The organism is Guyparkeria sp. WRN-7 (genome assembly GCF_001641825.1).
GTDB lineage: Bacteria > Pseudomonadota > Gammaproteobacteria > Halothiobacillales > Halothiobacillaceae > Guyparkeria.
The window spans coordinates 395,354-451,953 of record NZ_LRFH01000014.1; the positions used below are offsets into that span (position 1 = coordinate 395,354).

The window sequence follows — 56,600 nt, forward strand, 5'->3', positions numbered from 1 at the left end:
GAGGACATGACCACGGTGACCGTCAGCATCGTCTCCGCGCTGACCGGCGACAACGAGTTCGAATCGGCCGCGACGCTGTCCGCCTTCGCGCTGGGTCTGGTGCTGTTCGTGGTTACCCTGGCGCTCAACTTCGTCTCGGTGCTGATGATCCGTCGCTTCCGCCGGAAGTACGCGGTCAACAACCTGTAACCAGTCCAATCGGAAGCTTCCTGTCATGGCCCAGTCCCTGGACGACATCTCCCGTCAGCTGAAAAAACGGCACCGCAAGTCGGCACGCATGAAATGGTTGTCGATGGGCGCGCTCATCGCCGCGGCCGCCTTCCTGGTGCTGTTTCTCGTCGACATGCTGGTCAAGGGGCTGCCGGCCTTCCAGCAGGCCTACATCCAGGTCGAGATCAATTACAGCGAGCGGGCCAGCGAACTGCCGCTGGCGGCCGTCGAGGCCGACGTGCGCGAGCTGGTCAGTCGCGGCTACCTGCGCCTGATCCCGAACCGGATGGAGGCCAACCCCGACCTGCTCGGCACCAAGCGCATGGAGTGGGTGCTGGCGGACGATGCCGTCGACCAGCACCTCAAGGGGCGGGACACCCGTCTGCGTGACAAGCAGGTCGCGGTGATCGACCGGCTGGTCGAGGCAGGCAATGCCGAGCTGCGCTTCAACACCGGCTTCTTCACCAACGGCGACTCCAAGCTGCCGGAGATGGCCGGCCTGGCGTCGGCGGCCGTGGGCTCGGTGCTGGTGCTGATCGTGACATTGGCATTCGCCTTCCCGGTGGGCGTGATGACGGCGGTCTACCTCGAGGAATTCGCGCCGGACAACCGTTTCACGCGCTTTCTCGAGATCAACATCAACAACCTGGCGGCGATCCCCTCGATCCTGTTCGGTCTGCTGGGGCTCGCGATCTTCATCAACTTCTTCGGCGCGCCGCGCTCCTCGGCCCTGGCCGGCGGCCTGACGCTGGGCCTGATGACCCTGCCGATCATCATCATTACCTCGCGCGCCGCCCTGCGGGCCGTGCCCGATTCGATCCGTCAGGCGGCCTTCGGCGTCGGGGCGACCCGCTGGCAGACGGTGCGTGATCACGTGCTGCCGCTGTCGATGCCCGGCATCCTGACCGGTTCGATCATCGGTCTGGCCCAGGCGCTGGGCGAGACCGCGCCGCTGATCATCATCGGCATGATCGCCTATATCCCGGACGCGCCGGGCAGCTTCACCCAGGCGGCGACCGTGCTGCCGGCGCAGATCTTCACCTGGGCGGGCATGCCGGAATCGGCCTACGTCGAACGCACCGCCGCCGGTATCATCGTGCTGCTGTCCGTGCTGATCACGCTCAACGCGACCGCGGTCTATCTGCGCAAGAAATTCGAGCACCGCTGGTAATCCGGCGGCCAGACGACCCTTTCATCGAACGCCACACAACGACAGGTACGGCGAGCATGACAACCAAACTCGCATCGACGGGCGCCCCGCTGACATTCAACCAGGAAACCACCCACGAGCTGGCCCTGACCGTACGGGACCTCAAGCTCTGGTACGGCGAAAAGCAGGCGCTGCACGGCATCGATCTGGACGTCTACCAGAACAACATCACGGCGCTGATCGGCCCGTCGGGGTGTGGCAAGTCGACCTTCCTGCGTTGCATGAATCGCATGAACGACCTGATCCCCACGGTGCGCACCGAGGGCGAGGTGGTCATGGAAGGCAAGAACGTGTTGTCGAAGCAGGTCGACGAGGTGGCGCTGCGCAAGAAGGTCGGGATGGTGTTCCAGAAGCCCAACCCGTTCCCGAAGAGCATCTACGAGAATGTCGCCTACGCACCGCGCATGCACGACATCGTCTCCAAGGGTGCCGAGCAGGACGAGCTGGTGGAGCGGTCGCTGCGTTCGGCCGGCTTGTGGGACGAGGTCAAGGATCAGCTCGACAAGCCGGGCACCTCGCTCTCCGGCGGTCAGCAGCAGCGCCTGTGCATCGCCCGGGCAATCGCCGTGCAGCCAAGCGTGATCCTGATGGACGAGCCGACCTCCGCGCTCGACCCGATCTCCACGGCGACCGTCGAGGAGCTGATGTACGAGCTCAAGCGTGACTACACCATCGTCGTGGTCACCCACAACATGCAGCAGGCCGCGCGCATCGCGGACTACACCGCCTTCTTCCACCTGGGCAACGTGATCGAGTACAACGACACCGCGACCATGTTCTCCACCCCGGCCAAGAAGAAGACCGAGGACTACATCACCGGTCGCTACGGCTGATCGCCGTCTCGTTCCGCCTGCCCCGGCGGCGGGCGGGCACAAAAAAAGCCCCGCGGTTCGTCGCGGGGCTTTTTCGTGTCCGGGATTCCCGGAAGGCGCTTAGCCTTCCTTGTGGTAGTCCCAGATACGCTGGACTTCGTTCTTGGAGCCCAGGATGACCGGTACGCGCTGGTGCAGCTTTTCCGGCTCGATGGTCATGATCCGGTCCGGGCCGGTGATCGACAGGCCGCCGGCCTGCTCGACGATCATGGACATCGGGTTCGCCTCGTACATCAGGCGCAGCTTGCCGCCGCGCTCGCGGTGCTTGCTGTCGATCGGGTACATGAACACGCCGCCGCGGACCAGGATGCGGTGTACCTCGGCAACCATGGAGGCAACCCAGCGCATGTTGAAGTCCTTGTCGCGCTCACCTTCGGTGCCGGCGAGGCACTCGTCGACGTAACGCTTAACCGGGGCGTCCCAGAAGCGCATGTTCGACATGTTGATGGCGAACTCCTTGGTGTCTTCCGGGATGGTCATGTTCGGGTGGGTCAGCTTGAACTCGCCGACCGAGCGGTCGAGCGTGAAGCCGTCGACGCCGTCACCGATGGTCAGGACCAGGATGGTGGACGGGCCGTAGGTGACGTAACCGGCGGCGACCTGCTCGGTGCCCGGCTGCATGAAGTCTTCCTCGGTCGGGTTCTCCTTGCCGGTGGGGGCCTTGAGGACCGAGAAGATGGTGCCGACGGTGACGTTGACGTCGATGTTCGACGAGCCGTCCAGCGGGTCGTAGGTGCACAGGTACGGGCCGCGGTGCTTGCCGGCCGGCAGGTCGTAGACCTCGTCCATTTCCTCGGAGGCGAGACCGGCGACGTGGCCGCCTTCGGTGAGGATGTCGGTGAACTCGTCGTTGGAGATGATATCCAGCTTCTTCTGGGTCTCGCCCTGAACGTTCTCGGTCTCGGCGGAGCCCAGCAGGCCGATGAGGTTGCCGCGGCCGACCTGGTCGGCAATCAGCTTGCAGCCGGAAGCCACGTCGCTGATCAGGCCGACGAAGTCGGCGTCGACGCGGCCCTGGCGCTGGTGCTCGGCCAGGTACTGCGAAAGTCGCTTGGCATCAGACATGGAAAAGTCCTCTGTGTCAGTCGAATGGGTAAACGAAAAATCGGGGACAGGAAGTCTTTGAATGCGCCAGGGAAGGTCTGCACGATTCGATGGTGCCTCTGGCCGACGGGTTTGTTCGCAATCAAGGCGCCGCGCCGAAGCTGGGCTCATTGCCCGGCGAGGTGCGGCAACGCCGGGTGCGGGCAAACCCGCCGGCCCCATTCGGGCGGGCCGCCAAGGGCCCATCTGCGGCGTTGCAGTCCTTGTGAAGGTCACCGTCATTCACGGCGAACTGCGCCTTGCAACTGGGCCCTTGGCGGTCTCGCGGAGGCACTATCGAATCATGCAGACCTTCCCAACATTCAGAGCCGCCCTGTCCGGAAATTCGGCGCCTATGGTAACCGATCGCCCGCGGCAACCGAACCAAAGCATGTCGGCCGCGCCCGGGCGCCGTTGGCAACGGCTGCAGGGCGACGACAAGTTGGGTATGCTTACCGTCGCCCGGATGCGAGGTGCGTCGGGTGAAACCCCATGGATTCGGAGTTATTGGTCTTGGACGATCAGGACATCAAAACCGTCCGCGCACCGCGCGCCATCGCGCGCAGCCTCGCCCGCCTGTTCGAAGCCCGCGGCCATGCCTGGCTGATTCCCGACGACGACCCGGATTTCCAGGGCCAGGTCCAGGTGGTCGGCAACGACGCCGATGCCGGCCGCATCGTGCTCGATTGTCCCGACCCCGTGGTCCTGCGTCACGTGCTCGCTGCCGGCGAGGTGCGTATCCAGGCGGTCATCGAGGGGCTGTTGAGCTGGTTCTACACCAGCGACATCCAGGCCGAACGCGATGGCGACGACTGCTATCTCAACATCGGCTATCCCGAGACCATGAATCGCCTGCAGCGTCGCTCCGCGTTCCGCGTCGACCTGCCGCCGGACGTGCCGGGCACGCTGGCCTTCTGCCTGCCCGACCGTCGCGAGGTCACCTCCGGCGAGGTGGTCAATATCTCGGCGACCGGCTGCGCGGTGAGCTTTACCGAGAAGAACGACCCGGGCTTCGCCATCGGTGACGAGGTCAACGCCGCCCGCCTGAAGGTCAGCGACGAGATCGACGCGCGCCTGGAGTTCATCGTCCGCAACCGGCGCCCGGGTGTGGGCACCAGTGTCGTCTACGGGCTGGAATTCAATGCCCTGCCGCCACTCGACAGCCAGGCGATCGATCGGGCGGTGATGCGTTTCCAGCGGCTGCGCCTGACCCGCGGCTGACGGGCCGCCGGCGCTCGCGGTCAGGTGCGCAGCAGGCCGTTGTCGCCCGTGCCGAAGGGGTTGGGTACGTAGGCGTCGGCCGCCTCGTCATTGTCCCAGTGCTCGTCGTCGACCAGGTAACGGAACGCGTACTCGCCGTCCTGCGGCAGGTTCACCGTCACCCGGTAGCTGCCGTCCCGCTGGCGCTTGAGCGGCAGCGCATCTTCGCCCCAGTTGTTGAAATCCCCGCGCAGCTCGACGCGGTGACGGGCGTCGTCCCGGGCCTGGTAGGAGAAGGTGACGCGGCACTCGGGCCGCACCTTGAGTGCCTTTTTGCTGATCGCCATGGTCGTTTCCCTCCACGTGGCTGACGGCATGTCGGGCCGGAAAGCCCCATGCCGCCCGCCCGTTGCCAGACAAAGCATTTAGGCGATGGCGTCGGCATTGGCAAGCCGGCCTTCATGGGCCGGTTTACCGAAGGGAGATGACGGGGGTGTGACGGTCGGGGTCAGCGCGAGAGGTTCTTCTCCAGTACCCGCATCAGCCGTCCCTCGCTCACCAGCCCGGCGGTGACGAAGGCGAGCAGCAGCAGGACCAGCAGGCCGACAGCGAGAAACAGCATCGGCGCGGTGACCGCCAGCAGGGCCTGGGTGGCCGAGTCGAGGTTGCCGCTCTGCATCAGCTCGAGCACATGCAGCGGGTTGACCAGGATCGGCTGGTGGAAGAACGCCCAGGTGTAGAAGCCCAGGGTCACCACGGCCAGAAGCAGGGCGATCGCCGGCCAGACACGGATCAGGCGGCGTCGACGGGAGATGATCTGACGCATCTCGTTACCGGGCATGCTGTTCTTGGCCATGGTTCAGCCTCCGGTGACCGGCGGGAAGAAGGCGACTTCGTCCCCGTCGGTGAGGGGGTGGTCGAGGTCGACGTATTCGTGGTTGACCGCCGCCAGCGTGTTGCCGGGGCGCTCGATATCGGTGACCTGCTGCCAGGCGTCGGCGACGGTTGCCGGCGTCTGCTCGAGGCGGGTCTCGTCGAAGCCGATGCGCTCGCGCAGGCTGGCAAACAGGCGGACGGTAATGCTCATGATGGTCTGTATCGCTCGCGGTGTATGTCGGCAGGGTGGCGACGTTGAGTCGTGGCGCCGTGCCCCGGGCAAGCGCCCGGTCTGAATGGATATATTGTCTGCTAAAGTCTGTTTCAATCCTAGCCCGGATTGGGCCGGGCGCCGCCCGATTCCGCCCCTCCGACCACCGATTTTCGAGGATCTCGCCGCATGAAATGGATCAAGCGACTCGGCCTGCTGTTCATCGCCCTGGTGATGTTCGCCATCCTTGCCGCGGTCGCCTTTGTGCTCACCTTCGACCCGAACGACTACAAGCCGCAGATCGCCGCGCAGGTCGAGGAGCAGACCGGCCGCAGCATTCAATTCAACGGCGACCTGTCGGTGACCGTGTTCCCCTGGCTGGGGGCCGCTACCGAGGACGTGGTGCTCGCCAACGCCGAAGGCTTTGACCCCGAGGCCATGGTCAGGGTTCAACGCCTCGAGGCCCAGGCGGCCCTGCTGCCCCTGCTGCGCGGCGAGTTCGAGATCGGCACCCTGCTGCTCGAGGGGGCAGAGATCAATCTCGCCCGCAACGCGGACGGCACCACCAACTGGGATGACCTGGTCGCGCGGCAGTCTGCCCAGGCGGGCAAGCCCGACCAGCCCGATACGGTGGAGCCGCAGGACGGCGAAGGCCCCGCGATGCGCCTGACGATCGGTGGCGTGGATATCCGCGATGCCACCGTCCACTGGCGCGATGCGCTGGCCGGTCAGGAGGTCACCATCGACGGGCTCGAACTGACCACCGGTACGCTGAGCGAGGGCGAGCCCACCGATATCGAACTGGTGTCGGGCTTCCGCCTCAGCCTGCCCGACATGCCGCCGCTCTCCGGCAGTTTCGATCTGGCCATCGAGGCCCAGGTCTGGTTCGAGCGTCAGGACGTGATCCTCAAGGATGTTGCCTTCAACCTCATTGCAAGCCGAGAGGACAAGGCCGCATCCACCTTGCCGGAGCGTATCGAGGCGATGCTGCAGGTCGACAAGGCCGACCTGCGACTGGCCAAGTCGCAGGCCCGCCTGGATGGCGTGGTGCTCGACCTCAACGGCAAGGCCGTCGGCCCGCTCAGCTATCTAGAAAGCCGGCTCGAGACCGTGCTCGAGGCAGACTGGGCAACCGGGCGCTACCAGCTGCCCAGTCTGGCCCTGAGTGCCGATCTCAAGGGCCTGCCGGAGGTGGACGACACGGTCAGCGTCTCGAGCAGTGCCTCGGTCAGTGCCGACCTGGCGGCGGGTACCGCCACCATCAGCGACCTGGTGCTGGCCTCCGACCCGGTCAGGGGGGCGGGGCAGATCGAGGTCAGCGGACTCGACTCGGGCGAGTTCATCGCCAGCGGTCCGATCAAGATCGCCGCCTTCGACCCGCATGAGCTGGCCGACCGGCTCGGCGTGACACTGCCGGCGATGCGCTCGGACGATGCGCTGCGCGAATTCGCCGTGGCCGGTCAGCTCGACGTCACCCCGACGCGGGCCATGCTCGACAAGCTCGAGGTGGCGGTCGACGGGCGTCAACTCAACGGCCGGGCCGGTATCGACGATCTCGAGAGCGGCCGGCTGTTCGCCCGTCTCGAGGGCGGGGAATTCGATCTCAACCCCTATCTTGCGCCCAAGCCCGCCGGCGAGAAGAGCGAGAAGAAGCAGTCGAGCGGCGGTGGCGCCGTGCCGTCGGCGGCCGGCTCGGCCGAGATCGAGCTGCCCACCGAGGCGTTGCGCGCGCTCAACCTCGACGCGCGCCTGGCGCTGGCCAGCCTGCGCTACGAGAACTACCTGCTGAACAAGCCGGTCGTCCATGTCACGGCCGCCGGCGGCCGGATCCGGCTGGCCGAGCTTGCCGCCAACGCATTCGACGGCCAGGTCAACGCCAGCGGTGGTCTCGACGTGCGCGGCGACGTGCCGAGCTACGCCGGCAAGGGGCGCGTGCAGGGTGTCTCGCTGCAGCCGCTTCTGATGGCGCTGATGGACGAGGATCGCCTGATCGGCAAGGGCGACGTGTCCTTTGACGTGAACACCCAGGGCGAGCGGGTCGACGAGCTCAAGGCCGGACTCGACGGCACCGCCGACATGGCCCTGCGCGACGGCAAGATCAAGGGCTTCGACATCGGCTACCTGCTGCGTCGTGCCCAGGCGAAGCTCGAGGGAAGGACCGAACCGGAGCCGGAGGAGAAGTCGACCGACTTCACCTCGATTACCGGTACGGCCAATATCCGCAATGGCGTGGTGCGCAACGACGACCTGGCGGGCGCCTCGCCGCTGCTGCGCGTTGCCGGCAAGGGCGAAGTCGACCTGCCGCGCGATGCGATCGACTACCGCCTGACCGCGACCGTGGTCAATACGGCTACCGGGCAGGGCGGCAAGCAGCTCGAACGCCTCAAGCAGGTGCCGGTGCCGATCCGCATCCAGGGCGCGCTCGCCGACCCGTCGATCTCGCTCGATCTCGAGTCGCTGGCCAAGGAGGCGGCCAAGGGTGAGGTCAAGAAGCGCCTCGACGAGGAGATCGACAAGCGCCTGGGCGAGGATTCGCCGGTCAAGGGGCTGATCAAGGGCCTCGGCTTCTGATGAGCGCTGTCGTCCTGTCTTGCCGATACCCGGCCGCCCGGCCCGTCCGCGGGTCGTGACGGCCCCCTTTGCCGAACGGCTGCTGGCCTGGTTCGACGACCACGGCCGGCACGACCTGCCGTGGCAGCATCCGCGCACGCCCTACCGGGTGTGGCTCTCGGAGATCATGCTGCAGCAGACCCAGGTCGCCACGGTCATCCCGTACTTCGAGCGCTTTCTCGAGCGCTTCCCCGACCTCGAGTCACTGGCCGCTGCCGACACCGACGAGGTGCTGGCACTGTGGTCGGGGCTCGGCTATTACGCCCGGGCCCGCAACCTGCACCGTGCCGCGGGGCAGATGGTCGAGCAGGGCGTGCCCGAGACGGTCGAGGGCTGGGCGGCCCTGCCCGGCGTGGGCCCCTCGACCGCCGCGGCCATCGTCGCCCAGGCCTTCGACGAGCGCGCGGTGATCCTGGACGGCAACGTCAAGCGCGTACTGGCCCGCCATGCCGCCGTCGACACGCCGCAGGAGGCCGCCGCCACCCAGCGCGCGCTCTGGGCGCTGGCCGACGAACACACTCCGCCGGATCGGGCCGCCGACTACACCCAGGCGATCATGGATCTGGGCGCGACGGTCTGCCGCCGCGGCAAACCGCGTTGCGAGGTCTGCCCGGTGACCGAGGATTGCCGTGCCCGCATCGAAGACCGGACTGCCGAGCTGCCGCTGCGCCGCAAGCGCAAGGCCCGCCCGGTGCGTGAGCGCGTGTTGCTCTGGCTGGAGGACGGCGAGGGAAACCTGTTTCTGGAAAAGCGCCCGCCGAGCGGCATCTGGGGCGGGCTGGCGAGCCTGCCGGTCTGCGAAAGCGGCGACGGTGTCGAGTCACGGCTGGCAGAGCTCGGCATGCAGCGCACCGGTGACTGGCATTCGCTCGGGCGCCTGCGCCATGGCTTCAGCCACTTCGAGCTGGCCGCCGAGGTGCAGGGCGCCCCGGTTCGCCCCGCGGCGGTAACCGATCGTGCCGGGGAGTGGCATGCGATCGAACGGCTGGTCAGCGAGCCGCTGGTGGGTCTGCCGGCCCCGGTGCAGCGACTGATTCGCGAGCGGGGCGTGCCCGCCTTCGGCTGATCGCGCTGTTATCATCCCGGACACATTTCGAAACGACGCGCGAACGAGGTTTTCATGAGCGAACGCACCGTCTTCTGCCAGCGCCTGCAGTGCGAGGCCGAGGCCCTGCCCAAGCCGCCGTACCCGGGCGAACTGGGCGAGCGCATCTACAACAACATCTCCAAGGCTGCCTGGCAGCAGTGGCTGGGGCACCAGACCATGCTGATCAACGAGTACCGGCTGACGCCGGTCGACCCCAAGGCGCGCGAGTTCCTGGTGCGCGAGATGGAGAAGTTCCTGTTCGAGGGCAAGGAAGAAAAGCCCGAGGACTACGTCCCGCCGAGCGAGTGACGCGACGCGCCGCCGCCTAGTCGGTGCCGGTCGTCAGCTCGTCGGTGGCGGCGAGAAAGTCGTCCAGCGCCACGAACGGCGCGGTATCCATCGGCTCGCCCTGACTGTTCGGCCGCGTGATCGCCCGCAGGTGGCGAATGCCGAAATCCCCGGCGGCGGCCAGGGCGACCAGGTTGTCGTCGACCAGCAGGGTGCGGTCCGGATCGAAGTGCAGCTGGTCGTCCAGCCGCTCCCAGAAGCGCGGTGATTCCTTGGCCGCACCGATCTCGTGGGCGTTGAAGATCCGGTCGAGTCGCCGCGGCAGGTCGACGTGCTCGAACTTGAGATCCACGCTCGCCGGGTGGGCATTGGTCACCAGCACGCGCTGCTTGCCGGCCTGCCCGAGGCGTTCGAGGAAGTCGGGCACGCCGTGGCGATAACAGATGTGATGGGCCAGCTCGCGCTTGAGCGCGACCAGGTCCAGTTCGTCGCGACAATCGGGTGCCAGCGCCCGGTGCCAGTCGTCGAGGCAGTACCAGGCCAGCTGACCCTTGAGCCCCTCGAAGCGTGCCTCGAGGCGCCGCTTCGCCTCGGCAGACGAGAGGCCGCTAAGCTCGACGTAGCGCTGCGGGAAGTGTTCCTTCCAGAAGCGGGCGTCGAAATGCAGATCGAGCAGGGTGCCGTCCATGTCCAGCAGGACGGTGTCGATCTCGTCCCACGGCAGGGCGAGGGATGGCTCGGGGGCATGGACCCGGGGCGTTTCGCTCATGGATATCGCTTCGACGAATGGTGGGGTTGGCCGGCCGCTGACCGGCACGGCATATTAGCAGCAGAGACAATCGGATCGGGACAGCGGTTCCGGTGACGCAGGAGAGAGACATGGCTGAATCGACAGTCCGCATCGAGCTCAACGGTGAGCCGCGCGACGTCCCCGAAGGCACCACCCTCGAGGCGCTGGTCACGCTGGCCGGCACCCGCGGCAAGCGCTATGCGATCGAGCTCAACGGCGAGATCTGCCCGCGCGCCGAGCATCCCAGCGCGGTGGTCGCCGACGGCGACCGGGTCGAGATCGTCCAGGCGATCGGCGGGGGCTGAACGTGAACGTGCTGCGACGGCTTGCCTTCGCGCTCGTCCTGCTGCCGTGGGCGGTGGCCCAGGCCGGCCAGGTGGCTGCGCCCGGCCAGGCGGCGATCGCCACGGCCCACCCGGCGGCCACCGCGGCCGGTCGCGAGGTGCTCGAGGCCGGCGGCAACGCATTCGACGCCGCGGTGGCCATTACCGCCGCACTCGCGGTGGTCGAGCCCTACAGCTCCGGGCTCGGCGGGGGCGGCTTCTACCTGCTCCACGAGGCGAAGTCGGGTCGCGACGTGATGCTCGATGCCCGCGAGCGCGCTCCGGGGCAGGCCAGCCGCGACATGTATCTCGATGCCGACGGCAACCCGCAGCCCAAGCTCTCGGTCGACGGGGCGCTGGCCGCCGGCATCCCCGGCATTCCCGCCGCGCTCGATCACCTCGCCGGCGACTACGGCCAGTTGCCGCTTGCCACCAGCCTCGATCCGGCCATCCGCGCCGCCCGCGAGGGCTTCGCGGTCACCCGGATGTATCGCGATCTCGCCGGTTTCCGCCGCGAGGTGATGGCCGCCGACCCGGTCAGCCGCGCGATCTTCCTCGACGATGGCGAGGTGCCCGAGCTCGGACACGTCATCCGGCAGCCCGAGCTTGCCGAGACGCTCGAACGGATTGCCGCCGAGGGCCGTGACGGCTTCTACCGGGGCGATCTGGCCGGCCGGCTGGTCGACGGCGTGCGCCGGGCCGGCGGCATCTGGTCCCGCGCGGACCTGGCCGGCTACCGCGTGGTCGAGCGTCAGCCGGTGGTCAGTCGCTTTCGCGGCTTCGAGGTCGTTTCCGCCGCGCCGCCGTCCTCCGGCGGGGTGGCGATCGCCGAGATCCTCAACACCTACGGCTGGCTCGAGCGTCGTGCAGGCGGGCTGGGCGATGCCTCCGCGTTGGGGCTGCACTACCGCATCGAGGCGATGCGCCGTGCATACCGCGACCGCGCCGAGTATCTCGGCGACCCCGACTACGTCGACGTGCCGGTCGCGCGCCTGACCAGCAGTGACTACGCCGCCGGGCTGGCGGTGGGCTTCTCGCCTACCGACGCGACCCGTTCGTCGGCGCTTGCCCCGGTGGTCACCCAGCCGGAGGGCCCGCACACCACCCACTTCTCGGTGATGGATGCCGACGGCAACTACGTCGCCGCGACGCTCTCGATCAACTACCCCTTCGGCGCGGCGGTGACCGTGCCCGGCACCGGTGTGCTGCTGAACGACGAGATGGACGACTTCTCGCAGAAGCCGGGCGTGCCCAACGTCTACGGCCTGATCGGCGCCGAGGCCAACGCGATTGCGCCGGGCAAGCGGCCGCTGTCCTCGATGTCGCCCACCTTCGTGCGCAACGACGAACTGGTCGGGGTGCTGGGCACGCCCGGCGGCTCGCGCATCATCACCATGGTGCTCGGCGGGGTGCTGGCCGCCACCCGCGGCGAGCCGGTGGCCGACTGGGTCGCCGAGCCGCGCATCCATCACCAGTACCTGCCCGACCGGGTCGAGGTCGAGCCCGACCGGCTCACCGGGGAGCAGCGCGCCGAACTCGAGCTGATGGGCCATCGCATCGAGACCAATGACGGTTTCGGCAACATGCAGGCGGTCGCCTGGTGGCGTACGGACGGCCGGCTCGAGGCGGCCAGCGATCCGCGCGGCGAGGGCGAGGCAGCCGTGTTCGCCACGGAGGCGCCATGAGCGATCTCGGCGGAGAGCGTCGCTTCGTCCGCGGCTGCTTTCGCCACGCGAGCGGACCGGCGGGCGCCGGGATGCTGTTCGGCGTGCCGGGGTCGGTGCGCCGGCTGGCGGGCACCTCCGGCTCCTTCACGCGCGCCCTTCATCGGCATACCGGCCACCCGGTGATCGTCCGCCCGCTCCTGGAAGGCTGGGGCGCACCCGAGGCCGATGGCTGGCCCGTTCCGCGGGCCACTCGCGTCTGGCAACGTCTCGTGCGCCTGGAGAGCGGCGATGCCCGGATCGAGGCGATGACCGAGGTGGCCGGGGTCAACGGTCCCATCCCGCCGAAGCTGCACCGCGCCATTACCGGGCTGGGCGGCACGCCGCTGATGGAGGTGCTCGCCCGTCAGCCGCGCTGCCGACGGCTGAGCTTCCGGGTCAGTCGCGAGGGGCGCCTGATCACCCGCGAGACCGTCTACCGCATCCATCTGGCCCGGGTGCGGGTCACCGAGTGGTTCGACGTCGACCTGCGCTGAGCAGCGACCCGGCATGTCGCCATGAAAAGCCGCGCTCGAGGCGCGGCTTTTCGGTATCCGGCTGGCGGTGCGGCCTTAGCCGAATTCCATGCTGCGGGTGTTGCCGCCCAGCTCGCCCAGGGTCTTCTTTACCTGCTGGGTGAAGGCCGGCGGGCCGCAGACGTAGAACTCCTCGTTGAGATCGCGCACGTGCTCGTGCAGGTAGGCCTCGTCGACGTGGCCGAAGTGGGTGCACAGCGGCGAGCTCTCGCGGGTGCAGACGAAGTGGGCGTTCTCGCCGAAGGCCGCCTCCAGTTCGCGCTGCTGGATGATGTCGTCGGCGGTCTTGTTGGAGTAGATCAGCTTCTGGTTCGCAAGCTCGCCGCGATCGGCGAGATCGCGGATGATGGCGAGGAACGGCGTGATGCCGGCGCCGGCGGCGATGAACCAGCCCGAGCCCTCGTAGGTGAAGCTGTCGAACGGCTCGGAGAGCAGCAGTTTCTGCCCCGGCTGCGACCGGCCCAGCGTCTGGGTCATGCCGTCGTGATCCCCGTAGCTCTTGATCATCAGTTCCAGCACGCGATCGTCGACCCGGTTGGTGAGCGTGAACGGCCGGGGCTGGTCGCGCCACTTCGGATCGTCGATGGCCATCTCGATCGCCTGCCCGGGCGTGAACGAGAAGCCCTCGGGCTTGGCCAGGATGTAGCGCTGGACGTCGTGGGTGACGAATTCGCGCAGCAGCAGTTCGGTCTGGAACATAGGCTTGTGGAAATGCTTTCGGCTGGAAATGAGACGCGATTCTAGCTGATTTGGCCGCGCCTCGCCGCGCCACAGCGTGTTTCCGCTGCCGCGCGCGGCGCGCTTGTTCTTAAAAAATCGGGCGAAATCCGGTACATTGAGCGCCAGTTTCCGCGCGTGTGCCCGCGAAACCGATCCCGTCTCCGGCGATCGGGCCGGGCGCTCTCGACCGAATTTCCCCAAGTATCCGAGGACCGCGAGATGAGCGACTACATCATTGCCCCGAGTATCCTGTCGGCCGACTTTGCCCGCCTGGGCGAGGAAGTGGACAACGTCCTGAAGTCCGGCGCCGACTGGGTGCACTTCGACGTGATGGACAACCACTACGTGCCGAACCTGACCATCGGCCCGCTGGTCTGCGACGCGCTGCGCAAGCACGGCGTCACCGCACCGATCGACGTCCACCTGATGGTCAAGCCGGTCGATCGCATCATCCCGGACTTCGCCAAGGCCGGCGCGACCTCGATCACCTTCCATCCGGAAGCCACCGAGCACGTCGACCGCAGCCTGCAGCTGATCCGTGACCAGGGCTGCCAGTCCGGTCTCGTCTTCAACCCGGCCACCCCGCTGGACGTGCTCGAGTGGGTCATCGACAAGGTCGACATCGTCCTGCTGATGTCGGTCAACCCGGGCTTCGGCGGCCAGAAGTTCATCCCGGCGACCCTCGAGAAGGCCCGCCAGGCGCGCGAGATCATCGACCGCTCCGGTCGTGACATCCGCCTCGAGATCGACGGTGGCGTCAACGCCGACAACATCGGCGAGATCGCCGCGGCCGGCGTCGACACCTTCGTCTCCGGCTCCGCGCTGTTCGGCAAGGGTCAGGATTCCGACCCGAACCGCTACGACAGCATCGTCAAGGCGATGCGCGACGAGCTGGCCAAGGTCAAGAAGTAATGGCGCAGTTCACCCCGCGCATGGTGCTGTTCGACCTGGACGGCACCCTGGTCGATTCGGTCCCGGACCTGCACGTGGCGGTCAACGCCATGCAGGCCGAGCTCGGCAACCCCGAGCGGACCGATGCCGACGTGCGCACCTGGGTCGGCAACGGCATCGAGCGACTGGTCGAGCGCGCGCTCACCAACGACCTCGATGGCACACCCGACCCGGCCGAATTCGACAAGGCGTTGCCCGTGTTCAAGCGGGCCTACGCCGAGAGCAACGGCAAGCACTCCAAGCTGTTCGACGGCGTCACCGAGGGGCTCGATTTCATCAAGTCCCTGGGCCTGTCGGTCGGCTGCGTGACCAACAAGGCGTCGGCCTTCACCCTGCCGCTCCTCGAGCAGACCGGGCTGAAGGACCACTTCGAGGTCATCATCAGCGGCGACACCCTGCCGCTGAAAAAGCCGGACCCGGCGCCGCTGATCTACTCGGCGGGCTGGTTCCACGTGCATCCCTCCGAGGCGCTGATGATCGGCGACTCGATTTCCGACGTGAAGGCCGCGCGCGCTGCGGGCTTCTCGATCGTCTGCATGAGCTACGGCTACAACCACGGCAAGGACATCCGGGACTACGACCCGGACGCGGTCATCGACTCGATGACCGAACTTGCGGGGCTCGTCGGCAGGTAAGCCTCATGACGGTGACAGGGACGTTCCGATGGCGGAGACGATGGCGTAGCTGAACGCCACCCGTCGCCGCCCATCGTTTTCCTTACCGGAGCCCGTCATGCCCAACCGTTTCCAGCCCTACCAGCCCACCCGCGTCGACCTCGAGCAGCTCGCCGCCGAGGGCTACAACCGCGTCCCCGTCACCCGCCGCGTGCTGGGCGACTACGACACGCCGCTGTCCGTCTACCACAAGCTGGTGGAAGGCCCGTTCGGCTACCTGTTCGAGTCGGTTACCGGCGGCGAGCGCTGGGGGCGCTATTCGATCATCGGGCTGCCGTCCCCGACGGTCCTGACCGTCCACGGTCACCGCGTGGTGGTCAAAAAGCACGGCGAGGTGGTCGAGGACGAGACCGTCGACGACCCGCTCGCCTGGATCGAGACCTTCAAGGCCCGCTACCGCGTCTACGAGCCGGCCGACATGCCGCGCTTCCACGGCGGGCTGGTGGGCTACTTCGGCTTCGAGACCATCGGCTACATCGAGCCGCGCCTGGCCAACTTCGACGCCGACGACCCGCTGGGTGTGCCCGACATCCTCCTGATGGCGAGCGAGGAGGTGGTCGTGGTCGACAACCTCTCCAGCGAGCTCTTGCTGGTGACCATGATCGACCCGGCCGAGACCGGCGCGCTCGATCTCGCCAACGTCCGCCTCGACCAGCTCGCCCGCCGCCTGGGCGAGCCGGTGGCCCACTACGGCTCGTCCGCCCCGGGCAAGTCGATCGACGAGAACGACTTCACCGCCACCTTCACCCGCGAGGGCTACGAGAACGCCGTGCGCACCATCCGCGAGTACATCGCGGCGGGTGACGTCATGCAGGTGGTGCCCAGCCAGCGGATGAGCATCGAGTTCGGTGCCGCGCCCATCGACCTCTACCGGGCGCTGCGCTCGATCAACCCCTCGCCGTACATGTACTTCATCGATGCCGGCGAGTTCACCGTGGTCGGCTCCAGCCCCGAGATCCTCGCCCGCCTCGAGGACGGCGAGGTCACCGTGCGCCCGATCGCCGGCACCCGCCCGCGCGGTGCCACCGAGGTCGAGGACAAGGCCCTCGAGCAGGACCTGTTGAGCGACCCGAAGGAGATCGCCGAGCACGTCATGCTGATCGACCTGGGCCGCAACGACACCGGCCGCGTCGCCAAGGTGGGTAGCGTCAAGCTCGAGGAGCGCATGATCATCGAGCGCTACTCGCACGTCATGCACATCGTCTCGCAGGTCACCGGCCAGCTCGACGAGGGCCTGAATGCCATGGACGTCCTGCGCGCGACCTTCCCCGCCGGCACCGTCTCGGGTGCACCGAAGATCCGCGCGCTGGAGATCATCCAGGAGCTCGAACCCGTCAAGCGCGGCGTCTACGCCGGGGCGGTGGGTTACTGGGCCTGGAACGGGAACATGGATACGGCCATCGCCATCCGTACCGGGGTGATCAAGGACGAGCAGCTGCATGTTCAGGCTGGGGGCGGGATTGTTGCGGATTCCGTGCCTGCAACCGAGTGGGAGGAGACGTTGAACAAGCGTAGGGCGTTGTTCCGGGCGGCCAATATGGCGAGTCGGGGTCTCGACTCGGGTGAAACTTAGCTGCGATTTTCTTGAACTTTGGCCCTGAAGAGGGCTGGTGTTCCTACTCCTATTCTTGGTGGATCGAATTTACGGAGCTTTAGATGGATCTAATCGACGTTCGTGTGCGCAACTTTCGGTCTATAGAGTCGGAGCAGCATATTCCGATCCGGAAAAGCATGACCTTGGTGGGGCCAAACAATTCAGGGAAAACAAATATATTAAGGGCTATTCAGGTTCTTTTTACTGGATACTCAAATTCTTACGGTTATGCGAGGGACTCTGACCTGACGTTTGGCGTGGGGCGCGCGCGGACTAGTATTACTGCGACTTTTGATGGCGATCCAGAATCCGAGCCAGATGTATATGAAGCTATAGATGAATTGCATGCCTTGCAGGGTACGGAGAGGAAGGGGGAGAAGATATCGCTGAACCTGTATTTCACTGATACAAACACCCCCGTTTATAGCATTTTTCCTAATATAAAAAGGCCGACTGGTAATACCAAGGCGGCACAGTATTCAAGAACCCATATCGGGTTGGTTAATAGGCTCTTGGGCGGGTTCAGTTTGCATTATGTTCCATCTGCAAAGAGCGTAGATGATATCTACAATGATTTGCTGAATCCATTTCTGAGACGAAAGGTTTCGCAAGTTATTGCGCCCCACCTTTCTGATATTGATGCGAGCCTCTCGGAGGCAGCGTCTGCTCTAAATGACGAGTTAGCGGATGCGCAGCTCTCTGACTTTGAGGCTAGCTTCTCTTTGCCGCAGCAGTCGGTTGAGGAGTTGGTTTCTGGCTTTGATTTCATGATATCGGACCCTCAAATGACACCGATACATGAGAAGGGGATGGGGATTCAGACGACCGCGCTATTGGCGGCCTTCCGTTGGATAACAAAACAAGAGAAAGAGGGTGGGAAAAAGGTATTGTGGCTTCTAGAAGAACCTGAGTCATACCTGCACCCCTACTTGGCAAGCAATTGCAATTCGATACTCGAGAATCTTTCAAAGGATTCTACTGTTATAAAAACAACTCATTCGATGGCTTTTGTTCCGCAGGATCCGGAGCACGTTAGCGGAACTCTTCTAAACGAAAAAAATCGCACTGAGGTTAAAGGTTACGCGACCTTCAGTGAGGCGGTTTCTGAAATACGTTCTGCCTTGGGAATTAGATTTAGCGACTTCTATAACCTAGATTTTTATAACGTTTTTGTGGAAGGCGCCTCTGATCGCTCGCTTTTTTCTTGGTTTCTGGAGTTGGTTCCCGAGTCTTCACGCGCTTGGCCCTATCTTAGGCGCGCGAAGTTCGAAGACTTTGGAGGCGTAAGACACCTTGCCGGATTCCTGCGGGCAACGTATGAATTCATTCGGCAGGAGCGAGTCTGCGTCTCCGTTTTCGATGGGGATTATGCTGGCGAAAAAGAGAGAAGGGGGCTTCAGGGTTATTTTGGCAATAAGGATATTCCTTTTCAGGCCAATCGAGATTTTGTTTCCGTTCGGTCCAGGTTTGCCATTGAGGGTTTATTTCCAGATCAGTGGGTTAAGGATGTTTACGAAGACCATGAAGGATGGTTTGATTCGTACTCTGTTGATGCGGCTGGAGAAGTTGAGCCCTTCAAGATTAAAGATGCTCGTAAGTCCGACTTCATCAATGTGATGACTACACGAGCAGATAGTGAAGAGTCCTTGGAATGGGCTGAGCGATTTCTAGTCGTTTGTGATGTGATCGACGAGGCTTTGGGCAATTTGGCGAGCTCTCTCTACGAATAATAGTGGTCGCACCTATCGGTGAAATTCAGGGGCGCACCTTTTGGTTGGGCTGCTTCAGACGGGGTCCGACCTGTGCAGCTGGCTGATATATCAGCCTTACCCCTTCTGATGAGAGGCTTTTCAGGTCTTAGAGCGGCGTTTTTGACATGAAAACTGATCCCGTAAGAGGTTGGTTTTCCCGGCTTGAAGCGTGGTGGATCAGTTTCACGCGCTCGTCCCGTGAGGTGGCACTGCTTTGGCTCTGTGCGTGGCGCGCGAGTCGGTTTTCTTGCTTGTCCAAGAAAACCGACGAAAAGAAGGACATCCCGACGCCTTGGCCCTGCGGGCCTGATCGCTGCGCGATCAGCCTCGCGAACGGGCAATCGCTGACGGGTCGGTTCGACGCGACGTCGTGTCGCGGCGAACCTCGGGCCGGCGTCCCTGCCGGCCCGCCCCTGCGATTCCCCGCCCGCGAGGTAAGGCGAAAGGGGGCTCGCCCTTCGATTCGCATAGTTGCCCGATCTGAGGCGCGCGACTTCCCTTTGTTATCTGGTGGGGTGACCACTCGCAGTCTGGTATAGCGGTAGGCGAAGGTTGGTGTCCCCTAGGGCTTGCCTCTCGGCCGGCGGGTGGCCGGGGTCGGAGCGACAGGGACGTCGCTCCGATGCTCAGCGCGACACGACGTCGCGTCGAGCCGGCCCTAGGGAATCTCTGCACGAATCGATGGTGCCTCTGGCTCGCGGGTTTGTTCGCAATCGAGGCGCCGGAGCGAAGGCGGGCTCATTGCCCGTCGAGGGACGGCAACGAGGAGTGCGGGCAAACCCGCGAGCCCCGCACGGGCGGGCCGCCAAGGGCCCATCTGCGGCGTTGCGGCGCTTGCGAATGGCGACGGCCATTCACGGCGCACCGCGCCTTGTATCTGAACCCTTGGCGGTCCCGCAGAGACACTATCGATTCGTGCAGAGATTCCCTGGCCAGCCGTCGGTCGTGAGGCTTCGAGGTCGGACAGAAGTCCGGCCTCGAAGGCCCGAAGGGCCAAGCCGTGGGGTGTCTTTCTTTTCGGGTCTTTTCTTGGACAAGCAAGAAAAGACCCTCGCGCGCCTGGCAGGGCGGTCGCTATCGCCCGCTCCGCGCAACAGGCGTGCGAAACGAGCCTCCAATGTGTATTCGGGTGCTCTGTGTAGAAGGCCTAGGGGCGACGTTGGGCTGAAGCCCAACCCACAGGGTGGCTCGTGTCAGTCAAGGTTGGCTCGCACCTTCTAAAACTCGCATACCCGGCGGGGCTCAGGACGGTTGCTGCTCATCCACGAGCCGCGCCCTCACGCGAGGCAGATGGGCCGGGTAGTTGTTCTGAATGAAGGTCACAAGCCCTTCACGGATGGCGCACCGTAGGTCCCAGTTCCGGGAGGAGTCCGGTGCGCTCATCAGGAAACGAACCTGCATGGCCTGGTCGCTGGCATCGGTCACCTGCACCGTGGCCACTTTCCCGTCCCATAGATTCGACTGGGCGAGCAGTCGGTTGAATTCCTCTCGCAGCGGCTCGATCGGCATCGTGTAATCCACCCAGATGAACACGGTTCCCAGCAGTTCGGAGTTGTGCCTAGACCAGTTCTGGAACGGGTTGTCGATGAACCACTGCAACGGGATAACCAGACGCCGCAAGTCCCAGACTCGGACCACCACGTAAGTGGCGGTCACTTCTTCCACCCAGCACCACTCGCCCTGCACGTTGAGTACATCGTCGATGCGAAAGGGCTGTGTGAGGGCAATCTGCATCCCGGCCAGCAAGTTGCTCAGCACCGGGCGGGCGGCAAAACCCAGAATCAAACCACCCACGCCGGCGGATGCCAGCAGGCTGGCGCCCATGTGCTGGACGGAATCAAAGGTCATCAGGGCGGCGCCAAAACCGATGACCACGATCAGGATCTGCAGCGCGCGCACGAGAAAACGGGTTTGGGTCTCGATTTTTCGTGCGCGCTTCCACTCGTCTTCAAGTGCCGGGTTCAGCGCGACAATCACCTCACCAATCGCGGACGTCAGTCGCACCGAGGCCCAGGTGATCGCAAGGACCAGCAATAGTGTGGCGGTGTGCTGGATACCTGCGATCAATGGCAGGTCGGATGGCGCCGATGCGAGCGCTGCCGTTAATGCCAGCAGGGAGAAGACCGCCCCGAGGGCGCCGGCCGCGGCGTCGACAAACAGCCGAAGGACGGCCCGTGATTTGGAGAAACGACGGAACACCGCCAACGCGGCGCGATAAACGGCATAGGTGACCGCCACCGAAAGAATGGCCGACAACCCGGGCCACAACCACGCCTTCAAACCGGCCTGCAACGCGTCCAGCATCCGTCCTCCGCGAGCACGTTATTTGCGAATCGAAAGAAAAGCCAAAAACCAGGGCGCACCCGCTTTGGGGAAGATTGTGCCCACCGTCCATCCAACGGAGAGGCCTTTTGATGATGGACGAGCATAGGCGGTAACGCATCTGCTGTCCCTGTGAACGGTGGTTGATGGGTTTCAAGCGCCGGGAGTGCCAGCCAGCCGGCGGTCATGAGGTTTCGAGGTCGGACTTGTTGCAGCCTCGAAGGCCCCGAGGGGCGAAGCCGAGGGAAGTCTTTGTTTCCGCCCTCTCCGCAACACCGGTGTGCGACGTTATCCCCTCAGGCATGTAGGGCTGGAATCCGTGCCGCGCTCTGGCATGCTTCGCGTCATGTCGAATGAAACCCAATTGCTTCTCCTCACCCGCGCCGGCTACGAAGGCGACTGCGCCGCCCAGGTGCAGACGGTTGCCGCCGAGGCCGGCGTCCACGGCTTCTGCAAGGCCAAGGCCGATACCGGTTACCTCACCTTTATCGCCCACGACCCCGAGGCGCTGGCCCATTGGTTCGAGGCGCTCGCCCTCGACGAGCTGATCTTCGCCCGGCAGCTGTGTCTGGCCGGCGAGCCGCTGGACGACCTGCCGCCGGACAACCGACTGGGGCCGATCCTCGCCGCGATCGAGGGGCAGGAGTTCGGTGGCGTCTATGTCGAGACGCCAGATGCCGAGGCGACCCGGCCGCTGATGCGGCTATGCCGCAAGTTCACCAAGCCGCTGGAGCAGTCGATGCGCAAGCGCGGGCTGCTCGACCCGGGTAATCCGGATCTGCCGCGACTGCATCTCACCTTTATTGATACCACCACCGCGATCCCCGGCTGGTCGCATCCGGGGCAGGCCGCGCCGCAGCCGATGGGCATCCCGCGCCTCAAGCTCGCCAAGGACGCGCCCAGCCGCTCGGCGCTCAAGCTCGAGGAGGCGCTGATCACTTTCCTCTCGCCGGATGAGCGCAAGGACCTGTTGCGTGCGGGGCTGGAGGCGGTCGACCTGGGCGCCGCGCCCGGCGGCTGGACCTGGCAGCTGGTGCGCGACGGGCTGATGGTCACCGCCGTCGACAACGGTCCGATGGCGGACGTGCTCACCGGTCACGTCTCCGTCGAGCATCGCCGCGAGGACGGTTTCACCTTCCGCCCCGAGCGGCCGGTCGAGTGGCTGGTCTGCGACATGGTGGAAAAGCCCTCGCGCGTCGCCGACCTGATGGCCGACTGGATGGCGCGCGGCGATTGCCAGCGGGCGATCTTCAACCTCAAGCTGCCGATGAAGAAGCGCCAGCAGGCGGTGATGGATGCGGTCGAGCGGATCGCGGATCGGCTGGAGGATGCCGAGATCGACTTCGATATCGACATTCGGCAGCTGTATCACGATCGGGATGAGGTGACGGCGTATTTGCGACGGGTATAGCGCCCTTCTCTTTTGACCGCTGGAGAAGTTTCGCACGCCGATCTCGTTGGGTGGTTCTTGGTAAACCACCGTGCCCGGCGCGCGAGGGTATTTTCTTGCTCGTCCAAGAAAACACCCGAAAAGAAGGACGCCCCGGCGCCTTGGCCCTGCGGGCTCCCCTCGCGATCGGGGGATTGCCGACGGGCACGGTTCGACGCGACGTCCTGTCGCGGCGAACCTCGGGCCGGCGTCCATGCCGGCCCGTCCCTGCAATCCCCCGCTCGCGAGGCAAGGCGCCACGGGGGCACCCCTTCGTTCCGGTTCAATGCTATCCGGGTCTGCCATGCCCCTCTTGAGTCTCGGTGCACCATGCCTGAGGAGGTAGTCGGATCGGCACATACTGCACGAGGGTCGGCGGAGGCCTTGCCCCCTAGGGCTTGCCTCACGGCCGGCGGGTGGCCGGGGCGGAGCGACACGGACGTCGCTCCGAGGCTCGCCGCGACACGACGTCGCGTCGAGCCGGACCCGAAAGCCAGCCGCCGGTCGTGAGGCTTCGAGGTCGGACTAGGTCCGGCCTCGAAGGCCCGGAGGGCCAAGCCGTGGGGTGTCTTTCTTTTCGCCTCTTTTCTTGGACAAGCAAGAAAAGGGGCTCGCGCGCATCGATGGGCGTTCATCGAGACCCCGCAAGGAAAAATGCGCGTGAAACATTCTTCCCCCACGCTTCGTCAGCGTCTCAGCTTGTACATCCCTGCGCGGAGCAGGGATTGTCACGAGCCCGACCTTGGGTCAGTCTGAACCCCACGGTTTCGATTCCCGCGACAGGATGTCGCACGCCGTCCATTCCGGCCCGGTAGACGACCGGCAGAAGACGGCCGTTATCAGGGAGGTTGTTGGCATGCCATCACGCATCGACTCACTCGCCGGGGCAGACGCCCCGATCCGCCGACTCATTCGCGGCGCGCGCCTGTCCTGTCTGGCGCTGGCGGCCTTCCTGCCGGCCATCGCGACGGCCGATGGCTGGGAAACCACGGAATGGAGTGTCTTCTGCGATAGCGAGCTGATCAGAACCGCTCCGGACGAGATGTGTGACGACAGTGAGGCGACCGGTCCCGCGGCGGCGACACGGGCGGCCCTGGAGGAGGCCAGTGTCTGGCTCGAGGGGCTGGGGTTCCGCGAGCCGACGATCGACACCATGGGCGGCAACCCGCCGGCGTACCTGGCTTACATCTCCGACGAGGAGACGGCCTCTGAAGACGGTTTTCTCACACACGGGCTCTACAAGACGTCGGAGTGGACCATCTACATGAACAGCGAGTCCTACTTCGCCGTGGGCGAGGGCGACACGGAGGAGGCTCGCGAGGCGAATCTGGCCGGGGACATGTCGACGACGGCGAGCATGGTCCACGAGCTGTTCCACGCCGTTCAGCGTACCTATCAGTCGGACTGGGTCTATGACTCGGTGGGGCACGACTGGATCTTCGAGGGCATGGCCGAGGCGGTGGCGTTTTCCTGGCTCAAGCGGAACGAGGATCAGTCCGTGTCGACCAGGGTGCGTTCCTACGAGTATCCCCTGCACCGGCCGGAAGCCCCCGACGAGACCCTGGATGACTATCGCACCTTCCACTTCTGGTTCACGCTCGGGGAGGTGCTCGGCTCGCGCGACGAGGTGCAGTATCTGGATCACCTGCTCGAGCAGGACCTGCAGCTGAGCCAGGGGCTCGAGGGGATCGACGCCGGCCTGCGCCGCTGGCATGCCGACGGGCTGTACGCGCTCTATCCGACGGTGATGGCGCGCTACGTGATGCAGGACGTGTTCTTCGACGATGTCACCGAGCACACGCTGACGTTTCCCCGCGACGAGCGGGTGATCGGTGGCCAGTCGGTCCGTCCGGTGGCGACGCGCGCGCATCGCATCGAGATCGACATGCCCGAGGGCAAGACCGCCGGCCTCGAGATCCGCTTTGCCGACGATGACCGTCCCGACCTGCATCTGCTGGTGGACAAGGAGCGTCGGGATATCGAGATTGCCGGCACGCCGCGCAACGTCCATCGGGATGCGCTGCATGGGCCGACGACCCTGTTCGTCCGGGTGGCGAACGTGGCGCCGGAGGCGGCCGACTCGGTCGAGCAGGAATACGACCTCGAGGTGCGGCTGCGCCCGCTCGATCCCTGCGGGATGGAGGCCATGGAGTCCGCCGCGGCCGATACGGTCGGCCGGGTCGACAACCTGCCCGACCCGAGCGGCGCGGTGGATGACGCCCAGCTGTCGGGCGTGGGCAAGGCGTTCGTCGAGCGGGTGCAGCGCCAGATCCGCCGTCCCGGCGGCAGCGTCCTGCCCGGCGAGGGGCGGCTGCTCATCAAGGGGCTGGTGTCGGATGGCGGTGTCGGCTGCAGCGGCCACCTGGCGGCGACCACGGTCACGGGCCGCTCGGTCGATGATCGCGAGGCGCGCCGCCAGTTCGACGACAACCTCGACGATGTGCAGGGCAAGATCGATCAGCTCGAGGGCTTGATGGAGAAGTCGGCCGACGACATGGATCAGTCCGACCTTCGAGCCGCCGCGGCCCTGTCCGCGCAGGTGATGGAGGGCATGAACAAGACCGAGCCGGACTCCGCGCCGCAGGACGTGGTGCTGCCCGTGTACAGCCCCAATGTCTCGATGTGGCAGGCCGGCCAGATCCGCATGAGCCGGCATGGCGGCGTGGGCGGCTGGCAGAGCAATGCCGCGGCCAATTTCGTCCTGCACCTGCCGGGCACGCGCCCCGAGGACCTGCGTGAAGGGCAGAGCTACGAGGCGGTCGCGATCGCCCCGGAAAGCGGTGGCACCGGCTCCACCGAGAACCCGGCCGTCTCGCCGAACGGCTTCTACGCGCGCTGGCAGGGCACGTTCGAGAAGATCCCCGTACCGAAGGGCATGGCCATCCGCACCATGGGTTACGCCTTCGAGGGCACCCGGGAGACGCTCTACGGCCACCTGACCGGCGAGGTGACGATCGAGGAGCTCACCGGCGCGAGCATCGAGGCGACGTTCCGGCTCTCGGGTGACGGCACGCTGGTGTCCACGCGCTACCTGTACGATTGCGACGAGCCGGAGAATCTCCGGGTGGCGCGTTCGCCGGTCTGCGACCCGGACGAGATGCTGAGCGGGTCGCTGCGGGCCTCGAACGGCGAAAGCCGGACCACCGGCCCGATGGTGATCGAGGGGCGTCTGCGCACGCCGAACCGCTCTGCCGGCGGGGGTGTGCGCCCCGGCTACCAGAACGTGGTGATCGACTGAATCGCCCCGGGCGGCGACCGGCCCGTTTTTCACATTCAATCGAGGCAACCGGATGATCCCCACCGAAACCATCGAGCGACTCGCCGATCTCCTCGCCCGCTTCGACCGCGAGGAGGTCGAGGCCGAGGCGCTCTGCGATGACCTCAAGGCCGTGCGCGACCAGGACATCGCCCGGGCGATGGCGGGATTGTCGACCGGGGGCATGGCGCGCGTGCTCGACGTGCTGCCGGCAGAGCGCCGCGGCGGGGTGTTCGGCTTTCTCGAGCCCGATACGCAGTACGCGCTGATCGAAGCGCTCGACGAGGCGCAGGCGCGCGAACTGCTCGAGGCGCTGCGGCCGGACAACCTGACCGCGATGCTGGAGGACCTCGAGCCCGAGGAGGGCGAGGCGGTCGTGCGTCGCCTAAGTCCGCGCCGGGTGCAGCAGGCGCTGCGCCTGCTGGGTTACCCGCCGGAGAGTGCCGGGCGACTGATGACGCCGGAGTTCATCGCCCTGCGTCCGGACTGGAGCCTCGCCTATGCGCTCGAGCACGTCCAGCAGCACGCCGGGCGCAGCGAGACCATCGATACGCTCTACGTCACCGACGCGCAAGGCCGGCTGCTCGGCTGGACCGGGCTGCGCAAGCTGGTGCTGGGCGACCCCGCGGCGACGGTCGAGTCGCTGATGGACGACGATCCGGTGCGCGCGGTGGTCGGCGACGACCGCGAGGAGGTCGCCCGCCTGATCCAGCACTACGACCTCACCGCGCTGCCGGTGGTCGACGAGGCCGGCACCCTCCTGGGGATGGTGACCATCGACGACGTCATGGACGTGGTCGAGGAGGAGGCCACCGAGGACATCCACAAGCTCGGCGGTCTGGGCGCGAAGCAGGTGAGCCTGCGCGGGGCCTCGACCCTGGACCTGTTCAAGAAGCGCATCGGCTGGCTCTTGATGCTGGTGTTCCTCGCCATCTTCGCCGCCGGCGCCGTCTCGGCCTTCGAGGAGACCCTCGAGGCGGCGGTGGTGCTGAGCTTCTTCCTGCCGCTGATCATCGGCTCGGGCGGCAACGCCGGTTCGCAGGGGGCGACCATGATGGTGCGCGCGCTGGCGACCGGCGATGTCTCCTCCGGCGACTGGGCGCGGCTGTGGGGGCGCGAGCTGGGCGTGGCCACGGCGCTGGGCGTGACCATGGGCGCGGCGGCCTGGGGCATCGGCCTGTTCTATGGCGGCACCATGCTGGCCAACGTGGTGTTCCTGTCGATGATCGCCGTGGTGATCTTCGGCAGCATGGTGGGGATGCTGCTGCCGTTCCTGCTCACCCGCCTCAAGCTCGATCCGGCGACCGCCTCGACGCCGCTGATCACCTCGATCGCCGACATCGGCGGCATCCTGATCTACTTCGGCATCGCCACCGCCTGGATCAACGCGACCTAGGCCGCTCGGGCAGTGGGGCGGATCAGCCCTTCTCCTTGCGCTTTTTCGCCGCCTTCACGTCCCGCTTGACCGCCTCGGCGGCGATGCGCATCACCTCGATGCGCGCATAGCGCTTGTCGTTCGCCGGGATGATGTGCCACGGCGCGTACTCGGTGCTGGTGCGGATTACCATCTCGTTGACGGCGGCCTTGTAGTCGTCCCACTTCTTGCGGTTGCGCCAGTCGTCGTCGGTGATCTTGTGCTGCTTGTAGGGGGTCTCCTGGCGCGCCTCGAAGCGCTGCAGCTGTTCCTCGGGCGTGATGTTGAGCCAGAACTTGAGCAGGGTGACGCCGTGCTCGGCGAGCTGTTCCTCGAAGGTGTTGATCTCGTGGTAGGCGCGCGCCCACTCCGGCTGCGAGGCGAAGCCCTCGACCCGCTCGACCAGGACCCGGCCGTACCAGGAGCGGTCGAAGATGGTCCAGTAGCCGTCGCGCGGCAGCTGTCGCCAGAAGCGCCACAGGTAGTGATGGGCGGCCTCCTCGTCGCTGGGCTCGGCGATCGGGATGACGTTGTAGAGACGCGCGTCGAGCGCCTCGGTCAGCCGGCGGATCGCCCCGCCCTTGCCGGCGGCATCCCAGCCCTCGAACACGGCGACCACCGGGTGGCGCGCCTCGAATCCCTTCCAGCCCAGACGGTTGATGGTGGTGTCGAGGGCGCGTTTTTCCCGCTTGTATTCGTCCTTCGCCAGGACGAGGTCGGTATCGACGTGGTCGACGATGGTGCGTCGCGCCGTTTCGGCCTCGGGGAGTGCCGGGGCATGCGAGACCCGGGTGGTCGCCGTCTCGTCGCCTGCGGCCAGACGCGTGTCGATGGCACGGTGCAGGGTCTTGCCGGCGGTCAGGTCGCGGAAGTGGCGGTCGGTCGCCTCGATCAGGAACCAGGGCGACTCGCCGGTGTCGGTCTCGCGCACCATGCGGGTGGCGAGATCGATGAACTCGTCGTAGTGATTGGCCTCGCGAGCGGTCTCCGGGGCCATGTGCCAGTGGCTCTTGGGGTCGCGGCGGCGTGCCTCCACCCGGCGGGCCTGCTCGCTCGCCGGCAGGTGCAGCCAGAACTTCACCAGGAGGGCGCCGTCGTCGATCAGCATGCGTTCGATCTGGCGGATGCGATCGAGTTCGCCTTCGATGCCTTCTTCGCCCAGCTGGCCCTGCCGGGCATCGTCGAGCAGTTTCGCGTACCAGCCGCCGAACAGGATGCCGATCTCCCCGGCGGCCGGCATGGCGCGCCAGTAGCGCCACCAGCGCGGGCGTTGTTTCTCCTCGTCGGTCTCGTCCCAGAACACGTGCGTGCGCACGTTGCGCGAGTCGAGCCACTCGTGCAGACGGTTGACCAGCTCGCCCTTGCCGGCCCCGGCCACGCCGGTGATCAGCAGCAGCACCGGCAGGCCGGCCGCGCGGGCGCGGCGCTGGGCCTCGAGCAGCTGGGCGCGCAGTTCCGGTTCGGCCTCGCGGTAATCGGACTTTGACAGGCGGCGGCCGAGCTCGGCGGCTTCGAACATGGCGGTCCCTCGGGTGCGTCGTTGGCCTCAAGCCTAGCACCGCTCCAGCCGCATTCCTGCCACGGCTGTGCCATCCTCGTGAGTCCACGAGAGGGAATCCATGCGCATGCTTCGTCCGCCGTCGTTATCCCGCCGTTTTCCGGTCTGGCTGGCCGGGCTCTGCTGCCTTGCGGCCGTCGGACTCGGCGACCCGGCAGCGGCCGAGAATCGCTTGGCCGACACGGCCTCCGACTACCTGCGCGATCACGCCGACAACCCGGTCGACTGGTACCCCTGGGGCGAGGCGGCCCTCGAACGCGCCCGCCGCGAGGACAAGCCGATCTTCGTCTCGGTGGGCTATTCCACCTGCTACTGGTGCCACGTCGCCGAGCGCGAACTCTACGAGGACCCGGCGATCGCCGCGCGGATGAACGCGGGGTTCGTCAACATCAAGGTCGACCGCGAACAGCGGCCCGACCTCGACCGGGTGCTGATGCAGGCCACCGAAGCGCTCGGCGGCGGTGGCGGCTGGCCCAACAACGTCTTTCTCACCCCGGAGCTCGAGCCGTTCTTCGCCGGCAGCTACTTTCCGCCCGAACCGCTGCCCGGGCGGGAGAGCTTCCCGCAGATCCTCGAGCGGCTCTCGGCCCAGTGGCGCAGCGACCGCGAGCCGCTGGTCGAGCGCGCCGAGCGCATCGCCGCGGCACTGCGCGCGCAGTCGGGCGCCAGCGGCATCGATCCGGCGCGCCTCGACCCGCTGGCCTGGCGCGAACAGGCGGTCGCGGCGCTGAGTGAGACCTTCGACCCGCTGGTCGGTGGCTTCGCGCCGGCAGGACAGTCGAGCCGCTTCCCGCAGTCGCCGAAACTCTCCCTGCTGCTCTCGGCCGCGGAGGCGGGCGACGATTCGGCTGCCGAGATGCTCGACCTGACGCTCGCGGCGATGAGCATCGGCGCGCTGTTCGATCACGTCGGCGGTGGCTTTCACCGCTACACCGTCGACCCGCAGTGGCAGGTGCCGCACTTCGAGAAGATGCTGCTCGACAACGCCCAGCTGATCGGCCTGTACGCCCGCGCCGGCAACCGGCTGGAGCAGCCCTGGTACGCGCGCGTGGCCGGGCGCAGCATCGATTACCTCGAGCGGCGGCTGCGGGCCGAGGCCGCCGGCCTGTACACCGCCGAGAGCGCCTCGCTCGACGGCATCGAGGGCAAGAGCTATGTCTTCACGTCCGAGGAGATCCGCTCGGTGCTGGGCGAGCGGGCGGATGTCTTTCTCGACTGGCACGAGCTGGTGCCATTGCCCGAGAGCCGCATCGACCACGAGCTGCCCGACGGCGGGGTGGTCAATCTGCGTCCGGGCCGGGCACTCGAGGCGTTGGACGGAAACCAACTGGCCGCGGCGATGACCGGGCTGGAGGGGGACTATGCCGCGCTGCTCGACCATCGGCAGGCGCGCGGACAGCCGAGCCGGGATCGCAAGCGGGTGGCCGAGTTCAACGCCCTGGCCGGGCTGGGGTTGCTGGCCGCTGCCCAGCCGCTCGACCGGGGCGATGCCGCCGGGCGGGCGGTGGCCGTGGGCGAGTGGCTGTGGGACACGCTCTGGGACGAGCGGGCCGGGCAATTGTCCCGGCAGGCCTACGCCGGGCAGGTCAGCGGCGAGGCCTTCCTGGCCGACTATGCGGCGACCGGGCGGCTGATGCTCGCCCTGTACGGCAGTCAGCATGAGTTGAAATGGCTGTTCCGCGCCCAGCGGATCGCCAACGCGATCGAGGCGCGCTTTGTCGGCGAGGCGGGGCGGTTGCACGAGCGGGCGCTGGGCGAGGAGGCCGCGGCACTGCCGATCACCCCGCCGCTACTCGGCGACGAGGTCGGCCCGTCGGGACACAGCCTGGCGGTGGTGTTCCTGCTCGACATCGGCCAGGTGATGGATGCCCCGTTACGGCAGCGGCGCGCGGTGGCCGCGCTGGCGGGGTTTGCCGGCGAGGTGACGGCGGATCCCTCGGCCTGGGGGTGGCTGGTCGGCGAGCTGGCGCGCCCGTCGCGTGCCGCGGCGGTCGAGCGGTTTGCCGCCGAGCTGGCCGCCCCCGAACCGGCCGGCCCGGGCGCCTCGCGCGATCACGTCGCGGTGGACGCGCAGCGGGTCGAGGACGGCGAGGCGATCGAGGTGCGCCTCGCCATCGACCCGGGCTTTCACATCAACGCCAACCCGGCCAGCGCGGATTACCTGGTGCCGACGCGGGTCACCGCCGTGGATGGCGAGATCGGCGCGATCGACTATCCGGCCGGCAAGCCGTTCCGTGCCGCGTTCGCCACCGAGGCCATCGACGTCTACGAGGGTGAGCTGACATTGCGGGCGCCGGTCGCCGGTGACGTGCCGACGCGCCTGCGGATCGAGATCCAGGCCTGCGATGACGAGGTCTGCCTGGCGCCGGATACGGTCGAGGTGCCGGTCGGGCGCTAGGGCAGAAACGCAACGGGCCGCGACCGACCGGGGAGGTCAGCCGCGGCCCGTCGGGGCTTTTGCGTGGTGATCAGGCCGAGGCGGGCGTCGGCTCGCTGTCGGCCGGCTCGTCGAGCTGGCAGCCCTCGGGGATCAGCGGGGTCAGCCCAAGCTTGGCGAACATCGCCTCGTCGGCCTCGGCATCGGCGTTCTCCGTGGTGAGGAGCTTTTCGCCGTAGAAGATGCTGTTGGCACCGGCGAAGAAGCACCAGGCCTGGATGGCCTCGCTCAGGCCCTCGCGGCCGGCGGACAGGCGCACGTGCGAGGAGGGCATCATGATGCGGGCCACCGCGATGGTGCGGATGAACTCGATCGGGTCGAGCGCCGGCACGTCGGCCATCGGCGTGCCCGGAATGCGCACCAGCATGTTCAGCGGTACGGATTCCGGCGCGCGCTCGAGATTGGCGAGCGTGGTCAGGAACGAGGCGCGATCCTGACGGGACTCGCCCATGCCGAGGATGCCGCCGGAGCAGACGTTGATGCCCGCATCACGGACGTGGTCGAGGGTCTCGAGGCGGTCCTCGATCGAACGGGTGGTGATCACCTGGTCGTAGTACTCGGCCGAAGTGTCGATGTTGTGGTTGTAGTAGTCGAGACCGGCTTCCTTGAGGCGGGTGGCCTGGTGCGGCTCGAGCATGCCGAGCGTCACGCAGGCCTCCATGCCGGTCTGCTTGACCACGTGCACCATGTCGATGACGCGCTCGAGCTGCTTGTCGGTCGGGTTGCGCCAGGCCGCGCCCATGCAGAAGCGCGAGGCGCCCTTCTCGCGCGCCCGGCGGGCGGCGGTGCGCACTTCCTCGAGCGGCAGCAGGCGCTCGCGCTCGAGGCCGGTGTCGTAGCGGGCACTCTGCGAGCAGTACTTGCAGTCTTCCGGGCAGGCACCGGTCTTGATCGACATCAGGGTGCTGACCTGCACCTTGTTGGGGTCGAAGTGCTCGCGATGCACCGACTGCGCCTGAAAGAGCAGATCGTTGAAGGGTTTTTCGAACAGGTCGAGCGCGTCCTGTTTGCTCCAGCGCGGACGGGTCATGGGATCAGCTATCCTCGAAGGATTCGGGCGGGTCGGTGAAGGTGTCTTCCCACGTATCTTGCTTGATTCGATACAGGTCGTAAAGCGACCACGGCACGATGATCAGGGCCGCAACCGCCCACAAAATCAGGTAGAAAGTGAGGCTTCGCGGCGCGAAGGCGCCAACGGCCACGCTCGTTCCGGCAACCGCGTAGAAGCGGTAGGCGGCCCACTGGGTGTACTCGCCGACCTTGGGATTGGGGTGATGCCGGTTGAGGGCATAGACCAGCATGGAAAGGCCGGTCCAGAAGATCGCCAGCGGCAGCGGAATGGCCATGGCGACGATATTGCCCCAGTTGAACCAGGTGGCGGCTCGTTTGGCCGACCGACCGGAGATGCGGGTCGGCGTGTGTTCGTCGTCCGACTCCACTGTTTGGGCGGGCGCTTCCTGGTTCATGATCGTTCGACCTCAGAATATGCAGATGGGATGCAGGTTACCATGGAATGGATTCCCGCTCGACGTGGGCGCTGGTTCGACGCGCCCTGCCACCTCTGTCGACGCGACACGGTCGACCCGACTGGACTGTGCGTCGACTGCCTTGTCGAGTGGCGCGCCTTGCTGGGAAGGCCGCGATGCATATCCTGTGCGCTGACGCTCGCCGATCGGGGCGAGGGCATGACCTGCGGGGCATGCTCGGCCCGGCCGTGGCCGTTCGACGGGGTGGTCTCGGCCGTGGATCTCGCGCCATCCGTCCGCGAGCTGGTCCATCGGCTCAAGTATGGTCAGGATTTCAGTGTCCTGCCGTTGATGCAAGAGACGCTGGTCGACGCGGTGCGCGGCTCCCCGGCCTTCGTCCTGCCCGATGCACTGGTGCCGATGCCGCTGCACCCGGCCCAGCGCCGGCGGCGCGGCTTCAACCAGGCCTGGCTGCTGGCGGACGGCCTGCGGCGCGCACTCGACCGGCCGATACTCAAGCGGGGCGTGCGCCGGGTGCGCGATACCGGTTCGCTGACCATGCAATCGTCGCGTGACCGGCGTCGGGCACTCAAGGGGGCATTTGCCGCCGATACCGAACTGCCGCGCCGGGTGGCGATCGTCGACGACGTGCTCACCACGGGCGCGAGTGCCCGTGCGCTGGCGACCGAATTGCGCCGTGGCGGTGCCGAGTCGGTGGCCGTCTGGTCGCTGGCGCGCACGCCCTGATTCGCATCCCGGGAAAAGCGGGGACATGGCTTGTGCCGATCGTGGAGTTTGGGTAGAATCTCGCGCCTTGGCCGTCCCGGCCGCGTACGCCCGTGGTGATTACCCGGCGGCCCGGGCGGCGGCCCCAGATCGGGGCGAACCCGAAGACGATCAACTTGAGATGCGGCCCCGGCGGCATCCGACCCAACTTTCGAACCTTTACCAGGGGCAGAATCGAGATGAAAGAAGGCATTCACCCGAACTACCAGCCGGTGGTGTTCCAGGACGTCGCGGCAGACTTTGCCATCCTGACCCGTTCGACCATCAAGTCGAACGAGACCATCAAGTGGGAAGACGGTAACGAGTACCCGCTGGTCAAGGTCGACGTGTCCTCCGCGAGCCACCCGTTCTTCACCGGCAAGCGCTCCGAGGGCAGCATGGCCAAGCAGGTGGACAAGTTCCGCAACCGCTACGGTCAGAAGAAGAAGTAAGACCGTTGATGGTCGCGTTCCCGCCACTCGGCCGGACGCTGCAAGAGGGCACCGCGGGTCTCCCCGGTGCCCTTTTTCGTGTCTGGCCTCTTCGTGTGTGGTTTTTCGTCGTCGCCCTCGTGGCCGCCGCCCCGGCGACGGCCGACTGCCGTCCCGACGGCGCCCAGGGTCGGGCGGCCACCGTGGCCTACGTCAACGACGGCGACACGGTGCGCCTGACCAGTGGCGAGCGCGTGCGCCTGGTGGGAATCGATGCCCCCGAGATCGGGCGCGACGGCGACCCGGACGAGCCGTTCGCCCGCGAGAGCCGTCAGGCGCTGCAGGCATTCATCGCTGACTCGCGCAACCGCATCGAGCTGGTGCCGGCGCGCGAGCACGAGGATCGCTACGGGCGCACGCTCGCCTATCTCTACCGTCCCGACGGGGCCTCGGTTCAGGGTCACCTGTTGGCCGAGGGCATGGCGATGGCCGTGTTCATCGCCCCCAACCTGGCGCTGGCCGACTGCCTGATGGCGCATGAGCGACGGGCGCGCGAGGCGGACCGCGGCATCTGGTCGCTGCTCGCCTACGACCCCGGTCTGCCGTCGGTGCGGGGTATACCCGACGACGTGCAGGGGGCGGCGATCGTCCAGGGCCGGGTGGTCTCGGTGGGCGAGAGCCGGCGCAATATCTGGCTCAACCTCGAGGGACGGGTGGCCGTGCGCATCGACAAGGCCGATCGCGAGCGCTTCCCCGGCTGGGATTTCGACGCGCTCGAGGGCGAGCGGTTGCGGGTGCGTGGCTGGATCGTCCACCACAGCAACCGCTACCAGGACTGGTTCATCCCGGTCGATTCGGCCCATGCGCTCGAACGAATGGATTAAGAACGCCGGCTTGCCTGCCGCGGAACGAAAAAGGGCGAACCCTCGGGTTCGCCCTTTTTCTTTGCGGCGCCGTGATCCGCTCAGCGCTCGGCGAGCCAGTCGCGCGGGCGGAGGAACTCGTCGTAGAGACGCGCCTCCTCGCTGCCCGGCTCCGGGTGATAGTCGTAGCGCCAGGCGGCGCGCGGCGGCATCGACATCAGGATCGACTCGGTGCGCCCGCCCGACTGCAGCCCGAACAGGGTGCCGCGGTCATAGACCAGGTTGAACTCGACGTAGCGGCCGCGCCGGTAGGCCTGGAAGTCGCGCTCGCGCTCCCCGTAGGGGGTGTCCTTGCGCTTCTCCACCAGCGGCAGGTAGGCCGGCAGGTAGTGGTCGCCCACCGAGCGCATGAAGCCGAAAGCGGTGTCGAATTCGACCTGACCGTCGGCGCCATAGTCGTCGAAGAACAGGCCGCCCACGCCGCGCGGCTCGTTGCGGTGCTTGAGCCAGAAGTACTCGTCGCACCACTGCTTGAAGCGCGGGTAGTGGTCGTCGCCGAACGGCCGGCAGGCGGCTTCGGCCTGCTCGTGCCAGTGAACGGCATCCTCGGTGAAGCCGTAGTAGGGCGTCAGGTCGAACCCGCCGCCGAACCACCACACCGGCTCCACGCCTTCCTTCTGCGCCTGGAAGAAGCGCACGTTGGCGTGCGAGGTGGGCACGTACGGGTTGCGCGGGTGGATCACCAGCGACACGCCCATCGCCTCGAACGAGCCGCCGGCAAGGTCCGGGCGGTGGGCGGTGGCCGACGGCGGCAGCTTGTTGCCGGTGACGTGCGAGAAGTTGATCCCGGCGCGTTCGAAGGTGCTGCCGTCCTCGAGGATGCGGCCGCGGCCCTCGCCGTTGAGGTGGTCGCCCGGCGGGCGCTTCCAGTCGTCGTGCAGGAAGCGGGTGCCGTCTTCCTGGCCTTCGAGGCCGGCGACGATCCGGTCCTGCAGGTCGATGAGGTAGTCACGAACGGCCTGGAGATCCGCCTGCGTATCGGCCATGGTCAGCTCCTGATGATCCTTCCGGTGGGCCAGTGGATGATCTGCGAGGGGCGGGCGCGCCGGTCGACGGTGCCCGGGATGATCTTGACGTCCGCCCGGCCGAACTGTCGGCGGGCGGTGAGCGCATCGCGTGCCGCCGGGCGACCGGTGACGTTCGCGCTGGTCGAGACGATCGGACCGCCGAAGGCGCGGCTGATGGCGCGCGCGGTCTCGTGGGCCGGCACGCGCAGGGCGATCTCGTCGCGCCCGCCGGTGAGCCAGTCGGGCACGCCCTCGGCCGCCGGCACGATTACCGTGCGTGCGGCCGGCCAGTCGGCGGCGAGCTTCTCCCACTCGTCCGCCGGCACCGCCGCGTAGGGCTGGAGCATCTCCGGCGTGTCCGCGACCAGGATCAGGCCCTTGTCGAGGTCGCGCCGCTTGAGCGCCAGGAGGCGCATCACCGCGAAGGGGTCGAGCGGGTCGCAGCCCAGGCCGAAGACCGCCTCGGTGGGGTAGGCGATCAGCCCGCCGGCATCGAGGTGGCGGGCGATCTCGCGCAGGCGGAAGGGCGAGAGCCCGCTCACGCCTCCTTGCCTCCGGAGGCGCTCTTCTTGCTGGTGGCCTTCTTCGCCGTGGTCTTCTTGGCGGTCGTCTTCTTGGTCGTGCTCTTCTTGGCCGTCGATTTCGTCGTCGACTTGGACGCGGTCTTCTTCGCCGCGGCCTTGGGCGCCGCCTTGCGGCCGCGACCCTTGCGCTCCGGTGCCTGGGCGATCATCTCGATCGCCTGCTCGTGGGTGATCGTCTTGGGATCGGTGTCCTTGGGGATCTTGGCGTTCTTCTTCCCGTTGGATACGTACGGGCCGTAGCGGCCGTTGAGCACCTGGATGCCGTCACCGAAGTCGTTGATGATGCGGTTCTTTTCCGCGAGTTTCTTGACCTCGATCAGCTCCAGCGCACGCGGCAGTTCGATGGTGTACGGGTCGTCGTCCTTGCCCAGGGAGGCGAACTTGTTGCCGAACTTCACGTACGGGCCGAAGCGGCCGATATTGGCCTCGACCGGCTCGCCCTCGGGCGTCTCGCCGAGCTTGCGCGGCAGCTTGAACAGCTCCATCGCCTCGTCGAGGGTGATGGTGGCGATGCTCTGGTGCGGGCGCAGCGAGGCGAACTTGGGCTTTTCCTCGTCGTCCTTGCTGCCGAGCTGGACGAACGGCCCGAAACGGCCCAGGCGGGCGACCACCGGCTTGCCGGTCTTGGGGTCGGTGCCCAGTTCGCGGCCCTGGGCGGCTTCCTGGCGCGAGACGTTCTTGGCGGTGTCCTCGATGCGCTCGGAGAACGGTTCCCAGAACTCGCGCAGCAGCGGCACCCAGTCCATCTCGCCGCGCGAGACGGCATCGAGCTCGTCCTCGAGCTTGGCGGTGAACTCGTAGTCGACCACGTCACGGAAGTATTCGGTCAGAAAGCCGTTGACCACGCGCCCCATGTCGGTGGGGCGGAAGCGGCGCTGCTCGAGTTCGACGTATTCGCGCGAGCGCAGCGTCGAGATGATGCTGGCGTAGGTCGACGGCCGGCCGATGCCGTACTGCTCGAGCGTCTTGACCAGGCTCGCCTCGGTGTAGCGCGGCGGCGGCTCGGTGAAGTGCTGCGTGGCCTTGATCTCGGCCAGATCGATCTCCTGGCCTTCCTCCAGCGGCGGCAGGCGACGGTCGTCGTCCTTGTCGCTCGCCTGGTCGTCCTCGTCCTCGCGGTAGGCCGCGATGAAGCCGGGGAATTTCAGGGTCGAGCCGGTGGCGCGGAAGCTGTGCTCGTCGCCGGCCGCGAGATCCACGGAGACCTGGTCGAAGATCGCCGGCGTCATCTGCGAGGCGAGCGTCCGCTTGAAGATCATCTCGTAGAGGCGGAACTGGTCGCGATTGAGAAACGCGCGCACCTTGTCCGGCGTGTTGGCGATCGAGGTCGGCCGGACGGCCTCGTGGGCCTCCTGGGCGTTCTTCGACTTGGTCCGGTAGCGGTTGGGACTTTCCGGGACGTAGTCGGCGCCGTAGCTGTCGCCGATGTGGCCCCGGATCTCGCCGATCGCGTCGTTCGACAGGTTGACCGAGTCGGTCCGCATGTAGGTGATCAGGCCGACGGTGCCCTGGCCGATGTCGACGCCCTCGTAGAGCTCCTGGGCGACGCGCATGGCGCGCGAGGCGGACAGGCCCAGCTTGCGCACGGCCTCCTGCTGGAGCGTCGAGGTGGTGAACGGCGGGGCGGCGTGACGCTTGCGCTCGCGACGGTCGACCTTGGCGACCTTGAGCGTGCCGTTCGCCGCCGCTTCGAGGCGTTCGCGCGCGGCAGTGGCGGACGCCTCGTCCTCGAGGGTGAACTGGGCCACCTTCTTGCCGTCGAGCTGGTAGAGGCGGGCGGAGAACGGCTGCTCGCCGGTGCGGCAGTCGGCGGCGATCGACCAGTACTCGCGCGGCTTGAACGCCTCGATCTCTTCCTCGCGCTCGACGATCATCCGCAGCGCCGGGCTCTGCACCCGGCCGGCCGACAGGCCGGGGTTGATCTTCTTCCACAGCAGCGGCGAGAGATTGAAGCCCACCAGGTAGTCGAGCGCGCGGCGGGCCTGCTGGGCGTCGATCAGCTCCTGCGACAGCTCGCGCGGGTGGGCGATGGCCTCCTGCACGGCGCGCTTGGTGATCTCGTAGAACACCACCCGCTTGGCATCGCGGTCGTCGAGCAGGCCGCTGTCCTTCAATAGCTCGTAGAGGTGCCAGGAGATGGCCTCGCCTTCGCGGTCGGGGTCAGTCGCCAGCAGCAGGGTGTCGGCCTTCTTCAACGCCTTCTTGATGGCATCGACGTGCTTCTTGTTCTTGTCGATGACCGTGTAGTTCATCGCAAAGTCGTGCTCGGGGTCGACCGCGCCGTTCTTGGGCACCAGGTCGCGCACGTGGCCGTACGAGGCCAGTACCTCGTAGCCGGGGCCGAGATATTTCTTGATCGTCTTGGCCTTGGCGGGGGACTCGACGATGACCAGATTTTCGCTCATAAGGTGTCTTCGTTAATTACGGAAGCTCTGCGCGAACCGTTCGCCCAGCCCTTCCTTAGTGCAGTACGGCGGCGTCGTCGAAGACGAGGTCTTCCATCCACGCAAACGCCTGCTCCTCGCCCGGCTTGGCGAACAGGACCAGGAGCACGATCCACTTCAGGCGCTCGACGTCGATCTCGTCCTCGCCGAGGGCCATGGCGCGTTCGATGACCGTCTCGCGGCTCGACGGCGACAGCACGCCTATCTGCTCGAGCTGCATGAGAAAGCCCCGGGCATCGACGTCGAGCATCATCAGCTCGTCCTCACTGTAGACCCGGAAGGCCTGGTCGCGTTCGGGGCCCGCGACTCCGCCCTGTTCGAGCACGCCCTCGAGCCAGCCGAAGGCGTGCTCGATCTCGTCGTGGTCGAAACCGGCCTCGAGCAGTTTCATCTGCAGCCCGGCGCGCTCGTTTTGCGGGGGGAAGCGGTCCTCGTCTTCCATGTAATTCTCGAAGAGGAACATCAACAGGTCGAGAACGGTCTCTTTCATCGGCTCACCGGGCAATGATGGCTTGAGCCTGCACACGCGAGCAGGAATTCACGAGGGCGGTGGCAGGTGCGGGTGGCGGGTGTCGTCCGACATTCGGGTCAGTCGGGGGCGACCGTCTGGCTCGTGCGGACGTACATTCCGCCGGGCAGGGTGGATACTTCTCCCGCCAGTTCAAGCATGAGGAGGATGGAGGAAACCTCCCCGGCGGTCAATCCGCTGGCCTCGATCAGGCTGTCCGCCGGTTGAGGGTCGTGGCCCAGTAGGTCGAGGATTTGTTGCTGCTCGGGATCCCGCGTTGCCGGCGCCGGTTCGGGAGGTTCGCTGGGCGTCTGCGCTGGCGTATCGATCGCCTCGAGCTGGCGGCGCAATGTCGGTGCGAGTTCCTCGAGGACATCCTGGCCGGTCTCGACCAGCTTGGCCCCCTGGCGGATCAGCCGATGGCAGCCGCGGGCCAGCGGATTGTGGATCGAGCCGGGGATGGCGAACACGTCGCGGCCCTGCTCGCCGGCCAGTCGGGCGGTGATCAGCGAGCCGCTCTGCACGGAGGCCTCGACCACCAGCACGCCGCTCGCCAGACCGCTGATCAGCCGGTTGCGCCGCGGGAAGTGGCCGCGGCGCGGTTCGGTGCCCGGCAGCCATTCGGAGAGGATCAGTCCGCCGCTGGCGACGATCTCTTCGGCCAGTTCGGCGTGTTCCGACGGGTAGAGCCGGTCGATGCCGGAGCCGAGCACCGCGATGGTGGTGCCGTCGGCATCGAGTGCGCCCCGATGTGCCTCGCCGTCGATCCCCAGGGCCAGCCCGCTGGTGATCACCAGTCCCTGACCGGCGAGGTGGCGGGCGAAGGCGCGCGCGTTCTGGCGGCCGCCGGTGGTTGGCGTGCGTGACCCCACCATGGCCACCTGCGGTTCGCGCAGGGCGGCAAGTCGGCCGCGGGCGAACAGCGCTGCCGGTGCATCGGGCAGCTCGTCGAGGGCGTCGGGGAAGGCCGCCTCGCCGCGGGCGACCAGGTGGTGGTCGGCGGAGGCGGCCAGCCAGTCGTGGATGGCGGCGGCGCGGGCCGGGTCCGGTTGGGACCGGGTCAGCGCCTCCGGCAGACCCGCGTGCAGCCAATCGCCCCGCGAGGCATCAAGGGCCTGGCGGGGCGATTCGAAGTGGGACAGCAGGCGATCGAGCCGCCGCGGACCCATGCCGGGGATCGAGAGCAGCTCGATCAGCGCGGCGGGCGGAGACTCGGTTCCGGCTGTGCGGGTTGGCGAGATTGCCACCCGTTACAGGCGGTTGTCCTGGGTCGGGGTCTGCGCCAGGTCGCCGGCGTGGATCGGCTTGGTTGCCTTGATCACCAGCGCGTAGCTGACCCGGTCGTAGACGCGGAAGACCATGGCGCTGCCGATCGGATAGTCGGGCAGGCGGACCGCCGGCCCGTGCAGGGCCTCGCGACCGTTTTCGGTGGTCTCCTTCGGTGCGAAGCGATCCTCGATCACGCGGCCGCGCTTGCTGATCTGCAGCAGGTCGCCAGCGGTGACTCCGGCCTCGGCGCCGCGGTCGATGATGACCACCTGCTGGCTGCCGACCTGGGTGATCGCGTCCGGCAGCAGGATGATGCGTGCGTCGATCGGGAAGGCCGGGATCTGCGGGGTGACGTCGCTGGTGAACGCCTCCGGCGTCATCTCGACCAGGCGGTTGCCGGCCTCGACTTCGCGGACGGTGTCTTCCAGCGTCAGGGTGGCCGGGTCACCGGCCTCGACCAGGTTGGCCTCGCCCTTGAAGATCGCGCGGTAGCCGAGCAGCTCGTCAGTGCGGCCGTCGCGCAGTTCCTTGCCCTGTTCGACCACGGCGAAGCGCTGCTGCTCGCCGTCGAGTTCCGGGCGGGCGTAGATGGTGTCGCCGGTGCTGGCGTTCAGGGTGCCTTCGCGGTTGTCCAGGATGTACGGGGCCGACTCGAAGTCCTCCGCGTCCAGCACCTGGTCGTAGCTGAGGAACGGGCGCACCAGCTCCAGCGGCACGGCGGAGACGGCCGGCGGCAGCGACTCGTAGCGGATGTGCGGGCGCAGGCCCACCGCCAGGCGCGGCCGGTCACCGACGAACATGATGGTGATGTGGTCGCCCGGGTAGATGCGGTGCGGGTTGGCAATCTCCTGATTGCCGTACCAGATCTCCGGCCAGTAGTACGGATCCTTGAGGAAGTGGTTGGCGATCGACCAGAGGGTGTCGCCTTTCTTGACCACGTAATCCTTGGCGGAGAGGTCGCGGAACTGGTCGCGCGTTTCCTCGGCGGTCAGCGTGCGCTTGACGGGGCCGCGTTCGGCGCCGAGGGGCAGGGTGTCGGCCGCGTAGGGCTCTCGCGGGTTGATGACATCGTCTTCATCGATGCCAGCGCAGCCGGAGAGGATGGCGGTGAACGGCACGAGGCCCGCGAGCGCGAGTGCCAGGGGGAGTCCTTTGGTCGATCTCATCGTTACAACGTCCTTGGTGTCCGGTCGAGAGCAACCCGGCGTCGGGTTGTTCCCCCATGATTGTCGACATGCATCTGGGTTCTGCCGAGTGCTGGCGTACAATGTATCCCCAAATATGGCTTGTTGTAAAAGATTTCGCCCCCACCGTCCAGTCGGCAGCGGGGCGAGGTGGCCCCTTTCTGGTGATTGACGTATGAGTCTGCGAGACATCCTCATCTATCCCGACGAGCGGTTGCGCGAGATCGCCCGCCCGGTCGACTCCTTCGAGCCGGCCTTGTCCGAACTGGTCGACGACATGTTCGAGACCATGTATCAGGAGCGGGGCATCGGGCTCGCGGCCACGCAGATCGACGAGCACCGGCGGCTGTTCGTCGCCGACGTGAGCGAGGACCGCAGCGGCGCGCTGGCCTTCGTCAACCCGGAAATCCTCGCGAGCGAGGGCACGGTCGAGTCCGAGGAGGGCTGCCTGTCGATCCCCGGCATCAACGAGACCATTGCGCGGGCCGAGCGCATCCGCGTGCGAGCCCAGGACGCCAAGGGCAAGACTTTCGAGCAGGATCTGGAGGGGCTGCTGGCGATCTGCTTCCAGCACGAACTCGACCACCTCGAGGGGCGCCTGTTCATCGACTACCTCTCGCCGCTCAAGCAGCAGCGCATCCGCAAGAAGATGCAGAAGGCCGCTCGCCGGGAGCGCGTATGACCCTTCGTGTCGTCTATTGCGGTACGCCGGACTTCGCCGTGCCGGCCCTCGAGGCGCTGGCGCGACTCGACGAGGTCGGCGGCGAGGCCGTCGAGCTGGTGGCCGCCTATACCCAGCCCGATCGTCCCGCCGGTCGTGGCAAGAAGCTGACCGCCTCGCCGGTCAAGCAGGCGGCGCTGGCGCTGGACCTGCCGGTCGAGCAGCCGCTGTCGCTGCGCGACGAGGACGCCCAGGCCCGCCTGGCCGAGTATCGGCCGGACCTGCTGGTCGTGGCCGCCTACGGGCTGATCCTGCCGCAGTCCGTGCTCGACCTGCCGCGCCTCGGCGCGATCAACATCCATGCCTCGCTGTTGCCGCGCTGGCGTGGGGCCGCGCCGATCAACCGCGCCATCGAGGCGGGCGACACCGAGACCGGCATTACCATCATGCAGATGGAGGCCGGACTGGATACCGGGCCGATGTGGCACAAGCTGCCCGAGCCGATCCATGCCGACGACACCGCCGCGACCCTGCACGACCGGCTGGCGCCGCTGGGGGCGACTGCGCTGATCGAGGCCCTGCCCCGCATCGTCACCGGTGATGGCGCCCCCGAGCCGCAGGACGATGCCCAGAGCTGCTACGCCGCCAAGCTTGCCAAGCCCGAGGGGCGCGTCGACTGGCGCGAGTCCGCCGAGCTGATCGAGCGTCGCGTGCGTGCCTTCAATCCCTGGCCGGTTGTCCAGACCACACTTGAAGGCCAGCCGCTGCGTCTGTGGGGCGCGCGCCTGGCCGAGGGACGCGAGGGCGCCGCCCCGGGCGAGGTGACGGCGGTCACCGCCGACGGCATCGTCGTGCAGGCGGGTGATGCGGCGGTCGAACTGACCCGCGTGCAGCGTGCCGGCGGGCGGCCGATCGACGCGGCGGACTTTGCCCGCGGCCGCTCTCTCGAGGGGGTGCGGCTTGGCGAATAACGGGCCGAAGACCGACGCGAACCAGCGCCGCGGCGGGCAGCCGAAAGGGGACCGTCAGAGGCGTCGTCATCCCGGCGGCAACGCCGGCCGTGCCCGGTCACCGGAGGCCCTGGTGGCCGAGGGGCTGCTGCAGGTCGTTCAGCAGGGGCGTTCGCTGGATCAGGTGCTGCCCGAACTGACCGGCCGTGCCCAGGCGGCGCACCGCAGTGTCGTCCAGGCGATGAGCTACGAGGTGTTGCGTCATTACGAGCAGCTCGCCTGGTGGCGCGACCAGCTGCTGGACCGGCCGCTCAATCCCCGCGCTGCCGAGGTGGGCATGCTGCTGCTGGTCGGGCTGGAGCGCCTGACCGGTTCCAAGCGCGAGCCCTCGCGGGTGGTCAACGCCGCCGTGCATGCGGCCCGCGAGCTGAATCACAACTGGGCCACCGGCCTGGTCAACGCGGTGCTGCGCCGCGCCGTCCGCCAGGTCGAATCCGGCGAGACGCCGCTGCCGAAGGCGCCGCCGGCCGTGCGTGCCCGGCTGCCGGACTGGCTGTTCGGCATGCTGGCCGCCGACTGGGGCGAGGAGCGTGCCGTCGAGATCGGCGAGCGCCTGGCGACGCACCCGCCCATGACCCTGCGCGTCAGCGCGGTCGAGGAGAGCGTGCCGGGGTATCTCGAACGGCTGGCCGAGCAGTCGGTCGAGGCTTCGGCGACCCGGCACGCTCCGCATGGCGTGGCACTGGGCGCGCCGCTCGACGTCGAGCGTCTGCCCGGCTTCCATCAGGGGCTGGTGTCCGTGCAGGACGAGGCGGCCCAGCTGGTCGTCGATCTGATCGACCTGGCGCCCGGCCAGCGCGTGCTCGATGCCTGCTGTGCGCCGGGCGGCAAGACCCTGGCCATGCTGGATACCGAGCCGGCCGTGGCGATGACCGCCGTCGACATCGATGTCACCCGGCTGGCGCGCGTGCAGGACAACCTCGAGCGGGCCGGACGCTTCGCCGAACTGGTCTGTGCCGACCTGAGCGCCCAGTCGATCGAGCCGCCGGCCTCCTTCGACCGCATTCTCGCCGACGTCCCCTGTTCGGCCACGGGCGTGATCCGACGCCACCCGGACATCAAGCGCCTGCGCCGCCCGGATGACCTCGACGCGCTGGTGAAACGCCAGCGCGAGATCCTCGAGCGTCTCTGGCCCCTGCTGCGTCCGGGCGGCAGGCTGGTCTACGCGACCTGCTCGATCCTCAAGCGCGAAAACGCCAAGCAGGTCGAGGCCTTCCTCAAGGCGCACCCGGATGCAGTCGCCGTGCCGATGGACGTCGACTGGGGCGAGCCGCAATCGGTCGGCCGGCAGCTGTTCCCCGAGGTCGACGGCCACGACGGCTTCTACTACGCCGTCCTGGAAAAGCGGTCGGAGGCGGGATGAGTCTCGCCCGCGGCCCGCTGATCGGCTGGCTGCTGGCGCTTGTCGCCGGGCTCGGCCTGCCGGGCCTTGCGGGCGCGGAGACCCGCGTCATCGACGTGCACGCGGAGGTGCGCGAGGGCACGGTGTTTCTCGATGCGGATCTCGAGATGCATCTGGACGCCGAGGTGATCGACGCGCTGCGCAACTCCATCGCCCTGAACTTCGTGGTCGAGGCCGAACTGGTCGCGCCGCGCGAGTGGCTCTGGGATCGCCGCCTGCTGGGAGGCGAGCGTGCCCTGCGACTCGAGTACCACGCCCTGTCGCGCACCTGGATGGTTACCGACCTGACCGCACGCGAGACCCATACCTTCTCCCGGCTCGCCGGTGCGGTGGAGTCGCTGTCGCGCATCCGTGCCTGGCGACTGGGTGCCTCGGAGGCACTGGCCGGCGAATCGCGGATCCTGGGCAAGCTGCGGGTGCGACTGGACGTGAACAAGCTGCCGCTGCCGTTGCGCGTGCCGGCGCTGGTGCGTGAGGACTGGGACCTCGGCAGCGACTGGTTCCTGTGGGCCCTTTCGGAGGCAAGACGATGACCCGGGCGGGACGTCGGCTGCAGCGCTGGGTGCGCCGGGCGATCGCGCCCATCAGCGCCATGGTCGTGGTGCTGCTGCTGGTGCTGCTGTACCTCGTCTCCGACTCGTTGCGGGCGGTCGATCAGCCCGAGGGGCTGTTTCTCGCGCTGCTGGGCATCAGCGCGGTGGGTCTGCTGTTCCTCGCCCTGGTGGTGCTCTGGCACATCGTCCGGCTGATACGCGACTATCGCCGCGGCACGCCTGGTGCCCGCCTGACCGCCCGGCTGGTGGTCACCTTCGTCGCGCTGTCGGTGGTGCCGGTGGCGATCGTGTTCTATTTCTCGCTGACCTTCGTCCAGCGCGGCATCGACTCCTGGTTCGACGTCCAGGTCGAGCAGGCGATGACCGATGCGCTGTCGCTGTCGCAGATCGCCTTCGACGGCCGGATGCGCCAAGCGCTGGAGGAAACCCAGCGGGCGGCTGACGAGTTGCGCGACGGCAGCTCGGATCTCATCGCCCTGGAGCTCTCGCGGGTGCGGCGGACCACCGGCGCCCAGGAGATGACCATTCTCGGTCAGCGCAACCTGATCGTCGCTTCCTCGTCGGAGGATGCCACCAGCATCGTGCCCGCCCGGGCGGACGAGACGGCACTCGCGCACGCCCGCTCCGGGCGCGACTTCATCGGTCTCGATCCCGGCGGCGACGGCAACCTGCAGATCCGGGTGGTCGTGCCGATGGAGGCGGGCCTGACCAGCGAGGGCGGCAAGCGGGTACTCCAGGCGCTGTTCGACGTGCCCGAGGAGGCCAACGAGCTCTCGAAGAGCGTGCAGGCCGCCTACAACAACTACCGCGAGCTGGTGTACCTGCACACCTCGCTCAAGCAGACCTTTACCCTGGCCCTGACGCTGGCGCTGCTGCTCTCGCTGCTGACCGCGGTGTGGCTCGCCTTCCTCGCCGCCCGCCGGCTGCTGAGCCCGATCCGCGAGCTGGCCGCCGGTACCCAGGCGGTCGCCGAGGGCGACTACAGCCTGCGCCTGCCGGTCGACCGCCGTGACGACCTCGGTCAGCTGGTGCAGTCGTTCAACACCATGACCGCGCGGGTGCGCCGTGCCCACGAGGTCATGCGCGAGCTCCAGGAGCTGGCGGACAAGGAGCGCGACTACCTCGATACGGTCATCCAGCACCTCTCCTCTGGCGTGCTGACGCTGTCCTACGACGGACGGATCATCAGCGGCAACTCCGCGGCGCAACACATTCTGGGCGTGGCCTCCGACGAGATGTTCGAGGGGTCGCTGCAGGATATCTGCCGCGAGCATGCCAGCCTGCAGCCGTTGTGCGAGGCCTTCCTCGATCGGCTTGGGGCCGCGGGCCCGCCGCCGGGCGAGACGGTCGAGGCGCAGGTGCGCATCATGAACGGCAGCGGCCGCAAGGTGCTGCTGGCGCGTCTCGCGGCCCTGCCGCCGGACGGCGACGTGGACGCCGGCGGCTACGTGATGGTGCTCGAGGACGTTACCGCCCTGATCCAGGCACAGCGCGATGCGGCCTGGTCGGAAGTGGCCCGCCGGCTGGCACACGAGATCAAGAATCCGCTCACGCCGATCGGCCTGTCGGCCGAACGCCTGCGCCGGCGGATCCTGCCGCAGCTCGACGAGGACCATGCACCGATCCTCGATCGGGCGACGTCGACCATCATCGCCCAGGTCGACGCGATGAAGCAGATGGTCAACGAGTTCGCCGATTACGCCCGCAGTCCCCGGGCACAACTGGAGCGACTCGACCTGCATGCCCTGGCCGGCGAGACCGTCGAGCTCTATCGTGGCAATACCAACGTGAAGGTGCGCTTCGTTGCCGAGAGCGAGGAGGCGGTGTGGATCGAGGGCGACGCCAACCGGCTGCGGCAGTTGCTGCACAACCTGATCCGCAACGCGAGCCAGGCCCTGCATGAGCAGGGAGCGCAGGGCGGCGAGCCGCTGGTGCTGGTCGATCTGCGCGTCGTCGGCGAGGCCGGTCACTGTCTGGCCGAGCTGCTGGTCGCGGACAATGGCCCCGGCTTCCCGGCGGACATGCTCGATCGTCTGTTCGAGCCCTACGCCACGACCCGGCCCAAGGGGTCGGGGCTGGGGCTGGCGATCGTCAAGAAGATCGCCGAGGAGCATGCCGGTGCGGTCCATGCCTGGAATGCCACGGAGCATTCGGTCGCGGACGACTCCGCGGTCGGGCAACGGCTTGCCAATCACGGTGCGCGCGTTACGATTCGCCTACCCTTGGAATCGGGACGCTGCCAGGCGCAGGGCGGCGAACCCAACGGAAAAACGGGAACTTCCTGACCAATGAGTATCGGACACATCCTGGTCGTCGATGACGAGAACGAGATCCGCAACCTGCTGGTTGACGTCCTGGAGGACGAAGGATTCACCGTCAGCAGCGCGGCCGACGCGGTCGAGGCGCGGGCCTCGATCGCCGTGCGCCGGCCGGACCTGATCCTGCTCGACATCTGGATGCCGGGGACCGACGGCATCGCCCTGCTGCGCGAATGGCACGAACGCGACCAGCTGGTCTGGCCGGTGATCATGATGTCCGGCCACGGCACGGTCGAGACCGCGGTCGAGGCAACGAGGCTGGGCGCCTTCGACTTCATCGAGAAGCCGATCTCGCTCGACAAGCTGCTGCTCCTGATCGAACACGCGCTCGACAACCGCCGGCTTGCCCAGGAGAACGCGGCACTCAAGCGCGGCGAGATCGATCCGCTCGACCTGATCGGCGACTCCGAGTACATGCAGGAGCTGCGCGATCAGGCGAAGAAGATCGCCAGCCACGATGCCTGGGTGATGATCTCGGGCGAGCCGGGGACCGGCAAGCAGGCGCTGGCCCGCTTCATCCACCGGCACTCGGCCCGGCGGCACTTCCCGTTCGTCGACACTGGCGGCAGTGCGGTGTCGGGGCGGCAGAACGCCGCGGTGGAGCTGTTCGGTGCCGAGGAGGAGGGGCGTATCCGCTATGGCCTGCTCGAACAGGCGAATGGCGGCACGCTGTTCATCGCCGAGGCGGCGGACATGGACGAACAGACCCAGATGCAGCTGATCTCGGCGCTCGAGAGCCAGTCGTTCTTCCGCGTCGGCGGCAACGAGCCGGTGCGGGTCGACGTGCGGGTGATCGCGGCCACCCGCAAGGACCTCGAGGCCGAGGTGCGGGCCGGCAACTTCCGCGAGGATCTCTACTACCACCTCTCGGTCGTGCCGGTGCATATCGAGCCGCTGCGCGAGCACCCTGAAGACATCCCGGTGCTGCTGGCCCATTACCTGGAGACGGCGCATGCGGTCGAGGGTCTGCCACGACGCGATCTCACCATCGGGGCACGCAACCTGCTGCGTTACCACCACTGGTCGGGCAATGTCCGCGAACTGAAGAACCTGGTCCAGCGCCTGCTGATTCTCGGCAGTGGCGAGGTGATCGACGAGCAGGAGGTGCAGCGCGCACTGGGGCTTGCGCCGGTGGACGAGGCGGATGCCGACAATGGCCCGGCACTGGTGTCGCTCAATCTCGATCTGCCGCTGCGCGAGGCGCGCGACGAGTTCGAGCGGCGTTACCTGCTCGCCCAGCTGAAGAACGTCGAGGGGTCGATGACCGAGCTGTCGCGCCGCACCGGCATGGAACGCACCAACCTCTATCGCAAACTCAAGTCGCTGGGCATCCAGGCCAGCGAGCGCGCTTCGGGGACGAATTCATGACCGTCTGCGGAGCCGAGCCAGCACAGGTGACTCGATGAAGGTGATCGTTCTCGGCGCGGGGCAGGTCGGCGGTTCGGTCGCCACCGCGCTTGCCAACGAAACCAACAACTCGGTGACGGTGGTCGACACCGATGCCGACTCGCTCAACTGGCTGCAGGAGCGGCTGGATATCCGTACGGTCACGGGGCTGGGGTCGCGCCCCAGCGTGCTGGCCGAGGCCGGCGCGGCCGACGCCGACATCCTGATCGCGGTGACGCAGTCCGACGAGACCAACATGCTTGCCTGCCAGGTGGCCTGGACGCTGTTCCACACGCCCACCAAGATCGCGCGCATCCGGGCGACCGACTACCAGGACCACCCGGCACTGTTCGACAATGCGGCCATCCCCGTCGATTTCATCATCAGTCCCGAGCGGCTGATCAAGGACTACATCGCCCGCCTGATCGAATACCCGGACGCGCTGCAGGTGCGCGAGTTCGGTGACGGCAAGCTGTTGCTGATCGGCATGGAAGTCGACCGCGGCGGGCCGATGGTGGGCGAGCCCATCCACCGGTTGCGCGAGTTGCTGCCGGGGATCGAGGCGCGCGTGGCGGCGATCTACCGCCACGAGACCTCGGTGCCGCCGGAGGGCGACACCCGCCTGCTGGCCGGCGACGAGGTGTTCTTCCTCGCCCGCGCGGGCGACGATATCCGCCGCGTGATGAGCGTGATGCGCCCGCTGGACAAGCCGTACCAGCGCATCATGATCGCCGGCGGCGGCAACGTCGGCGGGGCGCTGGCCGCCCGGCTGGAGGACGACTACCAGGTCAAGCTGATCAGCCACAACCCTCGCCGGGCGCGCGAGCTGTCCGCCTCCCTCGACCGCAGCATCGTGCTCTCGGGCAGTGCCTCGGACACCGAGCTGCTCGAGGAGGAAAACATCGAGGACATGGACGTGTTCCTCGCCCTGACCAACGACGACGAGGACAACATCCTTGCCTCGATGCTGGCCAAGCGCCTGGGCGCGCGCCGCGCGATGTGCATCGTCAATCGCACCGAGTACGTCGACCTGATCGAGATGGGGGCGATCGACATCGCGTTGTCGCCGCATCAGATCACCATCGGCGAGGTGCTGACCCACCTGCGTCGCGGCGACATGGTCAGCGTGCATTCGCTGCGGCGCGGCGCGGCCGAGGCGATCGAGATCATTGCCCGTGGCGACGAGACCACCTCGCGCGTGGTCGGGCGGCGCATCGACGCCCTCGACCTGCCGCGGGGTACCACCATCGGGGCGATCCTGCGCGACGAGGAGTTGCTGATCGCCCATCACGACACGGTGATCCAGTCGGACGACCACGTGGTGCTGTTCCTGACCGACAAGCGTCGCATCGGCGAGATCGAGCAGCTGTTCTCGGTCGGTTTCGGCTTCTTCTAGGTCGACCAGCACAGGACTCCGATGCAACTACTGATCGTCATCCGCATTCTCGGCATTCTCCTGATGGTGTTCGGCCTGGCCTTCGTGCCGCCGTGGTTCGTCGGCTGGCTGATGGGCGATGCCGATCTGACCCCGTTCGTGCTGAGCTTCGTCATCAGCGTCTCGATCGGCGGGGTGTTCTGGGGGCTGACGCGCCAGTACCGGCGCGAGATGAAGCTGCGTGACGGGCTGCTGATCGTGGTGTCGTTCTGGGTGGTCCTGGGGCTGATCGGGGCGACGCCGATCTACCTGCAGCCCGAGCTCGGCCTGAGCTTCTCGCAGGCGATGTTCGAGTCGGTCTCCGGCATCACCACCACCGGGGCGACCGTGATCACGGGGCTGGACGAGCTGCCGCGCTCGCTTCTGTTCTACCGCCAGCAGCTGCAGTGGCTGGGCGGCCTGGGGATCATCGTGCTGGTGGTCGCCTTCCTGCCGCTGCTGGGTGTCGGCGGCATGCAGCTCTACAAGAGCGAGATGACCGGGCCGATCAAGGACTCGCGCCTGTCGGGGCGCATCTCCGAGACGGCCAAGGCGCTGTGGCTGGTCTATACCGGGATCACGGTGCTGTGCGCGCTGATCTACAAGATAGAGGGCATGAGCTGGTTCGATGCGGTCAGCCACGCCTTCACCACGGTGGCCACCGGCGGGTTCTCGACCCACGACGCCAGTTTCGGCTATTTCGACAACCCCACCATGGAAGTGACCGCCATGGTGTTCATGATCCTCGGCGCGACCCCGATGGCGCTGCACTTCATCGCGCTGCGCCGCGGCACCCTGCAGGGCTATTTCAATAGCGCCGAGGTGCGGTTCTACTTTCTCTGGATGGCGGCCGTGGCCGTGCTGGCGGTCGGCTTCTTCCTGGTCCACCTGCCCGAGGGCAGCTGGCTGGCCGACCTGCGCCACGTGATCTTCAACCTGGTCTCGTTTGCCACCACCACGGGCTATACCGCCGCGGATCACACCCAGTGGGGCGCGTTCCTGATGATGCTCCTGGTGTTCACCGCGATCATCGGTGGCTGTGCCGGTTCGACCACCGGCGGGATGAAGTCGGTGCGGGTGATGCTGCTCGGGCGTCAGGGGCTCAACGAGGTGCGTCGCCTGGTCCATCCGCATGCCGCCTTCGTCATCCGGCTGGGTGGCCGGCCGCTGGATCCGGGCGTGATCGCCGCGGTCTGGGCCTTCTTCGCCGCCTGGATGTTCACCTTCGTGGTGTTCTTCTTCGCCATGCTGTTCACCGGCATGGACCTGACCTCGGCGCTCGGCGCGGTGCTGGCGACGCTGACCAACCTCGGCCCGGGCATCGGCTCGGTGGCCAGCAACTTCGCCGGCGAGTCGACCACCGTGCTCTGGATCGCCATGCTGGCGATGATCCTCGGGCGCCTGGAGATCTTCACGGTGCTGGCCATCCTCCTGCCGATGTTCTGGCGCCGATGACTGACCTGTCGACGACCGCGGTCTCCCGGCGTTTTCGCTGGGCCTTCCTTGCGCCGCAGCACTGGCCGACCTGGCTGGGGCTGGCGCTGTTGTGGCTGCTGTCGTTCGCCGGTCATCGCCTGCGCCGGCAGCTGGCCCGCGGGCTGGCGCGTGTCTACCGGCGCGTCAATCCGCGCCGGGTCGGCATCATGGCGACCAATCTCGCCCTGTGCTTCCCGGAGGAGAGCGAGGCGACGCGGGCGCGCTGGCTCGATCGCCATCTGGTGCTGCACATCCTCGCACTGCTCGACCTCGGTCGGCTGCATCGCGCCCGTCGCGGCGAGCTGACCGATGAGGCGGAGATCGTCGACCAGGCGCTGCTCGAGCGACTGTGGGCCGAGCCGGGCGTGATCCTCACCGTCCACAGCGTCGGCCTGGAGTGGGCGGCGGCGATGCTCGCCGAAACCGTCCCCGGATCGACCATCTACAAGCCGTTCGCCAAGAACCCGGTGCTCGACTGGTGGTTCGCCGGGATGCGCAGCCGCCACGGCACCCTGATCCAGCCGCGCGACCGGGGCATGAAACCGCACATGCGGGCCCTGCGCGAGGGCAAGAGCTTCTTCTATATCGCCGACGAGGATCTCGGCGCGACCCACGGGGTGTTCGCGCCGTTCTTCGGTGTGGAGAAGGCGACGTTGCCGCTGGCGGGCAAGATCGCCAAGGCGACGCGGCGTCCGGTCTACCCCGTGATCGGTCAGCTCGACGAGCGCACCGGGCGTTACCGGTTGCGCTTGTTCGAGCCGGTCACGCTCCCCGCCACGGCCGACCGCGAGGCGGCGACGGCCATCAACCGCGTGATCGAGACCATGGTCCGCGAGGATCCGGTCCAGCTGATGTGGTCGCTGAAGTACTTCAAGACCACGCCGCCGGGCGAGGCGGATCGTTATGCTCGTCGCGGAGAGGGCGAGTCCGGGGAGTGAGGCGGCCGGCGGCTAGGTGGAGTCCGTGCGCCGAGCCCGGCCACTGGCGCGCCGGCGAAAGCGGCGATAGGTCCACTGGTACTGTGCCGGTTTTTCTCGCACGACCCGCTCGACCTCGCGATTGAGCGCCGCGGCCGCCGTTTCCGGATCCTCGGCGTCGATCGGTTCGGTGACCGGTGAGTAGTGGATGCGAAAGCCCGCCGCATCGGGCAGGCGTTCGGCCCAGCCGGTGAACGCCGGTGCGCCGGTGCGTCGCGAGAGCGTGCGGATCAGCGTCATGGTCAGCGCCGGATGGCCGAAGAAGGGGGCGAGCACGCCTTCGCCGTGCCGCGGTGCCTGGTCGGGAAGGATCGCGACCAGCTCGCCGCGCTTGAGTGCCCGCAGTGCCTGGCGGACGCCGCGCAGATTGGCCGGGGCCATGTCGGCGCCGCAACGCGAGCGCACCTCGATGAGCAGCGCTTCGAGTGCGGGTTCGCGGGGCGGGCGGTACATGACGGTGGTCGGGGTGCGCGCGGCCGTGGCCAGCCCGCCGAGTTCCCAGTTGCCGATGTGCGGGGCGAGCAGGATGGCCCCGCGCCCGGTCTCGATCGCCGCCTCGATCGCCTCGAAGCCCGGCATGTCCTTCACGGCCGAACCGACCTGCGAACGGCTCCAGTTCCAGACTGGGGCGGTCTCGATCAGCCCCATGCCGGTCTCGATCAGGGTCCGTCTGGCCAGCTTCTTCCGTTCCGCGGCGTCCAGTTCCGGCAGGCAGCGCGCCAGGTTCTCCTCGACCGTTTTCCGTGTCTTGCCGTTGGCGAGCCAGAAGGCCCGTCCCACCAGGCGGCCCAGCCGCTGGGCACCGCCGAGCGACAGCCGGCCCAGGCTCCACAGGAGGAAGCGAGCCAATCCCAGCCGCAGTTGTCCGCGCAACCGGTCGCGCCGGGCGCGGCGCGGTTTGCTCATGTGCGCTCCGCCGGCCGCGGCCGGGCGTGTGCCCGGGCGTGTTCGATCGCCCGCTCCGAGCCATCCGCGACCAGCGGCGCGATGGCCGACTTGAGTGAATGGAACAGTTGCCCGTTGCCCTGCTCCTCGCCGGCCAGCAACTGCTTGAAGTGCTCGCGCTGGGTGGGCATGGCGAAGCAGGCCGGGCAGTTGTCGGGAATGACCGGCAGGTCGTTGCGGCGGGCGAAGTCGGCCAGGGCGGATTCGCGCACGTCGACCAGCGGGCGGATGATGCGCACGTCGCCGGCGTCATTGAGATAGTGGGCCTTCATGGTGTTGAGCTTGCCGCCATGGAAGGCGCTCATCATGAAGCTTTCGGCGAGATCGTCGAGGTGCTGGGCGAGCGCCAGCACGTTGAAGCCCTTGTCGCGCGCCAGCCGGTAGATCAGGCCACGCTTGAGTCGCGAGCAGAACGAGCAGTACGAGTCGCCGCTCATGTGCTCTTCGGCGAGGCCAACGATGTCCTCGCGGACGCGGTAGTGACGTACGCCCAGCTCGGCGAGATAGTCGCTCATGGGCCCGGGATCGAAGCCCGGCACCATCGGGTCGACGGTGATCGCGGCGAGTTCGAATTCGATAGGGGCGCGCCGCTGGATGTGGCGCAGGATGTGCAGCAGCGAGAGCGAGTCCTTGCCGCCCGAAAGCCCCAGCAGGACCCGGTCGCCGTGGTGCAGCATCTGGTAGTGCATTACCGCGCGGGCAACCTGTTTCTGCAGCCCGCGGCCGGGGGTGATCCAGCCGGCATGGCGAGCGGTGGCATCCGTGACGGGTTGATTCTCGACGATGGCGTGCATGCGGCGAACGCGTTCGGTGGTTAAGGGGCGGCCATCTTACCAGTCCGCCCGGCGCTGCCCACGCCCCGGGGTTCGTCCTACTCGTCGTAGATGGGGCGTCCCCGGTAGTAGCCGCGGACGCGGCGACCGTCGCCTTGCGCCGGGGCGGGCTCCTCGGGCTCGGGAGCATCGAGGCGGCGGGCCAGCGCCGAGACTTCCGGGCTGCCGCTGGCCTGTGCCAGCCGCAGCAGGCGCTGCTTCACCCCGAAGCGGTCCATGTCGATGCTGATGCCCATGTCGCGTTCCAGTGCTCGTTTCAGTTCGATCAGGGATCGCATCTCTTCGCGTTGTGACATGGACATACCTCCGTTGCGCTTTAGGCCCTGCCAAGCAATAAGCGCACCAGAGCCACGAGGCGCATGCTGTCGCGACATGTCACGGCTGGCGGGACGAGTCGCGCACCAGGACCGGGCGTCGGGCCGAACCGACTGCCGCCTGGCGGGGCAACGGCGGCCAGACGCGCTACACTGACCCCGCGCCGTTGCCACGGCGATCGGACATCCCCCAACCGCTCACGAGGTCGACTTCCATGCGCACGCTCTATCCGCCAGTCGAATCCCTGGTCAATCACAGTTTCCCGGTCGGCGATGGTCACGTGCTTCATGTCGAGGAATGCGGACGGCTCGACGGCATCCCCGCCCTGTTCCTTCATGGCGGGCCCGGGGCTGGCTGCACCCCGATGCACCGGCGATTCTTCGACCCGGATCGCTACCGGGTGGTGCTGCCCGATCAGCGCGGCGCCGGCGGATCGACCCCGCATGCGAGCCTTGAGGCCAATACCACCGCCCATCTGGTCGATGACCTCGAGCGGATTCGCGAGGCCCTCGAGATCGAGCGCTGGCTCGTGTTCGGCGGATCGTGGGGCTCGACCCTGGCGCTGGCCTATGCGCAGGCCCACCCCGAGCGCGTGACCGGGTTGATCCTGCGTGGCGTCTTTCTCTGTCGCGAGCAGGACATACGCTGGTTCTATCAGGACGGTGCGAGCCACGTGTTCCCGGATTACTGGGCGGACTACCTCGAGCCCATCCCGGAGGCCGAGCGCGACGACCTGGTTGCCGCCTACCGTCGTCGCCTGGACGGCGAGGACGAGATCGCCCGCCTGCAGGCCGCACGCGCCTGGTCGGTCTGGGAGGGGCGTTGCGCGACGCTGCGTCCGGAGCCCGAGGTGGTCGACTACTTCGCCAACGCCCACCACGCCCTGTCGATCGCCCGTATCGAGAATCACTATTTCAGTCACGATGCGTTCCTCGAGCGGCCACTGCTCGACGGGGTGGATCGGCTGGCGGGTATCCCGGGGCATATCGTTCACGGGCGTTATGACATGGTCTGCCCGATCGATCAGGCCTTCGCCCTGAAGGACCGCTGGCCGCATGCCGAGCTGGAGGTGATCGACGATGCCGGTCACGCGGCCAGCGAGCCGGGGATCGTCGATGCGCTGGTGCGTGCCACCGACCGGTTCGCCGATCAGTTGCAGGGTCGTGGCGGAGGTGGGGCGTGATCGCCCTGATCCAGCGCGCCACGCGTGGCGCGGTGCGGGTCGATGGCGAGGTGGTCGGCGAGATCGGCCCCGGGCTGGTCTGCCTGGTCGGTGTGGGGCAGGGTGACGGGCCGGCGCAGGCGAAGCGGCTGGCCGAGCGCGTTCTCAACTACCGGATCTTTCCCGACGAGCAGGGGCGGATGAACCGATCGGTGCGTGATATGGCGGGCGGGGTGCTCGCGGTGCCGCAGTTCACGCTTGCCGCCGATACCCAGCGCGGCAACCGGCCGAGCTTTACGCCGGCAGCCGATCCGGATGACGCCCGGAGGCTGTTCGACCGCTTCGTGCACGAGCTTCGTGCCCTGCATTCGGGTGAGGTGGCTACCGGCCGCTTCGGTGCGGACATGCAGGTCGAGCTGGTCAACGACGGCCCGGTGACCTTCTGGCTGGAGGCGCGGCCG

General features: G+C 67.2%; 51 protein-coding genes (2 of these 51 running past the window's edge). 32 read left to right on the forward strand and 19 right to left on the reverse strand.

What is annotated here, in order from left to right; translation table 11 throughout:
- The 3 genes in view from pstC to pstB are tightly spaced (at most 56 nt apart) and all read left to right on the forward strand, a layout consistent with a single transcriptional unit that may run on beyond the window.
- Nucleotides 1–189 carry the 3' end of a phosphate ABC transporter permease subunit PstC gene (gene pstC / locus AWR35_RS06430; RefSeq protein ID WP_058575107.1) on the forward strand. It extends 1,071 nt beyond the left edge of the window, so the window shows 189 of its 1,260 coding nt (coding positions 1,072–1,260); its start codon lies beyond the left edge, outside the window; its stop codon occupies nt 187–189.
- 25 nt (nt 190–214) lie between these two features.
- Nucleotides 215–1,381, forward strand: a complete 1,167-nt coding sequence (gene pstA / locus AWR35_RS06435) for a phosphate ABC transporter permease PstA (RefSeq protein ID WP_058575108.1) — start codon at nt 215–217, stop codon at nt 1,379–1,381.
- 56 nt (nt 1,382–1,437) lie between these two features.
- Nucleotides 1,438–2,253, forward strand: a complete 816-nt coding sequence (gene pstB, locus AWR35_RS06440; RefSeq protein ID WP_082663953.1) for a phosphate ABC transporter ATP-binding protein PstB — start codon at nt 1,438–1,440, stop codon at nt 2,251–2,253.
- A gap of 99 nt (nt 2,254–2,352) precedes the next feature.
- On the opposite strand, the gene AWR35_RS06445 is transcribed toward pstB, so the two are convergent.
- On the reverse strand, nt 2,353–3,357 hold the full coding sequence (locus AWR35_RS06445) for a class 1 fructose-bisphosphatase (protein ID WP_058575109.1): 1,005 nt from the start codon (nt 3,355–3,357) through the stop codon (nt 2,353–2,355).
- Between the two features lie 531 nt (nt 3,358–3,888).
- Here AWR35_RS06445 and AWR35_RS06450 point away from each other — a divergent pair.
- Nucleotides 3,889–4,596, forward strand: coding sequence for a PilZ domain-containing protein (locus AWR35_RS06450; protein ID WP_197408148.1), 708 nt, complete (start codon nt 3,889–3,891; stop codon nt 4,594–4,596).
- Between the two features lie 20 nt (nt 4,597–4,616).
- Here the strand turns inward: AWR35_RS06450 and AWR35_RS06455 are convergent, their stop codons facing one another.
- From AWR35_RS06455 to AWR35_RS06465, 3 genes are all read right to left on the reverse strand, one after another.
- Complete coding sequence (locus AWR35_RS06455; protein ID WP_058575111.1) at nt 4,617–4,922, reverse strand: isoamylase early set domain-containing protein; 306 nt, start codon at nt 4,920–4,922, stop codon at nt 4,617–4,619.
- 161 nt (nt 4,923–5,083) lie between these two features.
- Nucleotides 5,084–5,431, reverse strand: a complete 348-nt coding sequence (locus tag AWR35_RS06460; RefSeq protein WP_058575112.1) for a hypothetical protein — start codon at nt 5,429–5,431, stop codon at nt 5,084–5,086.
- A gap of 3 nt (nt 5,432–5,434) precedes the next feature.
- Entirely contained in the window at nt 5,435–5,662 is a 228-nt protein-coding gene (locus AWR35_RS06465; protein ID WP_058575113.1) for a MoaD/ThiS family protein, read from the reverse strand.
- A 189-nt stretch (nt 5,663–5,851) separates the two neighbouring features.
- Here AWR35_RS06465 and AWR35_RS06470 point away from each other — a divergent pair, with 189 nt between their 5' ends.
- From AWR35_RS06470 to AWR35_RS06480, 3 genes are read left to right on the forward strand one after another with little or no spacing between them, the layout of a single operon-like run.
- On the forward strand, nt 5,852–8,233 hold the full coding sequence (locus AWR35_RS06470; protein ID WP_058575114.1) for an AsmA family protein: 2,382 nt from the start codon (nt 5,852–5,854) through the stop codon (nt 8,231–8,233).
- Between the two features lie 55 nt (nt 8,234–8,288).
- The gene (gene mutY, locus AWR35_RS06475) at nt 8,289–9,338 is read left to right on the forward strand and encodes an A/G-specific adenine glycosylase (protein ID WP_058575115.1); all 1,050 of its coding nucleotides are present in this window, start codon (nt 8,289–8,291) and stop codon (nt 9,336–9,338) included.
- A gap of 54 nt (nt 9,339–9,392) precedes the next feature.
- Nucleotides 9,393–9,668 (forward strand): oxidative damage protection protein, encoded by a 276-nt coding sequence (locus AWR35_RS06480; RefSeq protein ID WP_058575116.1) that lies wholly within the window; start codon nt 9,393–9,395, stop codon nt 9,666–9,668.
- Between the two features lie 16 nt (nt 9,669–9,684).
- Here AWR35_RS06480 and AWR35_RS06485 read toward each other — a convergent pair whose 3' ends face one another.
- Nucleotides 9,685–10,416, reverse strand: a complete 732-nt coding sequence (locus tag AWR35_RS06485; protein WP_058575117.1) for an HAD family hydrolase — start codon at nt 10,414–10,416, stop codon at nt 9,685–9,687.
- A 110-nt stretch (nt 10,417–10,526) separates the two neighbouring features.
- On the opposite strand from AWR35_RS06485, the gene thiS reads away from it, so the two are divergent.
- Genes thiS through AWR35_RS06500 form a run of 3 tightly spaced genes read left to right on the forward strand, consistent with a single transcriptional unit; the run spans nt 10,527 to nt 12,960 of the window.
- Entirely contained in the window at nt 10,527–10,742 is a 216-nt protein-coding gene (gene thiS, locus AWR35_RS06490) for a sulfur carrier protein ThiS (protein ID WP_058575118.1), read from the forward strand.
- A 53-nt stretch (nt 10,743–10,795) separates the two neighbouring features.
- The gene (gene ggt / locus AWR35_RS06495; protein WP_231723573.1) at nt 10,796–12,445 is read left to right on the forward strand and encodes a gamma-glutamyltransferase; all 1,650 of its coding nucleotides are present in this window, start codon (nt 10,796–10,798) and stop codon (nt 12,443–12,445) included.
- Nucleotides 12,442–12,960: a hypothetical protein gene (locus AWR35_RS06500; RefSeq protein WP_058575119.1), complete on the forward strand. Its 519-nt coding sequence runs from the start codon at nt 12,442–12,444 to the stop codon at nt 12,958–12,960. Before ggt ends, AWR35_RS06500 begins: the two co-directional genes overlap by 4 nt.
- A 75-nt stretch (nt 12,961–13,035) precedes the next feature.
- On the opposite strand, the gene AWR35_RS06505 is transcribed toward AWR35_RS06500, so the two are convergent.
- Entirely contained in the window at nt 13,036–13,698 is a 663-nt protein-coding gene (locus AWR35_RS06505; protein ID WP_058575120.1) for an FAD-binding oxidoreductase, read from the reverse strand.
- Nucleotides 13,699–13,938: 240 nt separating this feature from the next.
- Here AWR35_RS06505 and rpe point away from each other — a divergent pair, with 240 nt between their 5' ends.
- The 4 genes from rpe (at nt 13,939) to AWR35_RS10625 (ending at nt 18,668) form a co-directional block, all read left to right on the forward strand.
- Entirely contained in the window at nt 13,939–14,631 is a 693-nt protein-coding gene (gene rpe, locus AWR35_RS06510) for a ribulose-phosphate 3-epimerase (protein WP_058575121.1), read from the forward strand.
- Nucleotides 14,631–15,305 (forward strand): phosphoglycolate phosphatase, encoded by a 675-nt coding sequence (locus tag AWR35_RS06515; protein WP_058575122.1) that lies wholly within the window; start codon nt 14,631–14,633, stop codon nt 15,303–15,305. Before rpe ends, AWR35_RS06515 begins: the two co-directional genes overlap by 1 nt.
- Before the next feature lie 97 nt (nt 15,306–15,402).
- A complete protein-coding gene (trpE, locus tag AWR35_RS06520; RefSeq protein ID WP_058575123.1) occupies nt 15,403–16,917 on the forward strand; it encodes an anthranilate synthase component I in 1,515 nt (504 codons plus the stop codon).
- 83 nt (nt 16,918–17,000) lie between these two features.
- Entirely contained in the window at nt 17,001–18,668 is a 1,668-nt protein-coding gene (locus AWR35_RS10625; protein ID WP_082663954.1) for an AAA family ATPase, read from the forward strand.
- A gap of 1,263 nt (nt 18,669–19,931) precedes the next feature.
- Here AWR35_RS10625 and AWR35_RS06530 read toward each other — a convergent pair.
- Nucleotides 19,932–20,993 (reverse strand): mechanosensitive ion channel family protein, encoded by a 1,062-nt coding sequence (locus AWR35_RS06530; protein WP_058575125.1) that lies wholly within the window; start codon nt 20,991–20,993, stop codon nt 19,932–19,934.
- Nucleotides 20,994–21,375: 382 nt separating this feature from the next.
- Here AWR35_RS06530 and rlmM point away from each other — a divergent pair, with 382 nt between their 5' ends.
- From rlmM to mgtE, 3 genes are all read left to right on the forward strand, one after another.
- On the forward strand, nt 21,376–22,422 hold the full coding sequence (rlmM, locus tag AWR35_RS06535; protein WP_197408149.1) for a 23S rRNA (cytidine(2498)-2'-O)-methyltransferase RlmM: 1,047 nt from the start codon (nt 21,376–21,378) through the stop codon (nt 22,420–22,422).
- Between the two features lie 874 nt (nt 22,423–23,296).
- The gene (locus AWR35_RS06540) at nt 23,297–25,678 is read left to right on the forward strand and encodes a hypothetical protein (RefSeq protein ID WP_058575127.1); all 2,382 of its coding nucleotides are present in this window, start codon (nt 23,297–23,299) and stop codon (nt 25,676–25,678) included.
- A gap of 52 nt (nt 25,679–25,730) precedes the next feature.
- A complete protein-coding gene (mgtE, locus tag AWR35_RS06545; RefSeq protein ID WP_058575128.1) occupies nt 25,731–27,092 on the forward strand; it encodes a magnesium transporter in 1,362 nt (453 codons plus the stop codon).
- 22 nt (nt 27,093–27,114) lie between these two features.
- Here mgtE and pap read toward each other — a convergent pair whose 3' ends face one another.
- Complete coding sequence (gene pap / locus AWR35_RS06550) at nt 27,115–28,629, reverse strand: polyphosphate:AMP phosphotransferase (RefSeq protein ID WP_058575129.1); 1,515 nt, start codon at nt 28,627–28,629, stop codon at nt 27,115–27,117.
- Between the two features lie 100 nt (nt 28,630–28,729).
- Here pap and AWR35_RS06555 point away from each other — a divergent pair, with 100 nt between their 5' ends.
- Nucleotides 28,730–31,066 carry a DUF255 domain-containing protein gene (locus AWR35_RS06555; RefSeq protein ID WP_058575130.1) on the forward strand — a complete coding sequence of 779 codons (2,337 nt, stop codon included), beginning with the start codon at nt 28,730–28,732 and terminating at the stop codon, nt 31,064–31,066.
- Between the two features lie 70 nt (nt 31,067–31,136).
- Here AWR35_RS06555 and bioB read toward each other — a convergent pair whose 3' ends face one another.
- Complete coding sequence (gene bioB / locus AWR35_RS06560; protein WP_058575131.1) at nt 31,137–32,135, reverse strand: biotin synthase BioB; 999 nt, start codon at nt 32,133–32,135, stop codon at nt 31,137–31,139.
- 4 nt (nt 32,136–32,139) lie between these two features.
- A complete protein-coding gene (locus AWR35_RS06565) occupies nt 32,140–32,571 on the reverse strand; it encodes a hypothetical protein (protein WP_058575132.1) in 432 nt (143 codons plus the stop codon).
- A 42-nt stretch (nt 32,572–32,613) separates the two neighbouring features.
- Here AWR35_RS06565 and AWR35_RS06570 point away from each other — a divergent pair, with 42 nt between their 5' ends.
- From AWR35_RS06570 to AWR35_RS06580, 3 genes are all read left to right on the forward strand, one after another.
- Nucleotides 32,614–33,318 (forward strand): ComF family protein, encoded by a 705-nt coding sequence (locus AWR35_RS06570; RefSeq protein ID WP_156413947.1) that lies wholly within the window; start codon nt 32,614–32,616, stop codon nt 33,316–33,318.
- Between the two features lie 218 nt (nt 33,319–33,536).
- Nucleotides 33,537–33,788, forward strand: coding sequence for a type B 50S ribosomal protein L31 (locus tag AWR35_RS06575; RefSeq protein ID WP_058575134.1), 252 nt, complete (start codon nt 33,537–33,539; stop codon nt 33,786–33,788).
- Nucleotides 33,789–33,883: 95 nt separating this feature from the next.
- On the forward strand, nt 33,884–34,651 hold the full coding sequence (locus AWR35_RS06580; protein ID WP_058575135.1) for a thermonuclease family protein: 768 nt from the start codon (nt 33,884–33,886) through the stop codon (nt 34,649–34,651).
- Between the two features lie 80 nt (nt 34,652–34,731).
- Here AWR35_RS06580 and hemF read toward each other — a convergent pair whose 3' ends face one another.
- The 6 genes from hemF to AWR35_RS06610 form a co-directional block, all read right to left on the reverse strand.
- Complete coding sequence (gene hemF, locus AWR35_RS06585; RefSeq protein ID WP_058575136.1) at nt 34,732–35,676, reverse strand: oxygen-dependent coproporphyrinogen oxidase; 945 nt, start codon at nt 35,674–35,676, stop codon at nt 34,732–34,734.
- 2 nt (nt 35,677–35,678) lie between these two features.
- Nucleotides 35,679–36,239, reverse strand: a complete 561-nt coding sequence (locus AWR35_RS06590; protein WP_058575137.1) for an L-threonylcarbamoyladenylate synthase — start codon at nt 36,237–36,239, stop codon at nt 35,679–35,681.
- A complete protein-coding gene (locus AWR35_RS06595) occupies nt 36,236–38,686 on the reverse strand; it encodes a DNA topoisomerase I (protein WP_058575138.1) in 2,451 nt (816 codons plus the stop codon). Before AWR35_RS06595 ends, AWR35_RS06590 begins: the two co-directional genes overlap by 4 nt.
- A gap of 55 nt (nt 38,687–38,741) precedes the next feature.
- Nucleotides 38,742–39,215 (reverse strand): DUF494 domain-containing protein, encoded by a 474-nt coding sequence (locus AWR35_RS06600; protein ID WP_058575139.1) that lies wholly within the window; start codon nt 39,213–39,215, stop codon nt 38,742–38,744.
- A 98-nt stretch (nt 39,216–39,313) separates the two neighbouring features.
- A complete protein-coding gene (dprA, locus tag AWR35_RS06605; RefSeq protein ID WP_058575140.1) occupies nt 39,314–40,402 on the reverse strand; it encodes a DNA-processing protein DprA in 1,089 nt (362 codons plus the stop codon).
- A gap of 81 nt (nt 40,403–40,483) precedes the next feature.
- The gene (locus AWR35_RS06610; RefSeq protein WP_058575141.1) at nt 40,484–41,668 is read right to left on the reverse strand and encodes a LysM domain-containing protein; all 1,185 of its coding nucleotides are present in this window, start codon (nt 41,666–41,668) and stop codon (nt 40,484–40,486) included.
- 193 nt (nt 41,669–41,861) lie between these two features.
- On the opposite strand from AWR35_RS06610, the gene def reads away from it, so the two are divergent.
- The 9 genes from def to AWR35_RS06655 all read left to right on the forward strand — a co-directional run bounded on the left by def (nt 41,862) and on the right by AWR35_RS06655 (nt 52,845).
- Complete coding sequence (def, locus tag AWR35_RS06615; protein WP_058575142.1) at nt 41,862–42,368, forward strand: peptide deformylase; 507 nt, start codon at nt 41,862–41,864, stop codon at nt 42,366–42,368.
- On the forward strand, nt 42,365–43,318 hold the full coding sequence (gene fmt, locus AWR35_RS06620) for a methionyl-tRNA formyltransferase (RefSeq protein WP_058575143.1): 954 nt from the start codon (nt 42,365–42,367) through the stop codon (nt 43,316–43,318). The genes def and fmt overlap by 4 nt, the downstream gene beginning before the upstream one ends.
- A gap of 112 nt (nt 43,319–43,430) precedes the next feature.
- Nucleotides 43,431–44,720: a 16S rRNA (cytosine(967)-C(5))-methyltransferase RsmB gene (gene rsmB, locus AWR35_RS06625; RefSeq protein ID WP_058575144.1), complete on the forward strand. Its 1,290-nt coding sequence runs from the start codon at nt 43,431–43,433 to the stop codon at nt 44,718–44,720.
- Nucleotides 44,717–45,292, forward strand: coding sequence for a DUF4390 domain-containing protein (locus AWR35_RS06630; protein WP_058575145.1), 576 nt, complete (start codon nt 44,717–44,719; stop codon nt 45,290–45,292). Before rsmB ends, AWR35_RS06630 begins: the two co-directional genes overlap by 4 nt.
- Nucleotides 45,289–47,598, forward strand: coding sequence for an ATP-binding protein (locus tag AWR35_RS06635; protein WP_058575146.1), 2,310 nt, complete (start codon nt 45,289–45,291; stop codon nt 47,596–47,598). The genes AWR35_RS06630 and AWR35_RS06635 overlap by 4 nt, the downstream gene beginning before the upstream one ends.
- Before the next feature lie 3 nt (nt 47,599–47,601).
- Complete coding sequence (locus AWR35_RS06640) at nt 47,602–48,999, forward strand: sigma-54 dependent transcriptional regulator (RefSeq protein WP_058575147.1); 1,398 nt, start codon at nt 47,602–47,604, stop codon at nt 48,997–48,999.
- 34 nt (nt 49,000–49,033) lie between these two features.
- Nucleotides 49,034–50,413 (forward strand): Trk system potassium transporter TrkA, encoded by a 1,380-nt coding sequence (gene trkA / locus AWR35_RS06645; RefSeq protein ID WP_058575148.1) that lies wholly within the window; start codon nt 49,034–49,036, stop codon nt 50,411–50,413.
- A 21-nt stretch (nt 50,414–50,434) separates the two neighbouring features.
- Complete coding sequence (locus AWR35_RS06650) at nt 50,435–51,886, forward strand: potassium transporter TrkG (protein ID WP_058575149.1); 1,452 nt, start codon at nt 50,435–50,437, stop codon at nt 51,884–51,886.
- Nucleotides 51,883–52,845 carry a hypothetical protein gene (locus AWR35_RS06655; RefSeq protein WP_058575150.1) on the forward strand — a complete coding sequence of 321 codons (963 nt, stop codon included), beginning with the start codon at nt 51,883–51,885 and terminating at the stop codon, nt 52,843–52,845. The genes AWR35_RS06650 and AWR35_RS06655 overlap by 4 nt, the downstream gene beginning before the upstream one ends.
- Nucleotides 52,846–52,857: 12 nt before the next feature.
- On the opposite strand, the gene AWR35_RS06660 is transcribed toward AWR35_RS06655, so the two are convergent.
- From AWR35_RS06660 to AWR35_RS06670, 3 genes are all read right to left on the reverse strand, one after another.
- On the reverse strand, nt 52,858–53,790 hold the full coding sequence (locus AWR35_RS06660) for a hypothetical protein (protein WP_058575151.1): 933 nt from the start codon (nt 53,788–53,790) through the stop codon (nt 52,858–52,860).
- Nucleotides 53,787–54,623: an ATP-binding protein gene (locus AWR35_RS06665; RefSeq protein ID WP_058575152.1), complete on the reverse strand. Its 837-nt coding sequence runs from the start codon at nt 54,621–54,623 to the stop codon at nt 53,787–53,789. Before AWR35_RS06665 ends, AWR35_RS06660 begins: the two co-directional genes overlap by 4 nt.
- Nucleotides 54,624–54,700: 77 nt before the next feature.
- Nucleotides 54,701–54,958 carry a hypothetical protein gene (locus AWR35_RS06670; protein ID WP_058575153.1) on the reverse strand — a complete coding sequence of 86 codons (258 nt, stop codon included), beginning with the start codon at nt 54,956–54,958 and terminating at the stop codon, nt 54,701–54,703.
- 233 nt (nt 54,959–55,191) lie between these two features.
- Between AWR35_RS06670 and pip the strand changes: the two genes are divergently transcribed.
- Nucleotides 55,192–56,160, forward strand: a complete 969-nt coding sequence (gene pip / locus AWR35_RS06675; protein ID WP_058575154.1) for a prolyl aminopeptidase — start codon at nt 55,192–55,194, stop codon at nt 56,158–56,160.
- Nucleotides 56,157–56,600, forward strand: partial view of a D-aminoacyl-tRNA deacylase gene (dtd, locus tag AWR35_RS06680; RefSeq protein ID WP_058575155.1) — the 5' portion only. 6 nt of this gene lie beyond the right edge of the window; the window shows 444 of its 450 coding nt (coding positions 1–444); its start codon is at nt 56,157–56,159; the stop codon falls past the right edge of the window. The genes pip and dtd overlap by 4 nt, the downstream gene beginning before the upstream one ends.

Coding starts and splice junctions, on each gene's coding strand:
- pstA (WP_058575108.1), top strand. CDS start 215: ATGGCCCAGTCCCTGGACGACATCTCCCGTCAGCTGAAAAAACGGCAC.
- pstB (WP_082663953.1), top strand. CDS start 1,438: ATGACAACCAAACTCGCATCGACGGGCGCCCCGCTGACATTCAACCAG.
- AWR35_RS06445 (WP_058575109.1), bottom strand. CDS start 3,357: ATGTCTGATGCCAAGCGACTTTCGCAGTACCTGGCCGAGCACCAGCGC.
- AWR35_RS06455 (WP_058575111.1), bottom strand. CDS start 4,922: ATGGCGATCAGCAAAAAGGCACTCAAGGTGCGGCCCGAGTGCCGCGTC.
- AWR35_RS06460 (WP_058575112.1), bottom strand. CDS start 5,431: ATGGCCAAGAACAGCATGCCCGGTAACGAGATGCGTCAGATCATCTCC.
- AWR35_RS06465 (WP_058575113.1), bottom strand. CDS start 5,662: ATGAGCATTACCGTCCGCCTGTTTGCCAGCCTGCGCGAGCGCATCGGC.
- AWR35_RS06470 (WP_058575114.1), top strand. CDS start 5,852: ATGAAATGGATCAAGCGACTCGGCCTGCTGTTCATCGCCCTGGTGATG.
- AWR35_RS06480 (WP_058575116.1), top strand. CDS start 9,393: ATGAGCGAACGCACCGTCTTCTGCCAGCGCCTGCAGTGCGAGGCCGAG.
- AWR35_RS06485 (WP_058575117.1), bottom strand. CDS start 10,416: ATGAGCGAAACGCCCCGGGTCCATGCCCCCGAGCCATCCCTCGCCCTG.
- thiS (WP_058575118.1), top strand. CDS start 10,527: ATGGCTGAATCGACAGTCCGCATCGAGCTCAACGGTGAGCCGCGCGAC.
- AWR35_RS06500 (WP_058575119.1), top strand. CDS start 12,442: ATGAGCGATCTCGGCGGAGAGCGTCGCTTCGTCCGCGGCTGCTTTCGC.
- AWR35_RS06505 (WP_058575120.1), bottom strand. CDS start 13,698: ATGTTCCAGACCGAACTGCTGCTGCGCGAATTCGTCACCCACGACGTC.
- rpe (WP_058575121.1), top strand. CDS start 13,939: ATGAGCGACTACATCATTGCCCCGAGTATCCTGTCGGCCGACTTTGCC.
- AWR35_RS06515 (WP_058575122.1), top strand. CDS start 14,631: ATGGCGCAGTTCACCCCGCGCATGGTGCTGTTCGACCTGGACGGCACC.
- trpE (WP_058575123.1), top strand. CDS start 15,403: ATGCCCAACCGTTTCCAGCCCTACCAGCCCACCCGCGTCGACCTCGAG.
- AWR35_RS10625 (WP_082663954.1), top strand. CDS start 17,001: ATGGATCTAATCGACGTTCGTGTGCGCAACTTTCGGTCTATAGAGTCG.
- AWR35_RS06530 (WP_058575125.1), bottom strand. CDS start 20,993: ATGCTGGACGCGTTGCAGGCCGGTTTGAAGGCGTGGTTGTGGCCCGGG.
- AWR35_RS06540 (WP_058575127.1), top strand. CDS start 23,297: ATGCCATCACGCATCGACTCACTCGCCGGGGCAGACGCCCCGATCCGC.
- mgtE (WP_058575128.1), top strand. CDS start 25,731: ATGATCCCCACCGAAACCATCGAGCGACTCGCCGATCTCCTCGCCCGC.
- pap (WP_058575129.1), bottom strand. CDS start 28,629: ATGTTCGAAGCCGCCGAGCTCGGCCGCCGCCTGTCAAAGTCCGATTAC.
- AWR35_RS06555 (WP_058575130.1), top strand. CDS start 28,730: ATGCGCATGCTTCGTCCGCCGTCGTTATCCCGCCGTTTTCCGGTCTGG.
- bioB (WP_058575131.1), bottom strand. CDS start 32,135: ATGACCCGTCCGCGCTGGAGCAAACAGGACGCGCTCGACCTGTTCGAA.
- AWR35_RS06565 (WP_058575132.1), bottom strand. CDS start 32,571: ATGAACCAGGAAGCGCCCGCCCAAACAGTGGAGTCGGACGACGAACAC.
- AWR35_RS06570 (WP_156413947.1), top strand. CDS start 32,614: ATGGAATGGATTCCCGCTCGACGTGGGCGCTGGTTCGACGCGCCCTGC.
- AWR35_RS06575 (WP_058575134.1), top strand. CDS start 33,537: ATGAAAGAAGGCATTCACCCGAACTACCAGCCGGTGGTGTTCCAGGAC.
- hemF (WP_058575136.1), bottom strand. CDS start 35,676: ATGGCCGATACGCAGGCGGATCTCCAGGCCGTTCGTGACTACCTCATC.
- AWR35_RS06595 (WP_058575138.1), bottom strand. CDS start 38,686: ATGAGCGAAAATCTGGTCATCGTCGAGTCCCCCGCCAAGGCCAAGACG.
- AWR35_RS06600 (WP_058575139.1), bottom strand. CDS start 39,215: ATGAAAGAGACCGTTCTCGACCTGTTGATGTTCCTCTTCGAGAATTAC.
- dprA (WP_058575140.1), bottom strand. CDS start 40,402: ATGGGTCCGCGGCGGCTCGATCGCCTGCTGTCCCACTTCGAATCGCCC.
- AWR35_RS06610 (WP_058575141.1), bottom strand. CDS start 41,668: ATGAGATCGACCAAAGGACTCCCCCTGGCACTCGCGCTCGCGGGCCTC.
- def (WP_058575142.1), top strand. CDS start 41,862: ATGAGTCTGCGAGACATCCTCATCTATCCCGACGAGCGGTTGCGCGAG.
- fmt (WP_058575143.1), top strand. CDS start 42,365: ATGACCCTTCGTGTCGTCTATTGCGGTACGCCGGACTTCGCCGTGCCG.
- AWR35_RS06630 (WP_058575145.1), top strand. CDS start 44,717: ATGAGTCTCGCCCGCGGCCCGCTGATCGGCTGGCTGCTGGCGCTTGTC.
- AWR35_RS06635 (WP_058575146.1), top strand. CDS start 45,289: ATGACCCGGGCGGGACGTCGGCTGCAGCGCTGGGTGCGCCGGGCGATC.
- AWR35_RS06640 (WP_058575147.1), top strand. CDS start 47,602: ATGAGTATCGGACACATCCTGGTCGTCGATGACGAGAACGAGATCCGC.
- trkA (WP_058575148.1), top strand. CDS start 49,034: ATGAAGGTGATCGTTCTCGGCGCGGGGCAGGTCGGCGGTTCGGTCGCC.
- AWR35_RS06650 (WP_058575149.1), top strand. CDS start 50,435: ATGCAACTACTGATCGTCATCCGCATTCTCGGCATTCTCCTGATGGTG.
- AWR35_RS06655 (WP_058575150.1), top strand. CDS start 51,883: ATGACTGACCTGTCGACGACCGCGGTCTCCCGGCGTTTTCGCTGGGCC.
- AWR35_RS06660 (WP_058575151.1), bottom strand. CDS start 53,790: ATGAGCAAACCGCGCCGCGCCCGGCGCGACCGGTTGCGCGGACAACTG.
- AWR35_RS06665 (WP_058575152.1), bottom strand. CDS start 54,623: ATGCACGCCATCGTCGAGAATCAACCCGTCACGGATGCCACCGCTCGC.
- AWR35_RS06670 (WP_058575153.1), bottom strand. CDS start 54,958: ATGTCACAACGCGAAGAGATGCGATCCCTGATCGAACTGAAACGAGCA.
- pip (WP_058575154.1), top strand. CDS start 55,192: ATGCGCACGCTCTATCCGCCAGTCGAATCCCTGGTCAATCACAGTTTC.